The sequence below is a fragment of the Actinoplanes lutulentus genome (assembly GCF_003259845.1).
Taxonomy (GTDB): Bacteria; Actinomycetota; Actinomycetes; order Mycobacteriales; family Micromonosporaceae; genus Actinoplanes; species Actinoplanes lutulentus.
The window spans coordinates 1-56322 of record NZ_QLMJ01000020.1 but is presented as its reverse complement, the minus strand read 5'-3'; the positions used below and the strand labels follow the sequence as shown (position 1 = coordinate 56322).

Here is a 56322-nt window from a genome sequence, read left to right as displayed (position 1 = left end):
GACGCTGTTGAGGACCTCTGCGACGATTCGTGCCCAGTCTCGCTCGGCGAGCTCCCAGTCGTCGTTATGCAGTTCTACAAAGTCTGTGGTGAACAGGGCCTGAACCTTGTATCCGCACTCTGCGTACTGGAGATCCTTCAGTGGCGGAATCGCCATGGGTAGCCGGGATCTTGAGCGCCGACGCTGCCAGATACTCATGCCGGATCTTCCTTTGGAAGAGCCTCCGCGACTGACCGCTGTCGACGATCTGTGACCGCGCTGCCGACGATCGTTCCTGCCACTGCGCCGGCGAGAGCAGGAGCAGCCAGCCATCCCGCCGCCGATAGGAACCACGCCAACAACGGAGCGGAGACGTCCTTGTCCCCGGGCGACGTGATGCCAATCGTGACGTCGTAGGCCGTCTTCCACCCGATCACCAACCCGTTGGCCACGTATAACGCGGCGAACGCGAGCACCAGCACCGTTCCTCGGACCAGTAGCCAGTGCCCCAGACCGGGAAGTGCGCCTAACGCCAGGAGTCTGTTTCGTAGCCGTTGCCGGAGCCGATCCCGCGGTGGTGGCCGTCCCGGTACTCGGGCATCGGCAGGCGGTGTCGGCTCCATGGCGGAATGCTACCGATCCCGGTCGATCTTTCCACTGCCGTGGTTGGAGTGGGCCGGGGCAATAGCGGCTTCCAGGCAGTCTATCGAGGACTGAGACGAGACGATCCTGCACTGCGCCTTCTGCGGCTTCTGCTACCCCTGCGAGCGAGCCGGTACCCCGTCCGTAGCCCAGGGCAGGCCCGCCGCGAGGTCCTGAACGCCGGACCGGCCTGCCAAGCATCCGGGCGGCGAGCACGACCGGGCAGGACATGGACGCCGGCGACGGTGCGGGCGATGGCGATTGGGGTCCGGTGGCAAGCACCTGGTCACCTTGTTCTGCCCCCATATCCGCGGCCATCCTCCTCATGCTGCTCAGAGTGCGAGCTGCGGCTGGAGGAACGCACACGCGTGGGCTCTTCCACCTCCTCGGGCCGCGAGGTGCGGTGGGTAGCCGGGTCCGTGCGCTCGGGTTCCTTCGGCACGATGCGTGAGCTGCGGCTGGAGGAACGCACACGCGTGGGCTCTTCCACCTCCTCGGGCCGCGAGGTGCGGTGGGTAGCCGGGTCCGTGCGCTCGGGTTCCTTCGGCACGATGCGTGAGCTGCGGCTGGAGGAACGCACACGCGTGGGCTCTTCCACCTCCTCGGGCCGCGAGGTGCGGTGGGTAGCCGGGTCCGTGCGCTCGGGTTCCTTCGGCTCGGCGTCCGCCCGCGCCCGGTCGAAGATCTCCTGCGCCCGGTCCAACGCGGTATCGACATAAGCTTCGGCGCCGACGGCAGCGCCCTGTGCCCGTTCCTGAGCTTCAGCCGCGCGAAGTCCGGCCGCGGCCGCGGCATTGACGGCTTCGTGTAGCCGGCCGACCTCACGATGGCGAGCTCGGCGGGCGGCCGCCACCTCGACCCGCAGCCTGTCCAGCTCGGCGCTGGTCGCGCGAAGCTCACACTCGAGGTCCGCGGCCTCGATGGTGTCCGACAGCGCGGCGAGCTCGAACTCGGCCATCCGCAGGTCCGACTGCGCGATTACAGGCGGCGGGTCGTAGCCAGCCCGGGTGAGCATGGCGGCGAGATCGACGTCGACGTCCGCGTCGGTGATGGCATCGACGGCCTGGTCAACGAGTTCGAGGTACTCGCGAAGGTCCTCACCGGGAGGCGTCCGTTCCTGCGGCGAGGTCGGGTCGGGATTGGTCATCAGGACTCCTTCCTCATGGACGCGGCGACCTGGTGGGCCACCTGGTCCTCTTCGAGGGCTTGCTTGAGCCGGGTGCGGGCTTCCCGCAGGTTCTGCCGGACCGCTTCGGCAGAGCGCCCCAGCAGAGCGGCGATCTCGGTCGGCTCGAACCCGTCCACCACCAGCGCCATCACTTCACGCTGCTTGGCCGGCAGCGAGTCCAACAGCTGGCGCACCCACTGCTTGTCCTCCCAGGCGGTGAGGTTCTGGTCGAGCCGGGCCTCCGGCGTACCGGCACCATGCCTGACCTGCTTGATCCGGACCCGGTCGAGACCGTCCCTTCTGGCCTTGAAGAAACAGCTGAGCACGGCTTGCCGCGCGTAGGCCACCGGGTTGGCGATGGCGTTCCAACGTTTCAAGACGTCCGTCATGGCGTCCTGCGCAGCCAGCCGGGCCTCGGGTTGAGTCGCGCCGGCATACATCGCAGTCTGGATCAAAGACGGGTAGTGATCCCGGAAGAACGCGGTGAATCCAGCCGGCGGATGCATCCGTGAGGCTTCGGGCGGCGCGGCGGTGGCCTGAACCACGGCGTTGTCGGCTTCCACTCCGGCCTGCCTCCTGTCATCAGGCTCGCGGCGGCTCATCGGTTTGCCGCGTCACCTACGTAGGTCCGCGGGCGGCAGCCAGCGTGAGGTGACACCGCCAAGATTTTCTGGCGGCCTTCCGGGCAGCCGCTCACAAGCGGTTACAGAGTAGAGCGACCGCACTCACGACAGCGACGAGTGCTGCGACAATGCCCGCCACCGGCACGGAGCCCGAAGCCAAGAACGCTGCCACCACTGCCGCGGCAGCACTCTCGATCAACAGCACGAGTGATCCCGACCTCCTGCCCGCCGGCGCCGGAGAACTGTTGTCGGCGGGAGGCTCGATAGCGGTACCGCTCATGAATGCTTTCCTTCCATGGAAGCCCGTCACTGGTCCTTCACTCGGGAAGGTCCACCCGACCCCACCTCCGTGAGGTCCAGCCGCCAGGAAATAGCGCAGGGACGCCCAGCTCCTCGGCTCCCGACGTTCACACCTCGTATACGGTCGGGCGACCGGGTACGTGCCGCGATCCACCTCGATCAGCACGGTGGCCAGCCACACGCCGGTGTCGACGGCGCGCTCGTAGCGCAGCACCGCGTCGGCGATCAGCGCGCCGCCACCACCGCGGCGTCGGCCCGGCTGCAGTAGCACCTCGGGCGCCCACGCCCTTTCGGCCTTCGCCTTTACCGTTCCCGAGTCCGTAGGTTCGGCCTTCGAAACCCCGCAGCCGTCCTGAACCCCCAGCACCATGTCGGCCGCGCCGCGATCCCGGCCGCGATCGCGATCGCCGACCTGATGCCCAGCCAGCCCGAACGGCCCGCCACCACGGCCGCCGCCGTCGTACCGGTGCGGGTGGAGATCCCCGGCAAGGGGCGCCGATCACCTCGCCAGCGTCGACGCCCTGGGTGAGGCGGAACGCGACGCTCTGCGCGGCGGCCGCGGCCAGGGCTACAGCCTGCACGTCGCCGCCCTGCCCGAAGTCCGCAAGGCGCTGCGGGCAGCCGCGGCCGCGCTCGGCGCCGACAGCGCCACGCCGGCCGACCGCAACTACACCGCCCGGCTCACCACCGCCATCGGCACCCCACCGACGGCGACACCTTTCAGCTAAAACGTCAACGACACGCCCGCAGCACCGAGCACCCACATCCCGGGCCTGGGATAGCGCACCCCCAAACCGGGCGCCTGTCAGCGCTGGCGAACACTCGCCGATCTGACACGGATCTCACGGATTCCTGACAGTGCAGGTCAGGGCCAGTTCTGTCGATCATGGACGTGTTCGCACGGACGGGTAGCTGGGCATCGAGGGGCAGCGGGATCCTGCCCCGCAAGGGTTAGGGACGTCCTACCCCTCCCCCGGAAGTGAAACGGGCGGAACGAATCGATCAAGATAATCGATGTAACTCTATGTGGTCAACCTGACACGAGGGCATACTCTGGCGCTCATGGCGCTCATTCGCACAGCAATGATGAAGAGATCTCGTCGTCAACCGGTCGCTGCCTTCAGCGTTACGGTCGACGTCATTGCTCCGGAACTGGCGGGTGCGGTTCCGGCCTGGCATGACGTGTCGGCTCCTGACGGTGCCGCAGTCCGTGCGGTGCCTCTGCTAGCGATCATGAATACCGGCACCGAACGACTGATCGGCGTCGGCGACCTCCGGATCATGGTCCATCATGATCTGCGCACGAAGCTGACCGCTGTGGTGCGCGGCCTGTGGGTGACTGAGGCCGGAGAGAGCCCGGCCGGGCCGACCGCCACGAATTGGCGAATCGAACCCAACGATTCCCGTCTAGCTGAGCTTCTCGCAAACGTAATTAAGGCGGTGCCCTACAGCGGGCAGCCGGACCCTGAAGGGTTGGCGACCGAGATCGCGAAGGCACAGGCCGAACAGTCACGCGACCGCATTCGTGAGATAAAGGTCTTCCGGTACGGCCTGGAACACCTGCTCAGCGCCAATCTGCGCGGCGAGACCAGCATGCTGGAAAACGTTCTTGCTGACGTGATTGAAATGTCCACACTCGTGGGTCGCGTCGCTGACGAAGCCAGACAGGCCGCCCGAGAAGGAATGGGCGCCTGGGTCACCGACCCAGCGGCTTATCACGCCCAGCGCCGCCTGCAGGATGCCGCCCTGCCCCCTCGCCCTGGCGCCCGACGGGCAGCCAGAACCGCGTGGTTCGTGATTCTGGACGCAGGCGTACGCCAATGCCGCGCCCTGCAGACCGAAGCAGGCGAGGAGGCTCCCATGCTGCATAGCCTCCTGAATGCCGCGTCCACGATTGCGGTTACACGCGAAGCCAAAGCGCAAGAGACGTTCAACATGGTCGCCTCAGTCGGTGCTGTCATGTTCGGCATCCCCGCCTTAGTGCTGGCTTTATACGATGCCACCGCAGTCCTACCGCTTCGCGCTGGTAACGCCATCGTAATTGTTCCCCTCGCCGTCGCGGGACTGGCCGCAGCCTTGATAGCGGCCGTGCTCCCGGGCCTGCGCCGGACAGGGAAGATCCGCCGTTTCTCGGTTGCGCTTGCTGCTGTGCTCACGATGCTGATCATCCTGATCTCTGCGGGCACTCTAGTCACCCCCACTGATTAACCACAGGACCCGCTATTGCAGATCTTATGGATCATGCGTAGCTGCTCCCCCCTCAGGGGTGCAACCGGCAGGTCACTGCAGCTCTGTGGCACTTTCGCCCGCCACAACTCATACCGACGGCACCCCTGACGTCAAACGAAATTGTCAGCGAACGCATCAAGGGTCAAGAGCTAAATAACTGTCCCCAGAAAAGGTGCTAGAAGGTCAATGTCAACTGTGGGAAATTTATTCTTCGGATTCATCTACGGCATGATTGGATTCTGGCCAACCGTATTAGGCATTTATATTTTTTATTCAATCTTTATATTCGCCGGAGGCAATGGTGGGAAGGTGGCGGCTACCGGGCTTTGGCGATTCCGACCCGTACTTAAAGTCGCCCTTTTTATCAACCTGTTTGGCAGCGTATCCATGATCGCTTTAGCTTTCATCAACCACGATCCTGTATTTGACCAACTCGGACCGATCCCTCTCGGCCTTGGGCTTACTGCGGGCACTCTAGCGATGTACTCGCTTGTCAGTCGCGCAATAAAGTAGATGAGTCCCCGCACCTCACCCTTACTCGTGCATGGGCGGGGTATGGAACAGGTATGGGCACTCTGGACAACCCATGGGTGATCAGAATCGGAAGGGGGTACGTCGGAAAGCGTCACTCATCGGATGTGACGCTTTCCGACGTACCCCCCCCCCCCCCCCCCCCCCCCAGTTCCTTGTAGTTCCCGCGCCCCTCCTCCTAAAAGAAGTGGCCGCCCCGCTATGCGGGCATCTTCTCCCATCGAACATCGCTCTACGCGGCGTATCCGGAGGGCTCCGCCCTTTACCTCGGTGGTGCTGCGCCCCACGGCCACGCCGCACTGAGCCGGATTGCTGCGCCTTCGGTTGCGGCGGCCGGACCGGCTCGGCCGGGTTATCAACGTCGCCTGGACTGGAGAAGAAGACCGCCGGGACTTGGGACAGATTTCAGGGGCCGGTCGGCGCGACCCAAGATCCCCCATGTGGACTACGCGGTCAGGCGTCACCGGCGGCCCGGTGCGCGAGACACCGGGCCGGTCACCGCGGCCCGCTTCTCTCAAACCCGCGTTCGTGTCGCCCGGACGGGGGCGTACGCGCGCAGCGCGTTCAGTCCCTCGCGGCCGACGGTGGCGCCCGGTCTTCTTGTCCAACTCGCTGACATCGCTAACATCGCTCTTGACCCCCTCTTGACCGATTACGTACCCGGTATCTACCGTCTAGCCGAGGGATTTACCCCCCAACAGTCGCCTAGGAGGTAGATAATGAGCGAATTCATGGACGTCACAGTGAGTGTGCCGAAGGACCGGCTCCCCGAGTTCTACGTAATGTTCGGGCAGTGGATGGCGGGCCCGCCGGAGGCGGCCGCGGGGCAACTCGAGGCAGCCACACCCGCTGAAGCATGGAGCAGCTCCGACGAGGATCTGGCCACCAAGGTGTGGAACAAGTTCAGCCCTCGCGCTACCGCCGTCTTCTCCACCCTGATCGACGCACCGAACAAGAAAATCTCGGCTGACGAGCTCGCCTCGATGCACGACGTCCCGAACGGCCGATACGGCGTTGCGGGGGTACTGGCCTGGCCGAGCCGGCACTGCCTCGCCGTGGGCCGCAAGGTGTGCTGGCGATGGGAGACCGCCGGCGAATCGGCCGTGTACTGGATGGACGACACGCTCGCCACGCTGTTCAAGCAGGCCCGCGGATAACCCGAGCGTGCGCCAAGGCGGTCAGCCGGGCGCACGCCGGCCCGTCCGTCCACGAGCGGAGCCGGAACGACCCACCACAGCCGCCGCCAAAGTTCCGGCGCCCAGATCCGGTTCGCGCCGCGAGCTCAATGCGCGGGCCGCGGGCTTCGATCAGGACGGCGGTCAGCTCCCGGGAGCGCGGTCCGTTGGCCCTGAGCACGGACGTGACGTGATCACCGGCATTGCCGACGGCGAACTGAAGTGCGCGTACCGCGGTCAGGGTGATACCGACGTAGCTGATTCGAGCGTCCGTGGTCTCGACTGGGGCTCCACCGGCGTCGACACCCCAAAAATGCTGCCGCCACAACCCGTCGTCAGACAGGGCGTAGCCGGTGCCGATTGCCGCGACCGCCCCGTCAGCACGAACCGGCCGGCCGTCGGCTGGACGGCGGCACAGGCAAGAAGTTCGTCAAGATGGTGTTCCGGATGCCGGTGAGGAACCACGAGTTCGCCACCGTACTGCAACAGATGTCGGCACCACCGGCTCCAGCGCTGCGGATAATCGTCAGCCACGCCTTCATAGCCGGCGACGCGGTTGCTGTACAGCGCGAGGAGGCGGTCATAGCGCTCGGGCTCGGCAGACACCGCCGAACCGTACCGGCGCCCGGCCCGACCGTGTACGCCGACCCGCTTCCGCACGCGGACGGCGGCAGATCAGTGCGTCTGTTAAGCAGAGTCACTCTGGTAAGCCTGAATGAGGACCCTCAACGCGTAAGTGAGGCCGGGATAGCGCTCGTCGGTGGAGTCCATAACTTGCCAGTCCCGTGCAAGCTGGTCGACAAGGTCGAGCAAAGGCAGGTGGCTGTCTAGCAGGGCGTCCCCACCGAAGCGACCCGCCACCTCGGCGTACCGATGGTTGTCTGCCTCGTTGCATCGGCGTAGGTAACCAACAAGTTCATGATCATTCATCCCCCTATTTTCGTACGCCTTCTGCTCATCGGCAGATCAAGAGGTCGGCGCGGGTGAGGCACCACTGAGCGTGACGCCTCGCTGCGGGCCTGCGCGCACGCTCGGCGGCATGAGAGTGAATTATCCCGACACGCATTAACCCCGGAAAGGGGCAGTAGAAAGCCGTACACGAGGCGCTAAGGGCCCGTGATTACCAAGGAGTCGCCGGACGCCCCTCATACGAAGGTCACTATTCCCACCAGGACCGATCACCACTTCAGATATTGCATGCTTCGGGAAACTTAAATCGATGAATGGAACTAAGCCATGTTTTCCAGATCGATATTGTTCACCTTTGGTTCTGGCCACCGTCAATAGGCGCCACTCCCGTTCCTCACTGAAAGCGGCGTCCTTAATCCTGGCGAGGGCTGGAAATAGTTGATGCGCTGTTGCAAAATATCCGTCTGCCGTAGCGCGCGCATACGGATTACTAGCGTCATCATCCTCGTCGCCCTGAGAGTCCTCGGTGGCTAAAGCCCCAAACTCCGGGAGAATTCCGTCAATCATGCGCTTGATTGCCGACTTGCCGTACCGCACCCGCACCAGCTGGGTGGAGCCACCGCTGTGCCTAGCTTTGCGCAGAGTCTTGCGATTGAAGCCAATTGCTACGCCGCCGCCGGCGCCGTAGCCGCGCCATTGGCTCAAAAGGTCACCGTTGTCGCAGAAGCAGGAAACAAACGTCGCATAATACTCAACCGCTGTGAACATTGTCATCCGGCGTTCTAAGCTGTCCAGCGAGGCACGCACAAAACGTGCGCGCGCCTCGTTCTTGCCGGTTAAGAGAGAGTCCAGTTCTTTCAGTTCATCTCGGAGCCGGTTTCGACCAAATAGCATTTCTTGGGCGTCATTAAGATACTCAGCGTCGGACGCACGAATACTGCTCGATGTAACGATCTTGACTAACGCCTCGTTGCTCGTGTAGTGATAGATGAGCTCCGGGCTTACTTTTTCCATAGCCGCGATTTTTTCATAATTCTCCAGGTCCTGGGTGACTTCAAGGAATGTGTTGAGCCCTGAAGTACTGGGGGCGTAGGATTCTTGGACCGAGCTCCCCTATACATCGTTGAACGCACTCAACTCGGCAGTTCATTGAGTTCTCGGCCTCAGGTCGATTGCCGAAGCGCACCGCTTCGTGACCGGCGATCACGCGATGCTCGGCTGAGCGGGTCATACTCGTGACCGTGAACGCTCCGTTTGACCAAGCGACAGCTGAAGCGGCAGAGGCTGCCGAAGACTGGTCTACCGCGATTTTCCTGGTAAGCGCGTACGCCGAGTGCTATAGCAAGGATCACCACCGGCATAACGCTCACCTATGGCACATCGATCTGCTCGCCAAAGCTGGCCGGCTGAAAGACTTGGCCGAGCTCGCCGTGACTGACGTTCATGCCCGGCGGAGACTTCATCGGCTCGAATCAGAGCCGGGCAGCCCCAATCCCGAGCTGGCCCAGATTGGGTGAGTCGCGGCTGCATGACCACGTGTCCGCTCTTGGGCACGGGCGCGCACCGACCGATACGGGGTGACGCTGCGCCGCGCGGTCTGCGGCAGGTGCGCGCCGCTAATGCTCCTGCTGAATCCTGCCGGCCTCGGCACTGAGCCGTTCTGCGTGCTCATCCCAGTCTGGGCCGAATGAGTAGAGATCCACTGCGGCTGCCTGCAACAGTTGGGCATCGTCTGGCCGTTGCAGGCACGCGAGGCGGTAGGACAGATTCCGCGCCCATGGCGGCATGGCCATCCAGTCCGCCGCAAAGACCTCGCGCAGCATGCCCGTGATGTCATCGGCTGTCGCGAAAGTAACTCGCTCAACGAAGTCTCGGGCCGCAACGTTGTAGGCCCGATGATCGCTCGCATCGGCAGCATCGACCATAGCCCTGGCCGACATCACGAGATCATCCATGTGCACTCCCCCGTACTCATCCTGGCGACATCGTCAAGCGCGATGCCATGATCACCCCTCCGCTCATCAGCCACCTCAGCGGCCCTGCTGGAGTTTGCCCACAGTGTCGGGCGCCCCGCGGACAGACTGCGAAGGCGAGAATCCTGCTCGGAACTGACCGAATGACACCGTGACTCCCTTGGCAATGGAGTGGTGATCAGGTTGCCGCCGGACGGGCCCCGTTGACTCCACATCGTCCCAGTGGCCCGCGCACGATCCCGGTCTTGAGCTGCGTGTTCAATCTCTGCCTTGATCTTGTTCAAGGAGACGCGCTGCCGGCATTGAAGCGACCGGCGTCGGAGCTGACGCGACGGGCCGATGTCGAAAATCGGGCCGCAATCTGTATCTCTAGATGTCAGCGTTCGTCGGCGGACATGGCCCACCATGCCTATGCCGCAGACTCACCCCACCGATGACCGCCCGCCTCGCGCCCCCGTCGGGTTGTTCCTCGTCCCGCCGCACGCCCACCGTCCGCGCCAGCAGTCCGGTGCGAGCTTGCCCGACTGGTACGGCATCCACCCGCAGCATGTCGCGCACCTGATCGCCCGATACACCCGCGACGGCGACGCCGTGCTCGACCTCGACGCCCACCCGACCATCGCCGCGGCCGCGCGTCATCTCCACCGCCACCCGTCAGGTGGTATCGCCCAGCGTGAGGTGTCGCCCGAGGAAAGCGACGGATCCACCGCTCAGCCCACTGCGCCGCCTGCTGGACTAATCGTGGTCACCTTGCCTCGCCTCGACGTCGACAGCCGCGACGTCTCGAGCCTCAGCCGCGCCATCGACGCATGGCAGGCAGAGCTTCGTCCCGGCGGGTTCCTGCTCACGCTGCTCACCGCCGGGCCAGGAACCGAGGCGATCGGGCACCGATCGAGCGTCATCGCCGCGGCCCGCACCGCCGGCCTGATCTACCACCAGCACATCCCGGCGGTCCTCGTGCCACTGCCGCCGACCGAGCCCCGCGCCGAACTCAGTCCGGCCTGCCGGCCGCCGCTGCTCGACGGCAGGCACGTCCGCGCTCACCACGACCTGCTCGCGTTCGCCTCGACCATCCCGGAGGCCGCCGATGCATGAAACCCCGAGTACCCCGAGTCGCGGCAACGCCGCAGTCGCCGCACTTCTCGCCCAGGGCTACCCCGGCTCCGTCTGGCTCACCGGACAGCAACCCTCCCGGGAACTCCGCAAGGGCCGGTACGACGCCGAGTCGATCACCCACCCGGGCAAGATGCTGCCCACCATCGCTCGCTACGCCATCAACACCTACACCGACCCCGGCGACCTCGTCGCCGACCCGATGGCCGGCATCGGCACCACCATCGTCGAAGCCATGCACCTAGACCGACGCGGCATCGGCGTCGAGTACGAAGACCGCTGGGCGGCCCTGGCCGCCGTCAACATTGCCCTCGCCACCAAGAATGGCGCGCCCGGCACCGGGGAGATCTACACCGGCGACTCCCGGCTGCTGCCCACGCTGTTGCCTCCGCAGATCCGCGGGCAGGTCGCGCTCGTGATCACTTCACCGCCGTACGGCTCGTCCACACACGGCCAGGTCCGCAGTCCCGGCCGCCAGCACGGCAAAGTCCGCAAGCTACACCACCGGTACGGCGGCAGCGACAACCTCGCCTACCGCGACCATGACGAGCTCGCCGAAGGCTTCACCGCGATCCTCACCGGTTGCCGGACTATCCTGCGGCCCGGCGGGCACGTCGTCGTCACGGCGAGGCCGTACCGCCGCCACGGCGAGCTCGTCGATATCCCCGGCATGGTCGTCGCCGCCGGAGTAACCGCCGGGCTCGAACTGGCTGAGGAATGCGTCGCCCTGATGGCCGGCGTCCGCGACGGCGTTCTTGTACCTCGCGCGTCCTTCTTTCAACAGAAGAACGTCCGCGACGCCATCGCCAAAGGCGACCCGCAATGGCTCCCCCAGCACGAAGACGTGATCATCTTCTGTGCCTCCGGGGCGGTAACTGGATGACCTACGTCGGGCTGCCAGAAACCGGCACTGACCTGCGGCTTGATGCTTTCAGCCCATTCCGGATGGATCAACGGGCACGCGCGATGCGCGCCGCGACCGTCGATAGCGGCGGTGGCGCCACCGATCCCTGGTCGTACCCCGGCTGGGACGCTGAAAGGACATCTCATCCGTGCCCGCCCAATCCACACTCCACCGGCCGCAGGTGGCTCGCCGATCCTGGCGCCTCCGAGGCAGTTCACCAATGACCGCGCCTGCTACAAGCGGCTGGCAGCCCGATCCGCTCCTGACCGTCGACGACGTCGCGGCATGGCTGGGCAAGCCGAAGAACACCCTCTACGCCTGGCACAGCCGAGGCAAGGGACCACGCGCCATCCGCGTCGGCAACACCCTGCGCTACCGACGCAGCGAGGTCGAACAATGGCTCGACGCCCACACCGACCCGGAGCGCTGAGCCTTGGCGCGACCTCCACTACCCATCGGCACGTACGGCGCGATCCGCACCGAACAGGTCGGCCCCAACCGATTCCGCGCCCGAACACGTTTCCGCGACTACGACGGCAAGACCCGCGACGTGGAGGCAACGGATGTCAGCAGTCCAGCAGCCATCCGAGCGTTGAAGGTCAAGCTGCGTGACCGCGCCATCCCCAACGACGACGAGATCAGTCGCGACACCCGCGCCTCCTCCCTGAGCGAGAAGTGGATCGAAGAGCTCACCGACGAGGAACGGATCGCCCCGCAAACCATCGATCGCTACCGTGGCACGCTGCGCACTGCCATCCTGCCGGCCCTCGGCGAGCTTCGGATCAGGGAGGTGACGGTGGGGCGTCTCGACCGTTTCCTTCGGGAGATCGCCAAGAACCACCCGTCCAAGGCCAAGGGCGCAAAGGTCGCCCTGAGCCAGATGTTCGCGCTCGCGGTACGCCACGGCGCTATCCCCACCAACCCCGTCCGCGACACCGGACGACTCCGCAAGCCGCGCCGCGAAGTAACCGCCCTTGAGACCAAGCAGCTCGAAACCGTCCGAACAGCGATTCGGACTTGGCAAGAGCCCGTCCCCGGCAAACCTGGACCTCGGCACACCGGCGACCTTGCCGACATCATCGATCTCATGCTCGCGACCGGTGCCCGCATCGGCGAGATCCTCGCCGTTCGGTGGTCGGACCTCGACCTGTCCAAGAGCCGTCCCGTTCTGACTATCAGCGGCACGCTGGTCTACGTCAAAGGCAGAGGCGTCTTCCGCCAGGGCTGGACCAAAAGCGAGGCCGGCTACCGAACGATCGTCTTGCCTGGATTCGCCGTCGGCATGCTCCTGGCCCGCAAACTCACCGCCGCCGAGAACGAGCATGATGCCGTGTTCGCCTCCAGGAACGGCACCTGGCTTCAGCCCAACAACGTTCGCCGCCAGTGGCGTCAGGCCCGAGCGGACACCGACCTCACCTGGGTTACTCCGCACACCTTCCGCAAGACCGTCGCGACCCTCATCGACGAGGAGGCCAACACCAAGAGCGCCGCAGCCCAGCTGGGCCATGGCAGTGAAGAGGTCACCGCCACCTACTACATCGCCAAGCCTGCGATCGCTCCGGACAACTCCGAAATCCTCGAACGGCTAGGCGCGGACAGAACGGCCGCCAAAAGCCCGGCCCGAAATCGCGAACAACGGGCCGAATGATCAGCGGCCGTCACCGCTGATCACTTATGACGAACCTGCCCGCCGGTTCGGGTAAATCAGGGGTTTTCGGGGGGCGGTTCAAAATCGAATAGGGCAAAACAAAAGCCCTGACCAGCGTTTATGCTGGTCAGGGCTTTTCAATGGTCGGGCTGACAGGATTTGAACCTGCGACCCCTTGACCCCCAGTCAAGTGCGCTACCAAGCTGCGCTACAGCCCGATCCCGCCCCGAACCACAGCCCGGCGCGACATCTCCTAAAGCTTACCAACCACTACCCATGAGCCTTACCGCGACCCCCCGGCCCCAGCTTCTTCCGGGGTTTCACCGAGATCTCGATCGGCGACCCTTCAAACCCGAACTCCTCACGCAGCTTCCGCTCGATGAACCGGATATACCCGGCATCGAACGGCCCAGTCGTGAACAGCACGAACCGCGGCGGAGCCACCCCAGCCTGCGTAGCGAACAAAACCCGAGGAGCCCGGCCACCACGAACCGGGTGCGGCGTGCCCTGCGTCAACGCGGTGATCCACTGGTTCAGGGCACCCGTGGCGACCCGCTGTTCCCACGACGCCAGCGCCTTGCGCAGTGCGGGTGCCAGCTTGTCGACGGCACGCCCCGTCTTCGCGGAGATGTTCACCCGGATGGACCAGGCGACCCGCTTCATGTCGCGGTCGATCTCCTTGTCCAGGAAGATCCGCCGGTCGGGGTCGACCAGGTCCCACTTGTTGTAGGCGACCACGAGCGCCCGCCCGGCCTCGACGACCTGGGAGATGACCCGCTGGTCCTGCTCGCTGATCACGTCGCCGGAGTCGAGCAGCACGACCGCGACCTCGGCGGCCTCGACGGCGCCTGCGGTACGCAGGGACGCGTAGTACTCCGTACCCGAGGCCTGGTTGACGCGCTTGCGCAGGCCCGCCGTGTCGACGAACTGCCAGATGTCGCCATCCATCTCGACCAGGCTGTCGACCGGGTCGACGGTGGTGCCGGCGACCGAGTCGACGACGGCGCGTTCCTCTTTGGCGAGGCGGTTGAGCAGACTGGACTTGCCGACGTTGGGCCGGCCGACCAGGGCGACACGGCGCGGGCCGCGGGGGGTGCCCTCGATCACCGGCGGGGTCGGCGGCAGCGCGGCCAGGATGCTGTCGAGCAGGTCGCCGGATCCGCGGCCGTGCAGCGCCGAGATCGGGAACGGTTCGCCGAGGCCGAGCTGCCAGAGCGACACGGCTTCGAGTTCGAGGTTCTGGTTGTCGGCCTTGTTGGCGACCAGGATGACCGGTTTGTGGCTGCGGCGCAGCATCTTGACCGCGGCTTCGTCCACGTCCGTGGCGCCGACGGTGACGTCGACGACGAAGATGACCACGTCGGCGGTCTGCACGGCGATCTCGGCCTGGTTGGCGATGGCCGCGGCACGGTCGCGGGCGTCGGGTTCCCAGCCGCCGGTGTCGACGACGGTGAACCGCCGGCCGTTCCACTGGGCGTCGTAGGGGACCCGGTCACGGGTCACGCCGGCGACGTCCTCGACGACTGCCTGACGGCGGCCGATGATGCGGTTCACCAGGGTGGACTTGCCCACGTTCGGGCGGCCGACCACGGCGACAACCGGGACAGGTCCGGAAAATTCCGATGAGTCATCGGAACCGTCGGTATCGGAAAATACGAGCCCACCCTCGAAATCATTGAGATCGAGGTCGGCGGGGAGATCAGTCACTTACTTACCTTGCTGTTGAGCAGATCGAGCAGATGCGCCACAACCTCGTCGATGCCCATCCCGGTGGTGTCCACCTCGATGGCGTCGGAGGCCTGGCGCAGCGGGTCGACCGCGCGGCTGGAGTCGAGCTTGTCGCGGCGGGCCAGGTCGGCCTCGGTGGCGGCGACGTCGGTGGCGTCCTCGGCGCTGCGCCGGGCGGCGCGTGCGGCGGCGGACGCGGTCAGGTAGACCTTCAGATCGGCGTCGGGGGCGACCACGGACGCGATGTCGCGGCCCTCGACGATGATGCGCGGGTGTGCGGCGATGATCGCCTGCTGCAGCGCGACCAGGTGCTTTCGCACGGCGGGAACGGCGGCGACGGCGGAGACAGCACCGGTCACCTCCGGGCCGCGAATGGGCGCGTCGACGTTGGTGCCGTTCGCCGCGAAGTGTGGCGCCGACGGGTCGGTGCCGATCGACAACTCGGTCTCCAGCGCGATCTTGGCGATCGCCTCGGGGTCCGCGAGGTCAGCGCCGCCCTGAAGCACGGCCCAGGTCAGCGCCCGGTACATCGCCCCGGTGTCGAGGTACACACCCTCGACCGCGACGGCTAGCCGCCGGGAAACGGTGGATTTGCCCGAACCGGACGGGCCGTCGACGGCAATCACGCACGTTTCCGGCCGTTCCTGAAGCGCCACCGTTCCTCCTGAAGTCCCCACGCCAACCAACCCTCCCATTGTGCCCGCTCACGCAGACAGCGGCGAACCCGGGCTCTACCAAGAGTGCAGACCAAGATCAAGATCAAAACCCTTGATGGGTACGCCCACCGGGCGTCAGCCGGCAGCGAGGCGCGGGAGCAATTTCGAGGTGATCTCGCCCAACTGTGCGATCTCGTCCGGGGTCAGGTTGTCGAAGACCAGGCGGCGCACCTCGGCGACGTGGCCCGGTGCGGCATCGCGCAGGGTCGCGACGCCCAGTTCGGTGAGGCAGGCGATCTGTCCGCGTTTGTCGTTCGGGCAGGCCTGGCGCTGGACCCAGCCACGCTGTTCCAGGCTCGCGACCGCGTGCGACAGGCGACTCGGCGTGGTGCCGACCATGCGGGCCAGATCGGTCATCCGCATCGATCGGCCCGGGGAGTCGCTGAGGTTCGCCAGGATCTGGTAGTAGGCGTGCGGTATCCCGGTGTCCTCGCGCAGCTGCCGATCCAGGGTGGCCGGCAACAGGATCAGGACCTGGGCGAGGTTGAGCCAGGTACGCATCTCGGAGTCGGTGAGCCAGCGCGGTTCGGCCTCGGTCACGGTTGTCATCCTGCCTGGCCGGGCGCGAGGACGTGCGCGTTGACGGCGCGGACGTGGTGGGCCAGATCGGACAGCTCGATGACGTCGACGCCGGCCAGGCGCAGCGTGTCGACGCCGTCGCAGTCGGCGAACAGCAGCGGTTCGCGCAGGGCGAGCACGACCCGCCCGAACCCGGCGGCGATCACCAGCTGGGTGCAGGACGCGGGCCGGGAGCGGCGGCTAGTGCAGGGCTCCATCGTCGTGTAGATCGTGGCCCGGGACAGGTCGGTGCCCGGCAGGATCTTGGAGAGCGCGGCCTCCTCGGCGTGCTCGTGCGGGTCGTTCTCGCCGGTGTACCCGGTGGCCAGGATGCTGCCGTCGTAGTCGACGACGATCGCGCCGACCGCATACCGGGAGTCGACCGGCGGCGCGAGCCGGGAGAACGTCAGCGCGGCCTGCATCCAGTCGTGATGGGTCGCCAGGGATTCGACGCGGGTGACGGTCATGTCAGCCGGCCAGCGGCAGGTCGAGCGTGTGCGCGGTGTGGTCCCGCTTCGCCGTCAGGTACCGGGCGTTCGCCCCGGTCAGGTGCACACCGGTCGGGATCCGCCCGGTCACCTCGATGCCCAGGCCTTCGAGCTGCGCCGCCTTGTCCGGGTTGTTGCTGAGCAGCCGGATCCGGTCAGCGCCGAGCGTGGTCAGCATCTGCGCGGCCGGCGTGTAATCCCGCTCGTCCTCGGCGTGCCCGAGCGCGAGGTTGGCCTGGTAGGTGTCGAGGCCGGTGTCCTGCAGGGCGTACGCGTCCAGCTTGGCGTAGAGCCCGATGCCACGGCCCTCCTGCCGCAGGTAGAGCAGGAATCCACCCTGCTCGGCGATCCGCTCGACAGCCTCGCGCAACTGCGGCCCGCAGTCGCAGCGCTCGCTGCCGAAGACGTCGCCGGTGAGGCATTCACTGTGCGGGCGCACCAGAGGCGCTTCATCCGCGGTGAGCGCGTCCCGCCAGGGGCCGAGCCCCAGGGCGAGGTGCTCACGGCCGTCGACCAGGCCGGTGAAGGTGAAGACGTCCGCCGTGGTCGCGTACCCGTCCGGGAACCGCAGTGGCACCGACACCCGGGTCCGCACCCGCGTGGCTGGCAAACCCAGCGTGACCGTCATGGCGTCCCCCAACTTGTTGAAGTTTCACCAAGAGCATCCGCCCGCGATGTTGAAACTTCAAGGGTGTCGATCACCACGCCATCGACATATCCCTTCACCGGCCCTCGCTCAGCCCCCGGGAAGACAGGACTTCGCGTCACACCCGTTGCGGGTCAGGGTTGAGGTCGCTGAGGCGTACCCAAGGGATTTTTGTCCTTTTGGTTTGGGTATGGGGTGCTGCGTGACTATCGAGATCTTGGATTACGACCCGGCGTGGGCCGAGCTGGCGCGGCACGCCATCGGTGAGGTGATCGTCGCGCTGCCGGGGCGGGTCTCCGAGGTGGAGCACGTCGGCAGCACCGCCGTTCCTGGGCTCGCCGCCAAACCGGTGATCGACCTGATGGCGGCCACCAGCTCGCTCGACATGGTCCTCGCCGGGGAGGCGCACCTCGAAGAGATCGGCTACCGGCGGCTCGACACCGGGATGCCGGATCGGCTGTTCTATCGCCGCGAGGGAACGCCGGTCGCCTACCACCTGCACGTGGTCGGCGCCGACTCGTGGGAGACCCGCAACGAACGGCTGCTGCGCGACCACCTGCTGCAGACGCCCGGCGACCGGGACGAATACGCCGGCCTCAAACGCGAGCTCGCCGACCTCGACGCGGAGACCTACACCCGGCGCAAGACCCCGCTGGTCCAGCGCATGGTCGACACCGCCCGGGACCTGCGCGGACTCCCCCGCGTCGACGTCTGGGAGGAGTGACGGTCACTCGATCAGGGCGGCGACCGCCTCCATGCCCGGCTCGCGGATCACGTAGCGGGTGATCCCCCACCGCTTCTCGTGCCGCTGCAGCGCGCCGCGGATCTCCCCCACCGTCCCGATCATCACGAACGGCGCGTCCAGCAGCTCCGCGACCGGCATCCCGAGGAGTTCCGCGTGCGGCGCGGCGGCTTTCTCGGCGTCGTCGGTGACCTCGACGATCTGCACGAGCGCTTCCACAGCGAAAGGCGAAGACCGTCCGGCTGCGCCGGCCACGACCCGCTCCACCTGGTGGTCGATCTGGGCGGTCCGCCACCGGGCCTCATGGCGATGGCCGTCTTCGAGGGTACGACCCAAGCCGCTCAGCCCCACGATGTCCGCGTGGCCTCCGGCCCAGTGCAGCAGCCGTGAGTTCGCCGTGCCGATCGTCATCGGAACCCGCTCCTGAACCGGCCGTGGACTCGCCAGCCCACCGTCGAGCAGCTCGCGGACGGCCCGCGCCACCTCCAGGCAGCGGTCGACCCGGCCGCGCACGTCCGGGCGTTCCCTGCCGATGGCCTGCCACTCCGCCGGGGTGTGCCCGGCGCCGAGTCCGACGATCGCCCGGCCACCGGACACCACGTCGAGCGTGGCCGCGTCGGTGGCGATGTGGGCCGCCTCGCGTACCCCAGTGTTGGTGACGTTGGAACCCAGCCGGAGCCGTGAGGTGACGGCGGCAGCGGCAGCGAGGGCGACAAATGGCGCCGCGCTCGACCCGGGATGGTCCGCGGCGAGCAGGCTGCCGAAGCCGAGCTCCTCGGCGCGGCGAGCGAGAGCGAGCCAGGAACTGGCGTCGGTGGGCTGGGCCTGCAGGGAGAAGACGGTCACCCGGTTCACGCTGGCACGAACCGGCCGGGCGATCCAAGGAGTTCTGCGGTCGGCAGAGGGTAAGCCGTCAGACATGGACGCTGACAAGGAACTACGGGAACTCGTGGCGGAACGTGTAGCGGCCGTCGCGACAAAGGACGCGAAGACCCTCGCGGCCCGGCAGCACCCGGACGTGGTCACCTTCAACGTGCTGCCGCCGCTGCACGCGAAGGGCAACGAGGCGGTCGAGGCCGCGACCCGGTCCTGGTTCGACGGTTACGCCTCCGACATCGGGTACGAGGTACAGGACCTGCAAGTCACCGCGAACGGCGACGTCGGCTTCTGCTCGTTCCTCTATCACGTGTCCGGCACGCTGAAGAACGGCGCGGAGGTCGACATGTGGGTCCGGGCGACGCTGGGCTGCGTACGCGAGAACGGCCGCTGGCTGATCACCCACGACCACGAGTCAGTCCCCTTCGACCCGGCAACCGGCCTGGCCCTGATGAACGCGACGCCGTGAAATCTATTGACTTTCGATAGGTCGCATCGACGTGCAACTCGCCAAGCGCAAGATGAGCGTCGGCGAGTTCGCCGAGCTGGTCGGTCTGACCCCGGCGAACGTGGCGGTGCTCAAGAACGGCCGGGCCAAAGCCGTGCGCTTCAGCACCCTGGAGGCGATGTGCCGCGTCCTCGACTGCCAGCCCGGCGACCTGCTCGAATTCGTCGAGGACGAAGAATGACGCGATAACCGATCCCGGGCAAGATCGCCACCCCTCTATGATGCGCGCACACTCGACATCGGGGGATGTACATAAGTGAGAATCACGAAGTGGCCGATGCGCGCCGGCCTCACCCTGCTCACCACGATCGCCGTCGCTGCCGTGGCCGTTCCGGCCGAGGCAGCGTCGTGGGGCTATGCGACCGCCGGCAGCACGAACGTGAAGTTCGACGCGGACTGGAAAGCAACGAACAAGGTCGTGATCACCCGGTCCGGCCGGACCGTCACGATCGACGACCGCTTGGAGATCAAGCCGGGCAAGGGCTGCAAGCGGGTCAAGGGCGACAAGACCAAGGTCCGCTGCACGACCACGAAGACACCCACCAAGGTGTACGTCGAGCTGCGTGACCGCAACGACTCGGTGGTCAACAAGAGCAACCTGCGCCTGATCGCCAACGGGGGCAGCGGTAACGACAAGCTCACCGGTGGCCCCAAGGCCGACGTCCTCGACGGCGACGACTTCGCCTACCGCTCCGGCAGCGGCAACGACAAGATCTACGGCGGCGCCGGCAACGACGACATCGACGCGGGCGACGGATCCGACTACGTGTCCGCGGGCGACGGCAACGACCGGATCGCCGGCGACTGCGACTGCCTCACCGGCCGTAACCGTGCCGGCAACGACGAGCTGCGCGGCGGCAACGGCAACGACGTTCTCGCCGGCATGTACGGCCACGACAAGCTGTACGGCGGCAACGGCAACGACTTCCTGAACGGCGCCATCGGCCGTGACCGCCTCGAAGGCGGGGCGGGCGACGACCAGCTCCTCGGTGACCTGAACAGCGGCCCGTTCGCCGCCGACGTGGTGCTCGGCGGATCCGGCAGGGACACCGTCGATTACCAGTACGCCAAGGCGGTCTCCGTCGACCTCGACGGCGTTTCCGGCGACGACGGGCTGCCCGGCGAGCGCGACACCGTCGGCGCCGACGTGGAGAACCTCGTCGGCGGAGCCGGCAACGACCGCCTGATCGGTAACAACGCGGCCAACGACATCAACGGCCTGGCCGGCGACGACGTCATCCTCGGTGGCGCCGGCGACGACCAGCTGTACGGCGGCGACGGGCGCAACAAGATCTACGGCGAGGCGGGCAACGATCTGCTGCGCACCGCCTACGGCGTCAGTCGTCTCGACGGCGGCCTGAACACCGACGTATGCGTCGCGAAACCGGAGGACACCGTGGTCGGCTGCGAGACGCGGCAGGTGTGGTGATGCCACGTCAGAAGTGGGCGGCACGAGCCGGCATCGCACTGGTCCTCACGGTGGCTGCCGGAACCGTCGCCGGTCCGGCGCAGGCCGCCGCGACCGTTTCGGGTTCCGCCAAGGCCGGGACCTCGACCGTCACGTTCGAGGCGGGCACCGCCACGAACAAGGTCGTGGTCACCCGCTCCGGGCGGACCGTCACGATCGACGACCGGGTCGCGATCAGGCCCGGCAAGGGCTGCAAGAAGGTCAAAGGCGACAAGACAAAGGTCCGCTGCACGACCAAGAAGACACCCACCAAGGTGTACGTCGAGCTGCGTGACCGCAACGACTCCGTGGTCAACAAGAGCGACCTGCGGATGGAGGCGGACGGCGGCGACGGCAACGACAAGCTGACCGGCGGCCCGAAGGATGACTTCCTCACCGGCGACAACATCTTCACCCGCTACGACAACGGCAACGACAAGATCTACGGCGGTGGCGGCGACGACGAGATCTACGCCGGTGAGGGCGCCGATTACGTCAACGCCGGCGAGGGTAACGACACGGTCCACGGCGACGCGGTCTGCGAGTGTTACGGCCCGCACCGGCCCGGCAACGACGTGATCTACGGCGGCCGCGGAAACGACTTCCTGGTCGGCATGGCCGGCAATGACAAGATCTACGGCGGTCATGGCCACGACATCCTGCTCGGGTTGGCCGGACGGGACCGCCTCGAAGGCGGCGCCGGCAACGACGAGTTCGTCGGCGACCACAACGCCGCAACAGCCGTCGCGGACGTGCTGCTCGGCGGCCCCGGGACCGACGAGGTGAGCTACAGCGGCTACGCCAAGCCGGTCACGGTCGATCTGGACGGCGTCGCCGACGACGGCTTGGCCGGCGAACGCGATCTTGTCGGCGCCGACATCGAGAACATCTACGGCGGCAGCCGTAACGACCGGCTCACCGGCAACAACGCGGCCAACGCCATCGACGGCGCGGCCGGTGACGACGTCATCTTCGGCGGCGGCGGCAACGACCAGCTCGACGGCACCGAAGGACGCAACAAGCTCTACGGCGAGGCCGGCAACGACACCCTCGACAGCTGGTCCGACAACAAGGGCAGCCTTCTCGACGGTGGCATCGGCACCGACAACTGCCGGTTCGCCACGAAGGACACCCTGGTCGGCTGCGAGACCTCGGCCACGATGTACTAGTCACCATGCCGGCACCCCGACCGGGCACTCGGCCAGTGGGCCAGGGATCACGACCAGGGTCCTTCCCTGGCTCGGCCGGGGTGCCGTCGCGGGCAATCTGAGCGCAGCCGAAAACAAGGAGCGCTCACGATGTCCACGATCCGCCTGCACCAGCACACCACCGTCACCCCGGAGCAGTTCGTCGCCGCGATCACCGACTTCGGGCCGGGCCGCGAGAAGATCTTCGGCAACAGCGCCGACGCCGACCTACGGGTGCACGCACAGGGGCCGACCTCCGCCGACGTCACCGAGGGCTCCGGCGGGATCTGGGAACGGCTCAGCTACGACTGGTCGGATGTGCGCCGGGTGACGATGCGGACGACCGACTCCAACGTCTGGGGTGGACGCTCCGGTCACACGTACACGCTGACGCCGCTGGCCGACGGGACCACCGACATCGACGTCGTGGTGGTCCGCGACGGCAAGAACCTCAAGGGCCACACGCTCGGTTTCCTGTTCCGCTTCGCCGGGCCGGGCTTCCTGAGCAAGGCCCTGGCCAGCACGGTCGCCGCCGTCGAGGCACGGGTCAACGCGGGCTGAGCCAGTCGATCACTGGTTTGTGCCACGCCCGGACGGGTACACCGATGGTCAACGCCGTCGTCGGCGTGACTGGGAGCCCCATAGGTCTTCGTCCCGCTGATCGAGCGGGCACATCAATGACCGCAGAAGGGCATTCCGATGACCCAGACAACCGCTCCCCGGGCAGCACCGGAGTCCATCCGGCTCCAGCTCGACCCGCATCCGTCCCGGACGACCCTGCTCGACGGTGCCTGGTGGCCCCGCTCCACGGACGTGATCGCCGAGCTCCCCTCGCTGGTGAAGGCCTTGACCGGCCTTCGCGGCGAGATCACCCACGTGCTGCTCAACAACGCCGAGTGGGACCAGCCGCATCCGCCGCGGGCCGGCGAGGGCCGCGACGCGGTGCGGCTCTGCTGGTACGCCTCCCAGCCGGCCGGACTGGTCACCGTCATGAGCGAGTTCGGGCGCGATCGTTTCGACCTGATGGTGGTCCCGGTCGACGCGACCCCGGCATCGGCCGGCTCCACGCTGGCCGCCGCGGCCGACGGCACGGATCGGAGGCACGCACCCGAGCTGCTCGCCGGCATCGAGCACGCCGGCTGACGGTCAGCCCTCCCTGTTATGTGTTGATATACCCTTACCTCACCGTCGTTCGCTGCTCCAGACCCCGGTAGCGGATCGCCATCTCTGGCGTCCCTGGAGCTGTCATGCCCATTCGAACGCACCCTGTCCGCCCGACCCTGGACCCGCCGGAAGAGACCGGTGCCGGATGGGTCGGCTGCCACATCACCGAGTCGCCGCGCGGACCCGCCAACGGTCACCGTCCGGCGAACGCGGCCCACCACGCCAGCGGCAAGCACCGCACAGCCGAACTCCTCCGCCGCCTCGCCGGCGTACGGCCGCAGCGGGACGAGACCGGATCAGCAGGCGAGCGGTGACCGCCGTGGAGTTGCCTCCGTACCTGCTGACCACCGGCACCGCCCACCGTGGAGTGTCGGTCGGCGTCGCCGCGGACGCGAGCAGCACGGTGGTCGAGATGACGGTGCACGGCCGATGGTCACCCGAACTCAGAGACCAGGTGGCCGACACCCTGCGGATGTGTGAGGCCGGGCCGACCACGGGAATCATCATCGACCTGCAGAACATGGGTGATCTGCACGGGGTGAGCCTGCCGTTCTGGACGCACGCGGCGCGATCGGGCCGTCTCGGTTCCGTTCTGCTGCTGGCGTTGTGCCTGCCCACGGCGACGATGCTGAGCTACCGGCTGCGGCAGTCCGACGGGCGTCAGCCGCTGGTGTTCCCCACTGTTCCGCAGGCGCGGGTGGCGATCGCCGGCCGGATGTCGCCGACGCATCGACGGCTGCAGGCCCGGCTCCCCGGGCGGGCTTCCGCGGTGCGGACCGCCCGTGAGCTGGTCGCGCAGGCTTGTCACGCCTGGCATATCCCGCAGCTGCGGCCGAACGCCGCCCTGATCATGTCCGAGCTGGCGACCAACGCGGTGCAGCACGCCCGTACCGAAATGGTCGCGACCGTCATCAGGGCCGGTGACTGCCTGCATCTGGCCGTCCGCGACGGCGACAGCAGGTTTCCTCGCCTCGCCGCTCCGGACCCGGATCTGACCGCCGCCGGTGGGCGAGGCCTGCGCCTGGTCCACGGCATCGCCACCGCCTGGGGAGCGATGCCGGCCCGGGGCGGCAAGGTCGTCTGGGCGACGGTGGCGCCGGGCTAGCTCATCCGGGGCGGGTCCACCGGCAGCGGGCTCGCGCCTGCCGGGCGCAGGCCGTCGAAGATGATGGCGAGGTATCGGCGCCACAGGTCCGGACTGCTGCCCGGAGGGGCGAAACCGGCCACGTGGCCGGGCGCGCACATCAGCAGGACCACGTCGGTGCCGGTGATGTCGGCACGGATCGCCCCGGACTCCCGGGCCCGCGTCACCAGCGTCTCGATCAGGGTGAACATCCGGCCCCGGGCCTCGGTGAGCCGCTCGTTGACCGCGTGGGCCTCCTGGAGAACCGACATGTCGGCGTTCTGCTGCCGGTCGGCGGCCAGAGTGAGGAACTCCAGCAGCGCCGCGCCGGGATCGCCGGATCCGGTCAGCCGCTCGCCCGCCGCCGTGAGCGCGCCGATCCGGTCGAGCATCACCTCGGAGAGCAGGTCGTCCTTGGTCGGGAAGTGCCGGAACACGGTCCCCTTGCCGATCCCGGCACGGGCTGCGATGTCGGCGACCGAGGCGTCCAGGCCCCGCGCGGCGAACTCCCGCTCCGCCGCCGCGAGCAGCAACGCACGGTTGCGGGCGGCGTCGGCGCGCAGCGGCCGGTCGGAGGTCATGCCCACCATTCTAAGTAAGTTGACCGGCCGGTCCGCTTAGGGTTAGCCTCGTAACCTGACCGGGCGGTCCGCTTAAGGGGGGCATGTCGTGAAGGCTGTTGTCGCATCGGATTACGGGCCACCGGAGGGCTTCACGCTCGCCGACGTCGAGACGCCGCTTCCCGGGCCGGGGCAGATACAGGTCAAGGTGCGAGCCGCCGCCCTCAACCCGGTCGACCTCACCGTCGTCGCCGGCGGGCTGGCCGAGCTGACGTTCCCGCACGTGCTCGGCAACGACTTCGCCGGCACGGTCACCGCGATCGGCCCCGGCGTCACCGGCTTCCAGCAAGGCGGTTTCAAGCCGGGCGACGAAGTCTTCGGGCATGCCATGCCACGAGCGCTGCGCGCCATCGCCGGGCGGGGCAAACCCTCACTCGGCACCGGCACCCTCGCGGAGTTCGTCGTGGTCGAGGCGGACACCCCGTTCATCGCCCACCGGCCACCATCGCTGCCGGCCGCCGAGGCCGCCGCCCTGGGCACCGCCGGCCTCACCGCCCGCGCCGTCGCGATCACCGCCGCCGTCACACCCGGCGAGCGAGTCCTGGTGATCGGCGCGACCGGCGGCGTCGGCACCACACTGCTCCCCCTGCTCAGCCACGCGCACGCGATCGCCACCGGCCACCCCGCGGACGAGACCTTGCTGCGCAAGCTCGGCGCCACCGAGACCATGGGGTACGCGCAATATCCCCCGAACATCGACGTGGCACTGAACCTGGCCCTGCCGAGCGACCAGCTGGCCGATGTCGCGCGGGTGATCAGACCGGGCGGTCGCCTGTTCACGATCACCTTCCCGTTCCCACGGCAGGAGTGGATCGCCCGCGACGACGTCGAGTTCCGCCTGATCCTGGACAGCGAGGGCACCCTGGGCGGGGCGGCGGAGCTGACCGAGCTGAGGGCGACGATCGCGCACACCTATGCACTGGCCGAGGGGCCGGAGGCCTACCGCGACCTGGCCCATCGGCACAGCGTGGGAAAGTTGGTGATCGCGATGCCCTGAGCGGTGCCGGCCCCGTGAACCGGCACCACCCAGAGCATCAGCGGATCAGGGCATCAGCGAATCAGGGCAGGGTCCAGCGCTGGTTCGCGCCGGCGAAGCAGTCCCAGATCTGCAGGCGGGTTCCGTTCGCCGAGCTGTTGTTCTGCGCGTCCAGGCATCGTCCGCTCACCGGGTTGCGCAGGGTGCCGTCGGAAGCGGCCTGCCACGCCTGCGCCCCGGTGCCGTTGCAGTCGTAGATCTGCACGAGCGAGCCGTTCGCGACACCGGCGGCGTTGACGTCCAGGCACTTGCCGAGCGCCCGGATGGTGCCGTCGGTGCCGACGGTCCAGGTCTGCGCACTCGTGCCGTTGCAGTCGTAGATCTGCACGGCCGTGCCGTTGGCGCTGCTGGCCGAGGCGACGTCGACGCACTTGCCGCCGATCCCGGTGATCCGTCCGGTCCGGCCGGTCGGCGGCGGGTTGCTGCCCATCACGGTCTCGTAGATCGCGCTGACCAGCGAATTCGACCCGGTGGCGTCCTGCGACAGCTCCCAGTTCATGATGCCGCCGGCGTTCGCCAGAGCCCACTGGGTCTTACGCCGGACGGTCGGCAGGCCGTTGTAGCACTCACCGGACGGGGTGCAGTCCCGGTTCGCGTTGGCCGGGTCCTGGGCGACCAGCTGGGCGTACGTGAGGTAGCCGGGCCGGCTGTAGAACGGCACACCCAGCACGGTCTTGGCCTTGGGCAGGCCACGGTTCTTCCAGAAGTTGGCCGCGTTGATCGACCAGTCGTAGTTGGCGTGCGGGCTCCCACCGTCGTACGCCATGATGTTGAGCCAGTCGACGTACCCGAACACGGCCGGCTGCACCCCGTTGGCGGTGCCGCCCTCGCTGACCACGGCCGCGGTCAGCAGCTTGCCCTCGTTGTGCAGGGCGGTGCTGAGCTGGCCCATCAGCGCGGTGTAGTTGTTGCCCGACGTGCCCGGGTCCGGGTACTCCCAGTCCATGTCGACACCGTCCAGGCCGTACTGACGGACCGTGCTCATCACCGTGTTGACGAACGTGGTGCGGGTGCCGGAGTTCGCGGCGAGCGACTCGAAAGCGGAGTCGTTGCCGTCGTTCCAGCCACCGATCGCCAACGAGATCTTGACGTTGTTCTGATGCCCGAGGGTGACGAGCTGCTGAAGCTTCGCGGTGTTCTCGATGGGCTGCAGCGTGCCGTTGGCGTTGGGCAGGGCGAACGAGTAGTTGATGTGGGTCAGCTTGCCGAACTGAATGCTGGTGACGTTGCCGGCCCACGACGGCATGTACCCGACGCTCTTGAACCCGTTGGGCAGCACCACAGCCTGCGCGGCACCACCGCCGGCGACCGCAAGGCCGGTACCGGCCAGGACAACCGCGAGCGCCGCGGCGACCGATCTTCTGATGTTCATGGGGAACGCGACCCTTCATGGGGGATGACCAGGGGCGCGTAAATGTTAAGAAGATTAACAGATATTGGTCAATGCAATCCCCCGGTTCCGCAACAAAATGACGTGTTACATAGGCCCGTCGCCGGGCGGCGCTGGCCGACGACTGGGTGCGATAGCCGAGTCGGAACTTAGAACGTCGGCTAGTGCCCCGTCTTTGGACGTTGGCCGTGTAATCCGTCGGTTTTGGTCGGGTGTCGGGCAGGCTGTTCCTCTTGCTGTTTGTGGGAGGTGATGCCAGGTGGGCCGACGCCCGGAAGTATTCGTGCGGGCTCTGTCGATGTCTGAAGGCCAGCGGCTGCAGAGGATCACGCGTACCGCGAAGGACCCGGTCAAGCTGCGCCGGGCGATCGTCGTGCTGATGTCTGCCCAAGGCCAGCCGGCAGCGGACATCGCGTACCTGCTCAAGGCCACCGACGACTACGTCCGCGACGTGATCCACGCGTTCAACGACAGGGGGTTCGACGCGCTGAACCCAAAATGGAGAGGGGGCACACCGAACAAGATCAGCCGCGATCGGCGACTACATCCGATGGCACAACCAGCGAGCCCGACCGAAAACCGGATACGCGACCGACTCCAAGATCCGCCACCCGGATTACCCCTTCAAAGCCGCATGACGAGGCACTAGCCGACGATGGTCGACGCAGATCGCCGTTTGACGGCCCAGCTACTGTCCGGACGACGGGGACGACCCGAGGCTCGGCGCGACCAGTGACGAGACCACTGACCTCAACCGTCCTCCCCGCCAGGCTTGGCTGGAATCTCGTCGCGCACGCCCCACTGGACGGGGCTTCGCCTGCCGGGTCCAGTTGGAGCGCCCCACCGGACGAACGACCTGGGCCCGGCAGGCGTGGTCTGGCCTGCTGTCGATGTGTGACGGGAAGAATGGTGGACTAGCTGCGTCTCCGTGGGAGTGGGGCGAGGGGACTAGCTAGCGAAATCCCCCCGTCACACCACTGCGTCACGAGATCTGTAACTTGCGAGTCCGCGTTTCTAGACCCTAAGAAGTCAAGGACACTTCGCCTAGCCGGTGACCGACCTAGGCGCGCATGCATCAGTTGATGAAGAATTGATCCGCGCTTCATGTGCGACAGCCTCCCATTGAAGGCTTCCCTCTCGCCGAATCGGGCTAAGATATCCTCCGCCACGGGCAGAATGAGCGTTGCGGTGAACGCTCCAAATTCCTCATTCCATGCCCTGATTCCCCCAGTTGCTTTCGAATTGCGACACGCATCAGCCATCATTCTGGCGTCGTCTTCGTCGGAGTTGAGCCATGGAACCTTTGAATTGAGCAATGCAGGTACCGCGCTTTTAATGCATTCCTCAATGTAGCCATCTCGCCAAGTGTCATAATCTGCGGTAAGCCAGCGGTACAACAAAGGCGCTCGACCCGCACGGCTGGCAACCCTATACGCGATGAGGCCTCCGTAACCCCTAGTTGAGATTACGTTGGCAATATCCATGCGGCCAGCCGTCGCTCGAAGTACATCGACCCATGCATGCCTTGTCGCTGCCCGCTCGAATTCGGGCTGAAAGTCCTCAAACAGGCTTTTTTGCAGGGCCCTCCAGTACAGAGTCTCTTCTCTTGAGAGACTCGTAGGGATGCGTAAGTCAAGCTCCCCCAGAAAGACGATGCACTTCAGATCGATTTCATCGAAATGAGATTTAGCCTCGAAATACTCTCGAACTGCCTTGCTGACCATCGCACGATTCTCACTAGCGCAGCTCATTAGACCGCTCCAGGCAGCCTGCACGCTTCGACGCTCATCCATCACCGAAATTCGATCGTGCTCTATCACCGCGCTTACCGTGCTGCTTACGACTGACGGCCGAGGAACAACGAAGGCTAAACTCCGGGCCGCGAAAGAAATAATGTTCGTATCGGTCGAAAACTTTCGGCCCTCGCGCGCAGTATCCTTAGCCGATACAAATTGATAATAGGCATCTAGCAAGCGCGTGAGAAAGTCATCGCTTCCGTCCTCCACATTATTGCCAAGAAGCTGCAATGCCAGTTGCGCCACCATGTCCCACTGCTCATTCTCAATCTTAGGCAGAAGGGAGGCAAACAATGCGTCTGCTGAGGAGTTAAGGCGAACGAGTTGATTTGCGGCGAAGAATTCTAAGAAAGTCCTATGAGTGAAGCCGTAAAGTTCCTGCTGGCGATCGCTCCCGACATCCGTAAGAACCCATGCGCGACCGGTGCAGAATTCAATAAATTGAATAGCGGCGTTTTCCGCATCCGCCTCATCAGAAAAACGCTTCTCGTGTAGATAATCGGTCATAAACTTTACCAGTTCTGACCGCTTCAATCCCATATCGTACTTCGGATTAGCGAACATCCACAGCGCGAGCGCGTTGAGCGCGAATCTAACGTGCGCGTCAAATGGCAAAGGGGAGACTATTCCCCGCTGCTTGTCCCATCGCTCAAAAAGAAGCTCTGCGCACTTTCTATAAACTTCAGGGCGATTCGCCGGGATGTAATGCTCACTTGAGTAGATGCCGCACATAAGGGAGAGCATCAGTGGGTTAGTCCTAAGGTCAGCGACATACTCACTGTCTGCTATGAATGCGCGTGCGAGATCCTCTCGGTTCATTTTGTTGACTGAGTCGTCAAGGGCGAACCACTTCCGTGCGTATTCGGAAACCTGCGCTGGCCCTAGCGGAGCAAGAGTGAAGGCTTGAAACATCATCTCGTCTAGAGGCGCTTGCTCATAGCCAACCTCACGTGTCGTCACGAGTATCGGAACTGTCGGGTAGCGCCTCGCGAAGCTCTCGACACTCGCAACGAGTTGCTGGCGAACGGAAATATCGATCAATTCATCAAGGCCATCGAATATAACATGAGCTTTCCCGTTCAGGAGTAGATACTCTACTCCGCCAGGTGGTGGTTCGATATTGTAATTCGCACGACATACCGCTTCTAGGTAGGACGCGATAGTTTGCTGCCCCTCCTGAATTACCTCGCTGTAATCCCTCAAGACCACGAGCAAAGGCACAGTGGGACTTCCGGGTTTCGCTGAGAGGCGTGCTAGATCCCAAGTAAATTTCAACGCCAAAGTTGATTTCCCGCCGCCAGGGTTACCAAGGATAACGGCCCGAGGGGCAGAACCTATCGCTTCTTTTACTGCGACTTGATTATTGACATGATCCTTCGAATCCAAAACTACTGGGCTTAATAGTGGGTCCACGAATAGTTGCCGATAGGGAACTTTTCGGGTGGTGCCTGCATGGGGCAGTTTCATACTGGAATGCGCGCTGCGAATTTGCTCTCTAAGTTGCTGCTCAAATGCGTGCACATTTTTCAGGGAACCGAGATTTTTCAGAAGGTCTGTATTCCGAACAGAAGCTTCGCCGGCTGCAGCCGACGAAGCGACGGCGAGAGCGCGCAATTCCGGCTTACCCGAGATGAGATCACCCTGCACCGCTGGGTGCGAGATTATAGATTGACTTACAACGCCGAATATAATGTCACCGATTGCTGAACAATCCTGTGCGCCCACCGACGAAACGTGCAACAATATACTTTGCTTCAATTCTGACTTGATTACTGACGCCTCTACGATCTGCCCCTTCCTTCGGGCCGAGTGAGGCGTTATTTCCAGAGCTAGTCGTGCGCAAATGTCGGCGAAATCTGCCGAATCCAAGTATTCGGCTAACTCCTTCGCCGCCTCGGGGTCTAGGTCAGGAATAGTAGTCAAGCTGGGAATCAGGGTTTTGGCCACGCTAGAGTTTGCGCGCGTCTTCTTTAAGCGAGACCGTTCTTGCCACGAGGAAAAGCCTAATGATGCCGCCTTGGCGCAGGAAGAGCCGACGATTTTCCCAAGTGCCGGACCGACAGTCTTAATGAGGATGGGTTCTAGTCCAGTCAGCATTACTCTCCAACATGTCGATCCGGTTCAAAGCACCTCAAAGGCTCTCTCAGCCTCCTGTGGCTACTGTGGAACATCGACAGTGCTGTCCACAAGCCCCGAAACGGGGCAGAGGCGTTCCCGCATCGACCAGTCACAACCTGGAGCTCACTGTGATCAACCCAAATCTAGTCAGGCTGGTCCTCATCAGACGTCTCGCCAAGTGCGTCCCGTGCCACCGCGAGTGCCCGCTCTGCCTCGACGGCATTGCCAGCAACCGCGTGCAACCACGCAATCGCTCGCCCAGCAGCGCGCAGCCCAGGTGGGGTAACGTCTCCTGCGGCCAGCCTCGACGCTCTGGCGGGTTGCTACGGCAGCCGCCTTGCCATCCGGACGCTGCTGGTGAGCAAGATACGCAAGGGCGTTTCCCGCTAGGGCGGAGTCTCCGGCCTCCTCGGCTGCGTGACGACTCGTTTGGTAGAGCTTGCGCGACTGCTGACGATCGCCCGCGTCGAAGGCGGCCCAGCCAGCCTGCAGGGCCTGCTCCGGAAGAACGGAGAGCAGTTCCTTTCGCACCCTCTCCGAGTAGCTGCTCCGGGCCCGGGGAGCCAGGCCCAGCAGGCTTCCTGGGATACGCAGCGCGTCCGCAATCTGGGTGATCTTTGCGTACGTTGAGATACCTCCCTCGCCTTTGGCAAGAATACCTACCCGTTCGGGCTTTATCCCGCGTGCTTCCGCGATCTGCGAGTAGCTGATGCCGGCCCATTTTCGGTGAGCGCGAAGACAGTTCCGGAATCATGATCGCCAATAGCGCGCTGCATGTCCTCGCGTTCGAGCATGTCAGCCGGGAGGGCAGTAGGCGGTGATGATCAGTTACTCTTCCTCCTCGCTCGCTGCACACCTGATCAAGAATCCGTCGCGGCGCATCGGCGCCAATGAACGTGTGCCCATCATGGGTACATCCGGCGGGCGATCGACGCTTCCTCGACGACCTCGCGGCCACGGACGGCCCCACGGAGCCGGTGACCTCGAACTATGCAGGGCACCAGCTCCCTCCGGAAACTGACGGATTACATCACCCCGGGGTAGGTACCGCTTTGGCATGGCCATCTATATTGCCGAGTGTCGATCCCGGGTGGTGGGGTAGGTGCACCATCCCCCTGATCTCGGAGGTCGTTCATGCGACGACGTTCCCTCGCGGCCTTCGCAGCGGTCACGCTCTGCGCGACTGCTGCGCTCACCGCGTCCGCCCCCGCCGGGGCGGGGCCGGTTCCTGACCCCGCCGCCGAATACGAGATCTATGACGTGCGCACCGAAGCGCAACGTAACAAGATCGCCCGCGCCGGCGCCGCCATCGAGGACATCGAGCACGGCGTCGCGGCCGTCACCGCGACCGGCGCCGAGGTCAGCAAGCTGCGCAAACTCGGCTTCACCGTCGAGGAAGCCGCGGCCGAGGGCGACATCGGCACCCTCGACTTCCCGTCCGCGGACTCGGCGTACCACAACTACGCCGAGATGATCGCCAAGGTGAACGCGGCCGTCGCGAACTACCCGGCGATCGCCAGCAAGAAGGTTCTGGGCAAGTCGTACGAGGGCCGCGACATCGTGGCCGTGAAGATCTCCGACAACGTCGCCACCGACGAGTCCGAGCCCGAGGTGGTCTACCAGGCCAACCACCACGCCCGCGAGCACCTCACCGTCGAGCAGGCGGTCTACCTGCTGGCCCAGTTCACCAGCGGGTACGCCACCGACAGCCGGATCAAGACGATCGTGGACAGCCGCGAGATCTGGATCATCCCGTCGGTCAACCCGGACGGCTCCGAGTACGACGTCGCCACCGGCAGTTACCGCTCGTGGCGCAAGAACCGGCAGCCGAACAGCGGTTCCAGCTACGTCGGCACCGACCTGAACCGCAACTACTCCTACAATTGGGGTTGCTGCGGCGGCTCGTCCGGCAGCACCTCGTCGGCCACCTACCGCGGCCCGTCGGCGTTCTCCGCCCCAGAGACCAAGGTGATCCGCGACTTCTACAACAGCCGGGTCGTCGGCGGCGTCCAGCAGGTCAAGACCGTGATCGACTTCCACTCGTACTCGAAGCTGGTGCTCTGGCCCTACGGTCACACCACCGCGGACACGGCCACCGGCATGACCGCCGACCAGAACAACGTGTTCGCCACGTTCGGCCGCCAGCTGGCCGCCACCAACGGTTACACACCGCAGCAGTCCAGCGATCTCTACATCACCGACGGTGACTCGCTCGACTGGCTGTGGGGCGTCCACAAGATCTTCGCGTACACGTTCGAGCTCTACCCGGGCAGCGCGTCGGGCGGCGGCTTCTACCCGCCGGCCAGCGTCATCCCGACCGAGACCGCCCGCAACCGCGAGGCCGCGCTGCGAGTCGCCGAGGTCGCGGACTGCCCGTACAAGGTGATCGGAAAGCAGTCGACGTACTGCTGATAATGAAGTCATGAGCATCGACGTCGCCACGGTGCGGAAGCTGGTGAGGACCCAGTTCCCCGAGTGGGCCCATCTGGACGTGCGCCAGGTGCCCTCACACGGAACGGTCAACGCCATCTTCCGCATCGGCGACGGCCTCACCGCCCGTTTCCCCCTCACCGGGGGAAACAACCCCTCCCCTGCCGAGATCCAGGAGATCCGGATCGGTCTTCAGAGCGAGGTGTACGCCTCCAAGCGGCTGCTCGGCCGGACCAGATTCGCCACACCCGCTCCGGTGGCCCTCGGCGAACCGGGTCCCGGATTCGCACTGCCGTGGACCGTGCAGACCTGGTTGCCGGGCACCGTCGCCACCGACGCCGATCCGGGTGACTCGGTGGAGTTCGCGCACGACCTGGTCGAGCTGATCACCGAACTACGGGCGGCCGGCACCGAGGGCGACACGTTCCACGGGCCGGGTCGTGGTGGCGTGCTGGCCGATCACGACGCCGGCGTCCAGGCGAATCTGACCGCCAGCGAGCGGCTTTTGCGCGTACCCAAGCTGCGGACCTTGTGGGACGCCATGCGGGAGTTGCCTCGCGGCAGTGACCCCGATGTGATGACGCACAGTGACCTGATGCCGGGCAATGTCCTGGTGACCGAAGGTCGCCTGGACGGCGTGCTGGATGTCGGCGGGTTCGGGCCGGCCGAACCGGCGCTGGAGCTGATCGGCGCCTGGCATCTGCTCGAAGCCGGGCCCCGCAAGATCGTGCGCGAGGGCCTGAACTGCGACGACGCGGAGTGGGCGCGCGGGCAGGCGTGGGCGTTCGAGCAGTCGATGGGTCTGGTCTGGTTCTACGAGCACACGAATCCGGTGATGAGCGGGATCGGCCGGCGGACCCTGGACCGCATCCTGGCCGACCCCGCGGTCTGACTCACCAGCTCAGATATTGGCTCTTCCAGACGGCGAAGTGTTCGCCGAACTCCTCCTGGGCCGCGGCGACGATGTCGTCCGGCTCGCCGGCCGGGGCGAGGCCGAACGTCTCGTCCAGCCAGGCGACGTAGGCGTCGTGGTGCTCGGTGTGGTCGTCGTCCTCGTCGCGGTAGAAGTAGACCTGTTCGTGGTCGACGCTCGGCTCGCTGTCGAACGCGAGCAGCTGGAACAGCTCGCGCACGGTGCGGGCGATCACGTGCTCGCCGCCCTCGTCGCCGAAGACGATCACCGGCAGGGTGGCGAGGTCGGCGCGGTCGTCGATCCTCCACAGCGCGTAGAAGGAGCCGCCGCCGGTGGCACGGGCGAACGGCAGCAGCGCGGCCAGGAATGCCGGGTCCTTGGACCAGCCGGAGGCCAGGCCCGAGCCGGGGTCGTTCCAGTCGTCCAGGCCGAAGCACTCGGAGTACGACTCGTACCCGAAGCGGTCCTGGAAGGCCTTGAGCGCGTTGAGGTCGGGAACCGGCGAGTAATCGGTGCTCACGCCGCCCGAGACTACCGAACCCACGCTCGGCGATATGAGCGACCTGAGATTTAAACATTTGCACATATGAATGACAGGATCCTCTCAGCGGCGCTACCCACAGGGCGCGCCCTGACTGAGGAGGACCCCCAGATGCGCAGATGGCGAACCCTTCTGGCGACGGTGGCGGCAGCGTTCACCGCGGCCACCATGGGCGTGCTGGTCGCACCCACGTCAGCCGTGGCGGACGACGTCACCCCGTACGTCGTCGGTGGCACCCGCGCCACCTTGGGCGAGTTCCCGTTCATGGTGCGGCTCTCGATGGGCTGCGGCGGCGCGCTCTACAGCTCGACGCTGGTGCTCACGGCCGCGCACTGCGTCAGCCGTACCGGCGCCAACACGTCGATCACCGCCACCCTCGGCGCCATCGACCTGCAGTCGAGCACCCGGGTCACCCGCAAGTCGAACTACGTCTACCGGGCGCCCGGATACACCGGCGCCGGTGACGACTGGGCGTTCATCCGCCTCGCCAGCCCGGTCACCGGGATCGCCACCCTGCCGATCGCCACGTCGACCGCGTACGACTCGGGCACCTTCACGATCGCCGGCTGGGGCGCCGCCAGTGAGAGCGGTGCGCAGCAGCGCTACCTGCTCAAGGCCACTGTCCCGTTCGTCAGCGACACCACCTGCAACTCCAGCGCGATGTACGGCGGCGAGGTGATCGCGGCCGAGGAGATCTGCGCCGGGTACACCGCCGGTGGCGTCGACACCTGCCAGGGCGACTCCGGTGGCCCGATGTTCCGCCGCGACGCCGCCAACGCCTGGATCCAGGTCGGCATCGTGAGCTGGGGCGACGGATGTGCCCGCCCGAACAAGCCGGGCGTGTACACCCAGGTCAGCTACTTCTCCTCGGCGATCCGGTCGGCCGCGACGAGCCTCGGCGGCTGACGAGCCCTTGGTGGCCGGCAGACACCGAGACATGATCGGGAAATGCCGGAGCTGAGGACCGTACCGTTGAAAGAGCTGGAACTGGCACTGCGGGTGTGGCGGGCCGCCGAGAGCGGCCACCCACCCGCGGTGCTACTTCCCGCTACGGGCAAAACCTCGTCCGATTGGGATCAGGTCGCCGCCGGCCTCGCGGCCGGGCGGGCGGTCATCGCGGTCGATCTGCGCGGGCACGGCGCGAGCTCCTGGCCCGGAGAGTACGGCCTGGACCTGCTCGCCTCGGACGTCATCGGCATCCTCGACCATCTTGCCCTCGGGCGCGTCGACCTGTTCGGGCACTCCCTCGGCGGCCTCGTGGCCTGCCTCGTCGCGTCGTCGCGACCGGATCTGATCCGCCGGCTGGTCCTGGAGGACATCGGCGTGCCGCACCCGCGAACGCCCGGGTTGCCGGAGCGGCCGGAGGGCGAGCTGCCGTTCGACTGGCGGATGGTCGAGCAGGTCAGGCCCCAGATCGACAACCCGGACCCGGCCTGGCCGACCGTCTTCGACACGATCACCGCGCCGACGCTGGTGGTCGCGGGCGGCGCGTCGAGCCCGGTACCGCAGCAGCACGTGGCCGAGCTGGCGTCACGCCTGGCGGACGCCCGCCTCGTCACGATCGAAGCCGGTCATCTGGTCCACGCGGCCGAACCGGCCGCCTACCTCTCCACCGTCACCGAGTTTCTGGACGGCTGACCCGGGCAACCCGGTCACATGGACATTCGTCATCGCGTGGCGATCGTGACCGGCGGCGCTTCCGGAACCGGCCGGGTGATCGCTTCCCGCCTGTCCGATCTCGGCGCCACCGTGATCGTCGCCGACATCGCCGACGGCACGGACGTCACCACCGACGCCGGCCGTGCCGAGATCCTGGACTCCGCCTCGCGCGCCGGCGGACCACACATCCTGGTCAACAACGCGGGCGGCTGGAGCCCGTCGGGCCTCGGCTTTCCCGACGCCTCCCCGCACGACTGGCGCACGGCCCTGGAACTCAACCTCGGCGCCCCGATGGCGCTGACCCAGCTGTGCCTGCCGATCATGGCCCGGCTGGGCGGCGGCGCGGTGGTCAACATCGCGTCCGAGGCCGCTCTCGGCGACGAGCCTTACGGCTCGCCCGAATACGCCGCGGCGAAAGCCGGGTTGATTCGCTTCAGCACGTCGGTCGCTCAGACCCAGGGGGTACGGGTCAACTGCCTCGTCCCGGGATGGATCGGCCTGGACCGGGCGCATGCCCAGGTCGCCGCTCTGAGTCCGGCGGAACAAGCCGCGCTGCCGCCGCTGATCCCCCCGGAGGAGGTGGCTGACGCGGTGGTCGAGATGATCGCCAACGATGCGCTGGCCGGAAAGGTCGCCGTCCTGGAGGGCGGCCGGCCGCGTCGTCTGCGGTGAGCGAGATGCGGGGGCCTCGTGGGCGCCCCCGCATCTCTCGCTCGCTGTCCTTACTTCTTGGCCGCGGGCTCCGCAGCCTCGTCGGCGGCACCCTCGTCGGCGGCACCGGCTTCCTCGGCGGCACCGGCTTCGTCGGCACCTTCCTCAGCAGCGCCTTCCTCAGCAGCGCCTTCCTCAGCAGCGCCGGCTTCCTCGGCGCCCTCTTCAGCGGCGCCTTCCTCGGCAGCGCCCTCGTCGGCAGCGCCGGCACCGGCGACTACCTTGGCGTCGGCCAGGGCGAGGCAGGCCTGGAGCAAGGTGCGCTGGGCGGAGGCGACAGCGGCCGCAGCGGCGGCTACATCCTCGGCAGCTCCGGCTTCCTCGGCAGCACCGGCCTCTTCCTCAGCAGCACCGGCCTCTTCCTCGGCGGCACCGGCTTCTTCCGCCGCGCCGGCCTTCTCCTTCTCCTTGGCGGCGGCCTTCTTCAGGACCTTGGCCCACTTCTTCGCCTGGGCCTTGTTCTCGGCCTTCGCCGCGGCGGCGTCCTCAGCAGCGCCGGCCTCCTCGGCGGCGCCGGCTTCCTCAGCAGCACCCTCTTCAGCGGCGCCCGCTTCCTCGGCCGCACCGGCCTCAGCGGCTGCCACATCAGCGGCGAACGTGTCGCAGGCGGCTTCGAGGGCCACCGCCGAGTCGGCGGCCGCTTCCTCCGGCGCCTGCGCCTCGACCGGCGCCAGCTCCTCGCCGTCACAGATCACTGATCCGGCATTGACCTGTAGTTCGGTGCACTGCGACACGTCGAACTGCTGGCCGTCCACACTCACCAGATCGGCGGCTTTCGTCTCGGTTCCGGCCGAGGCCAGCTGGACTCCGCCGATACCGGTGGCGACCAGTACTCCGGCGACGATCACCGCTCCGATCGTCTTTCGCCGGTTACCGTCGTTGCGTCGGTAAGCGCGAGACCTCATGATCACTCCTCGTCGTGGACGTCGATGTCACCCCGGTCGGGGGCACATACGGGCCACAACGGGCGAGCGGTTCAACCCGAAATCGCAGCCGTCTCTGGAGGCCGCACAAACACGCAGGTCAGCGCACTGCTTGGGAAACCCTGTGAATCTCACACGGCGGGTGGTTCCGGCAAGCCCTCGTCAGTCCGGGGAGTCGAGGTTGCCCCCGTCTTGGTGAGATCGGCATTCTTCGCCCCGCGAATGAGGGCACACTGACCGCATGACGCAAACCCTCGCTCCGGCAGCTGCCGAGGTGGTTTGGAGCCGGGCGTACGCCGACCTCGGCGACGGCCCCGGCGACCGGCACCTCCGGGCGCTGCTGCTGGTCCACGGCATCGTCACCAACTGCGGCCCGGCGCACGCCGCCACCAGCTGCGAACCCGACGAGCTCACCGCCGCCGCGCTGGCCTGCCGATACCTCGGGCTGGACGGCCTCGACCTGATCGTCGGGGATCTGCCGGCCGCGACCGCGAGCGAGGACGCGGAGCGGCGGGTCGACGCCGCGTACTACGAACTGGTGCCCGGCGACTCCACGATCCGCCAGGCGTTCGAGGCCCGGTACGCGAGGTCGCCCGAGGACTTCGAGGTGATCACCGCCCGGCGGTTCCCGAGGTACCGGACCGCCGAGATCTGAGGGTTCAGCACCATTCCTTGGCCTGTTTCAGCCAGGGCGCCACGTTCACGGTGACCGGGACGCCGCGGTCGTCACCGGCTGCGTCGGTGAGCCGAACCGTGGCCACCACCTGCTCGGACGTGAACGAGCACTCGGTCATCACCCGGACGCCGAAGGCGGCGCTGCCGTGCGAGGCGATCTGACTGGGCCACCCGCTGTCGTCCAGAGTGAACCCGGCCGCCCGTGCCGACAGCCCTTCCACCCGGACCGGCGACGGCCCGGCGTTGATGACGGTCATGTGCCCGATCACGTGTACCGAGTACACCACGCGGTCGGCGACAGCGGCCGGGCTCACACCGTCGCCCTGCCAGCCGCTCAGATCCGGCACCATGATCAGGGAAACCGTGGACGCGTCGGCGCGTTCCTGCCAGCGGTGCATCCCCAGCCCGCCGAGTGCGGCGCCGACCGCCAGCAGGGCCACCGCCGCGAGAATCGTCCGGATACGCCCGGCCGGTGGCGTCTTCTCCGCGCCGGGTTGTTCGTCCAGGTCGATCAGCGTCGTCACCCGGACATCATGGACAGCTGCGGCAAGGGCTAGGAAGTGATTCTCCCGAATGGACAGGTTCATCTATGCTGCGCTCACCATTTCGACGCGTTCAGCACGGGGGAGTTTCATGACGCGTTCATCGCATGCTGCCCGCATAGGGATCATTCTTCTCACCACGATCGGCGCCGGCGTTCTCGCGTCGCCCGCCCAGGCCGCGTCCACCGGCGTGGTCTCGGTCGTCAAGACCAGCCAGGTCAAGTACACGGCCGGCTCCGGCAAGGCCAACAAGGTCGTCATCACCCGGTCCGGAAAGACCGTCACGATCGACGACAAATACAAGATCAAAGCCGGCAAGGGCTGCAAAGCCGTCAAGGGCGACAAGACCAAGGTCCGCTGCAAGCTCACCAAGAACCCGACCAAGGTCCTGGTCTACACCGGCAGCAAGAACGACAAGGTCACCAACAAGACCGGCATTCCGTCGCTGGTCGAAGGCGGCAGTGGCAACGACGTCCTGATCGGCGGCACCGGCGCCGACATCCTCGGCGGCGGTTCGGGCACCGACAAGATCTACGGTGGCGCGGGCAACGACTACCTGCCCGGCGGCGCCGGCAACGACAAGATCTACGGTCAGGCCGGCAACGACGACCTGGACGGCAACGCGGGCGCCGACACGCTGTACGGCGGTGGCGGCAACGACTGGCTCTACGGCGACTACGAGGTCCACGGCAAGGCGGGCAACGACAAGCTGTACGGCGAGTCCGGCAACGACTGGCTCGAGGGTGGGCTCGGCAACGACTACCTCTCCGGCGGCACCGGCAACGACAACCTCGACGGCGACGTCAACCCGGAGGACACGACCAGCGTCTTCGGCGCGGACGTGTTCTCCGGCGGCGCCGGCACCGACACGGTCAGCTACGGCGGCCGCGGCCGCGTGGTCGCCGACCTGAGCGGGTCAAAGGGCAACGACGGCCAGGTCGGTGAGGGCGACACCGTCCGTTCCGACGTGGAGAACCTGTCCGGCGGCGACGGTGACAACATCTTCACCGGCAACAACGCCGCCAACGTCCTCTCCGGCGGCGAGGGCGACGACGTCTTCCGCGGCGGTGGCGGCAACGACACCCTCGCCGGGAACTACGGCGCGAACGCCCTCTACGGCGAGGCCGGCGACGACAAGATCTACAGCCGGTCCCCCGTCGACCCGCCGCACACGTACGACGGCGACAAGGTCGACGGCGGAGCGAACACCGCGGCCGGCGACCTCTGCTACGTCAGCCCGGTCGACACGGTCACCGGCTGCGAGCGGCTGGGCTGATCAGCCTCGGGGCCGGCTCCTTTCCGGGAGCCGGCCCCACCCTTTCTCACGACATCGCGTCTCGCACGGGGGAGTTTCATGACGCGTTCATCGCATGCTGCCCGCATAGGGATCATTCTTCTCACCACGATCGGCGCCGGCGTTCTCGCGTCGCCCGCCCAGGCCGCGTCCACCGGCGTGGTCTCGGTCGTCAAGACCAGCCAGGTCAAGTACACGGCCGGCTCCGGCAAGGCCAACAAGGTCGTCATCACCCGGTCCGGAAAAACCGTCACCATCGACGACAAATACAAGATCAAAGCCGGCAAGGGCTGCAAAGCCGTCAAGGGCGACAAGACCAAGGTCCGCTGCAAGCTGACCAAGAACCCGACCAAGGTCCTGGTCTACACCGGCAGCAAGAACGACAAGGTCACCAACAAGACCGGCATCGCGTCCGTCCTCGACGGTGGCACCGGCGCCGACAAACTGTACGGCGGAACCGGCAACGACACCCTCTTCGGCGGCTCGAGCGCCGATTACCTCGGCGGCGGCAGCGGTCATGACAAGCTGTACGGCCAGACCGGTGACGACAGCCTCGCCGGCGAGCACGGCAACGACACGCTCTACGCCGGCAGCGGCGCGGACCGGCTGCTCGGCGACAGCTTCTATTACGCCGACCGGGGCCACGACAAGCTCTACGGCGAGTCCGGCAACGACATGCTCGAAGGCGGTTACGGCAACGACCGGCTCGAAGGCGGCACCGGCGACGACCGGCTCGAAGGCGACGTCAACCCGGAGGACTCCGGGAACGAGCACGGCTCCGACGTCATCCTCGGTGGACCGGGTGTCGACTCCGCGGACTACTACCGCGGCAAGGCGATCGTCGATCTCGACGGCTCGGCCGGCGACGACGGCGAACCGGGTGAGCGCGACACCGTCGGTGCCGACGTGGAGAACCTGTCCGGCGGCGACGGTGACAACATCTTCACCGGCAACAACGCCGCGAACGTCTTCTACGGCGGCGAGGGCGACGACGTCTTCCGCGGTGGCGGCGGCAACGACAAGCTCTACGGAAGCTACGGTGCGAACGCCCTGTACGGCGGCGACGGTGACGACGAGATCTCCGCCCGGTACGCCTTCGATTCCCCGCACACGCTCGACGGCGACGTTGTCGACGGCGGGGCGAACACCGCAACCGGCGATCTCTGCCACGTGAGCCCGATCGACGTCGTCACCAACTGCGAGAGGCTGGACTGATCATGATGATCTCCCGCATCGGCATGGTCCTGCTCACCACGATCGGCGTCGGTGTCCTCGCCGCGCCGGCGCAGGCCGCGTCCACCGGCGTCGTCTCGGTCTCCAAGACGACCCAGGTCAAGTACACGGCCGGCTCCGGCAAGGCCAACAAGGTCGTCATCACCCGCTCCGGCAGGACCGTCACGATCGACGACAAGGTCAAGATCAAGGCCGGCAAAGGCTGCAAGACCGTCAAGGGCGACAAGACCAAGGTCCGCTGCAAGCTCACGAAGAACCCGACCCGGGTCCACGTCCAGGCCGGCAGCAAGAACGACACGGTTGTGAACAAGACCGGGATCCGGGTGACGCTGGAGGGCGGCTCCGGCAACGACATCCTGGTCGGCGGGTCCAACCTGGACCGGTTGTTCGGTGGGTCCGGCGCCGACAAGCTCTACGGCGGCGACAACAACGACGTCCTGTACGGCGGCACCGGCAACGACAAGCTGTACGGCCAGGACGGTGGCGGCGACTACCTGTACGGCGACGAGAACGACGACGCCCTGTACGGCGGTGAGGGTGACGACAAGATCTTCGGCGGCGCCGGCAACGACAAGCTGTACGGCGAGCGGCACTACGACAAGCTCGAAGGCGGCGCCGGCAACGACTACGTCAACGGTGGCGCCGGCAGCGACATCCTCTGGGGCGACGTCAAGAACGCGCCGGCCGTGATCGGCGCCGACGTGATCCTCGGCGGCCCGGACAACGACACCGTCAACTACGACCGGCCCCAGGCGACCGCCGACCTCGACGGCGTCAAGGGTGACGACGGCGCGCCCGGCGAGGGCGACACCCTCGGCACCGACGTGGAGAACCTCGCCGGCAACGGCGCCGGCGATTACACCTTCACCGGCAACAACGCCGACAACCTGCTGTGGGGCGCCGCGGGTGACGACGTCATCCACGGCGGTGGCGGCGACGACGACATCCGCGGCAACGCCGGCGCGAACAAGCTCTACGGAAACGCCGGCGACGACAAGATCCACGGCAGCGACTACTACCAGGACGCTGCCGACACGGTCGACGGCGGTGCCAACAGCGAGCTGATCGGCGACCTGTGCTGGGTCAGCAAGCTCGACGTGGCCACCGCCTGCGAGCGACTGCCGTAAAGCGACGGAGAGGGCCGGCACGCCGGCCCTCTCCCCACGATCACGAGAAACGCATCACGAGAACCGCTTCACGAACTCCAGCGCCGTGTCGGCGACAACGCGCCAGCCACTGTCGATGGTCAGCGAGTGCCCCCGCTCCGGGATCTCCACGATCTCGGTGACGCCCGGGTTGTCGCTCTGCTGCTTGTACGACGCGTTCGCGATCGACCACGGCACCGTGTGGTCCTTCTCCCCCGAGATGATCAGCAGCGGGCCCCGCGACGGGTTGCCGGTGTCCACCTTCGCCTCGGTCCACGGGTTGACGTTCGCGGTCGCCGCCTGGAACAGCGGCTCGCCGGAGGCCGGCACCGCGAACGTCGCGTACAGCTCACGGGCCTCCTCCTCGCTGACCGCGTTGGCGAACCCGTACCGGAACTGGTCGTAGGTCAGCGGAACCGCCCGGTGGTAGTTCGCCGGGTTGCCGATGACCGCGCTGGCCACCCGCAGCGCCGAGATCGGCAGCGGCAGCACCCCGCGGAACGGCGCCGGGTCGATCGCGACCGAGACCGCCGACAGCCCCCGCCCGGCCGTGATCTGGGTGATCAGCCCGCCGAACGAGTGCCCGATCACCGCGGGCTTACGGTCCAGTTTGGCGACGAGCGAGGCGACGTGATCGGCCACCTGGCCCACGCTCTTGCCGGCGAACACCTCGGGGTGCGCGTTCGCCTCTTCGACGGTGTCCGGGTCGTCGGGCCAGCCGGGCAGCACCGGCGCGTACCCGGCAGCCGCGAACACCTCGGCCCAGCGCTGCCAGCTCGACGGCAGCAGCCACAGTCCGTGCACGAAGACGACCGGCGGTTTCCCGCTGGCGTTGGCCGCTTCGATCTGTTCCAGGTCGGATGCGATGGTCATGCCGGGAGCGTAGGCAGCGCCGGGACCTGCGAAGTTGGCCCTGAGCGCACACCTGTCGTGTCTGCGGGACCGGTCACTGTCACAAAAGCCACGAGCATGCGACGGTAAGAACCGTGCAGCCGACGATGACCACCACCGCGCTGGCCCCGCGGGACCGCGAGGAAGCCGTGCGCTCCCTCGTCTGGGACAGCGTCGTCCGCGTCGAGATCGAACACCACGTGTCCGAAACTGACATGTCGGTGTCGCTCGGTCTCGGTCAGTGCGGCGACCTCGGCGTCTGCCACACCAGGGCCACCCCCACGACGGTACGGCGTACGCCGCGCCTGGCCCGCGAGGACGCCGAGCCGGTCGTCTTCCTCGGCCTGCAACGCTCCGGGAGCAGCATCGTCGTTCAGCACGGCCGGGAAGCGGTGCTGCGGCCCGGCGACTTCGCGATCTACGACACCGCCTCGCCGTACTCGCTGCTCTTCGCCGGCGGCATCGACGCGACGTTCTTCCGGATCCCGCGGGCCGCGCTGGCCCTGCCGGAGGCGCGGCTGCGGGAGGCGAGCGCGGTCCGGTTCGATCGCGGCAACCGGGTCGCGGCGCTGACCTCGGACTATCTGACCCGGCTCGCCGACGAACCGGACCTGCTGGACTCGGCCGGCGTCCTCGCGACGCCGACGGTCGAGCTGATCCGCGCCGCGGTCACCGTCCAGCTCGGCGACGACCGGCTGAGCAGAGCACCGCTCGGCAACACCCTCGCGACCCGGATCCTCGCCGACATCCGCCAGCATCTGTCCGATTCTGATCTGTCACCGGCGGCGGTGGCGGCCCGCCAGCACATCTCGGTGCGCTACCTGCACCGCGTCCTGCAGGGCGAGGGCGTGCGGTTCGGCGACTGGGTCCGGCACCGGCGGCTGGAGGGGACGCGGCGCGATCTCGCCGACCCCGCGCTGCGCGCGGCGACGGTCGCTGCGATCGCACGCCGATGGGGGTTGCGCGACGCGGCCCACTTCAGCAAGGCCTTTCGTACGCGGTACGGCCTCACCCCTCGTGACTGGCGCGCCCTGCATCAGTGAAACGGGCCTGCGCCGCCGCGATCTCGCCGGCGTGCTCGACGGCCCACCTGCCGATCGCCAGCACCAGGGGCAGCAGCGACCGGCCCAGTCCGGTGATCCGGTATTCCACCCGGGCCGGTGTCTCGGTCACCTCCCGCTCGATCAGCCCGTCGGCCTCCAGCAGCCGCAGGGTGCGGGTGAGAATCCGCCGGCTGAGGCCCTCGACGGCCCGGTCCAGCTCGTTGAAGCCGTACGGCCGTTCGGCGAGCAGCGCCAGGATCAGCACGCTCCACTTCTCGCCGACGCGGCTCAGCACGCCGGAGACGTCGCAGGTGTCCCGGTCGGCGCGGGTCACGGGAACCTGGATGACCGGTGACATGAATGTGCCTTCTTTCGGGCATCGGGACCGTCTCCCACGATGAAAGCATGCGAACAGCAGCCATCAGAACCGTGGTTATCACCGGCGGCACCCGCGGCATCGGCGGTGCGCTCGCCTCCCGGCTCACGGCGCGAGGCGACCGGGTGGTCGCGCTCGGCAGCGCGGACGCCGACCTTTCTTCGGTACGCGAAACCGAGGACCTCGTGTCCAAGCTGCCCGACCGCATCGACCTGCTGGTCCTGGCGGCCGGCAGCTTCAGCACCCGGCGCCGGGAAACCGCCGAGGGCCTGGAACACACGTTCGCGGTCAGCGTGCTGTCCCGATTCCTGCTGGTGGAGCGCCTGCTTCCGGCTCTGGCCCGGGGCACCGATCCGGTCGTGGTGAGCCTCTGCGGTGTCGGCGGCATCCCGGCCGGCCGGATCCGCTGGGACGATCTCCAGCTGACCCGCGACTTCTCGCTGTTCACGTCCACCATGCAGGGCGCACGCATCCTCGACCTACTCGGCACCGGTTTCGCCGATCGTCATCCGGAGAGCCCGGTCCGCTACGTGCTCTACAACCCGCTCTTCGTGAACTCCGGCATGCACCGGCAACTCGACCAGCCGCTGCGCACGATCGTGGGCGCCGCTGCCTCCGTACTCGGGCAGTCGCCTGATGCGTCGGCGGACCGCCTGGAGCGAGCCATCGATGAGCTGACGGCAGCGAAGCTGACGGCGCTCCGCAGGGGCAAACCGGTGAGCGTGACCACCGGCCCGGCCGACGCGGAGCGCCTGTACGCGGCGTTGGACGGGCTGGTCAGCCGCCGTACATCTGGCTGATCTCGCCGTCGTAGCGGTCGGTGATGATGCGGCGGCGCAGCTTCAGCGTCGGGGTCAGCTCGCCGGTCTCCGGGGTCCAGCCGGCCGGGAGGATGCGGAACGTCTTGATCTGTTCGGGGCGGGCCAGTTTCGTGTTGGCGGCCTCGACCGTCGCGGTGATCTCGGCGAGGACGGCCGGGTCGGCGGCGAGATCTGCCAGGGAGTCGCCGGTCAGGCCGCGGGCCTTCGCCCAGACCGGGACGGACTCCTCGTCGAGGACGATCAGCGCGGTGACGTACGGACGGCGGTCGCCGATCGCGACGGCCTGGGCGATCAGCGGGTGGGCGCGCAGCAGGTTCTCGATCTGGGCCGGCGAGATGTTCTTCCCGCTGGAGTTGATGATCAGTTCCTTCTTGCGGTCGGTGATCGTGAGGTATCCGTCGGCGTCGAGGGTGCCGACGTCGCCGGTGGCGAGCCAGCCGTCGGCGTCGGTGATCGGGTCGATGCCGCCGTCGGCGCGCAGGTATCCGGCGGCGACGAGCGGGCCGCGGACCAGGATCTCGCCGTCCTCGGCGAGCTTGAGCTCCATGCCGGCGTTGATCCGGCCGACCGTCCCGGTGCGGAAGTGGTCCGGGGTGTTGATGGTGGCGGTGCCGGTGGTCTCGGTCATCCCCCAGACCTCGAGCACGTCGACGCCCAGGCTGGCCAGGTAGAGCAGCACCTCGACCGGGATCGGCGCGGCGCCGCTGCCGGCCCAGAGCATGTTGTCCAGGCCGAGTCTGGCGCGCAGCGGCTTGAGCACCTTCTCGTCGAAGGCGGCGTGCGTGGCGGCCAGTTCCGGCGGGACCTCCTGCTCGGCGCCGCGCAGTTTGTAGACGTCGAGCGCGACCTCACGTGCCATGTCGACGGCCGCTTTGACCTGCGGTTCGGCGGCGGCCAGCTGGGCCTGCACGCCGGCCACCATCTTCTCCCAGATGCGCGGCACCCCGAAGAACGAGACCGGCCGGATCGTGACCAGGCCGGCGAGCAGCTTCGTGGGATCGGGGCAGATGGTGACGTGCCCGGTCCGGTAGATCGGGTTGTAGACGCCGAGGACGCGCTCGGCGATGTGTGCGAGCGGCAGATAGGCCAGCGACGCGGCGTGGTCCGGCACGTCCGGCACCACCGCCTCCAGGACCACCGACTGGTAGATCACGTTGCTGTGGGTGAGCACCACACCTTTCGGATCACCGGTGGTGCCGGAGGTGTAGAGCAGGGTGACGCCCTGGTCGGGGCGGACCTCGCGCCACGCCTTCTCGAAAGCGCCCGGATCGGCCTGGTGGAGGGCCTCCCCTCGGGCGGCGACGTCGCGCAGCGGGATGCCGCCCTCACCGTCGACGACCACGACGTGCCGGAACGCCTGCAGGTGCGGCGCCCAGCGGGCGAGCTCCGCGGCGCCCTCGACGACGAGGATCTCGGCGCCGCTGTGCCGGGCCAGATAACCCAGCTGGTCCGGCGACAGCGTGGAGTAGACAGTGGACGGCACCGCGCCGAGGTGCACGGCGGCCAGGTCGACCAGCCAGTGCTCGGGCCGGCTGGACATGGTGATCAGCAGACGGTCGCCGGATTTCAGGCCCAGGTCGGCGAGGCCCCGGGAGAGCACCGCGATCTCGTCGCGCAGCTCCCGCCAGGTGCGGGTGCGGTCGGATCCGAGAAGGCTGAGCGCCGGCAGGTCGGCGAACTCGGTGGCGTTGCGGTGCAGCAGAGCAGGAATAGTCAGGCCGCGGGCGGTGTCGGCACAGTGCTGGACTAGGGAGGAATCCATGGCGGCACTGTAAAACCCGATTAACTTGTTGTGAAGAGGCCGCAGGTAAAGCCATCACCAGTTGGCGAATTCTGCTTAACTTCAGGCTTTTCGAACGGCGTCACGCCTTGAGGACGCTCAGCGCCAGTCGCACCAGGTGCTTGTCCATCCCGGTGCGCCGGTCGAAACGCACCCAGCGGCTCAGGTCGGTCACCACGTTCAGCGCGGCGTGCACCAGGACCCGCGCCTCGGCGACGGGCAGCTCGGGCCGCAGCCGGACGAGAAGGCGTACCCACTCCTCCACGTGCAGCCGCTGCACCTTGCGCAGCTCGTGCCGGTCGGCCTCGGGCAGGTTGTTGTTCTCCGCGAGGTAGACCGAGACCAGGGCGCTGCGCTCGAACGTCAGGTCGACATAGGACTGCGCCATCCGGCGCAGCGCGTCCTCGTCGCTCTGCGCTCCGGTCAGCGCGACCGCCGTGGCCTCGGCGACCCGCTCGGAGGCGCGATAGAACGCCGCGGCCAGCAGGTCCGCCTTGCCGGGGAAGTATCGGTAGACGCTGGACGCGTTGATCCCCGCGGCCCGGCCGATCTCTTCGACACCGACAGCGTGGTACCCGTACCGATGGAAGAGCTTGATCGCCTCGGCCAGGAGGATCTCGCGGCGCGCGCCCACCCGCAGGGTCTGCTCTTCCATTCCTCCCGCAGGGACCGGAGCCGGCGTCGGCGGCTCCTCACGCAGCACCGCCCACGCCATCCGGTGCAGCGCGGCCTCACCGCGCCCTTTCGCGATTGCCGCGCGATGCGTGCCGAGACTGCCGAACACACTGAGCACGGCCCGGACCAGCGCTTCCGCATCGTTCTCACTCATTGAAGGACGCAGAGCCAGCAAGGGTACGGCCAATCGCCGCACCAGGATCTCGAGATCGCCCCGGAACTCGTCGCGGTGCTCGGCGTCCAGATAACGCCACTCCCACTGATAGAGGCCGGCGACCTTGCGCCCCTGAACGGCGAGCCGGGCCAGCGCCTGCAGCAGCTCGTCGAGATCGGCCAGCTCGGTCGCGGCCAGCACGTTGTCGGTGAGCTTGCGGGTGGCGAAGACGAGCATGGCGTACTTGTTCGGGAAGTGGCGGTAGATCGCCGGCCCGCTGATGCCGACCGCGGTGGCGATCTCGTCGAGGCTGACGCCGTGGTAACCGCGGTCGCAGAAGAGTTCGGCGGCGGCCAGCGCGAGCTGCGCCTTACGATCCTTGGGGCGTTTACGCACCTCGGGCGCAGGCTCCCCGGGTACCGCCGCGATCTGCACGCGATCAGCCTAGCCGTGATTTCCAGTTCGCGGCAGGTTGCGTCTCATAGCCTTGACATCAAGCGGAAACATCGGCAAAAGTTAGCCGCAATTCGCATCCGAAGGAGCAGGCGATGACTACCGAGGCCTTCATCTACGACGCCGTGCGCACACCGCGCGGGCGCGGCAAGAAGACCGGTTCGCTGCACGGGGTGAAGCCCATCTCGCTGGTCGTCGGTCTCATCGACGAACTGCGCCGGCGCTTCCCCGACGTGGACCCGGCCGAGATCGACGACGTCGTGCTCGGCGTCGTTTCCCCACTCGGCGACCAGGGTTCCGACATCGCCAAGACAGCGGCGATCGCGGCCGGTCTGCCGTACACGACGGCCGGCGTCCAGCTCAACCGCTTCTGCGGTTCGGGGCTGGAAGCGGTGAACATCGCCGCACAGAAGATCCGCTCCGGCTGGGAGGACCTGGTCCTCGCCGGCGGCGTCGAGTCCATGTCGCGGGTGCCGATGGGCTCCGACGGCGGCGCCTGGGCGCTCGACCCGGAGACCAGTCTCAACACCGACTTCATCCCGCAGGGCATCAGCGCCGACCTGATCGCGACCCTCGACGGCTACAACCGTGAGGCCGTCGACGCGTTCGCGGTGGGCTCACAGCAGAAAGCCGCCAAGGCCTGGCAGAACGGGTACTTCGCGAAGTCCGTGGTGCCGGTCCACGACCGCAACGGCCTGCTGATCCTCGACCACGACGAGCACATCCGTGCCGAGTCGACGGTCGAGAGCCTCGGCAAGCTGCCGGCGTCGTTCGCCGTGATCGGCGACCAGGGCGGCTTCGACGCGGTGGCCCTGCAGAAATACCACTGGGTCGAGAAGATCAACCACGTCCACTCGGCCGGCAACTCGTCGGGCATCGTCGACGGCGCCGCCCTCGTGATGGTCGGCTCGGAAGCCGCCGGCGTGCGCGCCGGGGTCACGCCCCGCGCCCGCATCGTCGCCGCCGCACTCAGCGGCGCCGACCCGACGATCATGCTGACCGGTCCGGCCCCGGCCGCCCGCAAGGCCCTCGACAAGGCCGGCCTCACCGTCGACGACCTCGACCTCGTCGAGATCAACGAGGCGTTCGCCGCCGTGGTCCTGCACTTCATCGAGGACCTCAAACTCGACCCCGAGATCGTGAACGTCAACGGCGGCGCGATCGCCATGGGTCACCCGCTGGGCGCCACCGGCGCCATGATCCTCGGCACCCTCGTCGACGAGCTGGAGCGGCGAGGCGGCCGGTACGGCCTGGCCACCCTCTGCATCGGCGGCGGCATGGGCATCGCCACCATCGTCGAGCGACTCTGAGGGGCTTTCTTCATCATGACTGAGACCATCCGCTGGGACCGCGGTGATGACGGCATCGTCGTGCTCACCCTCGACGATCCGGCGCGCGGCGCCAACACCATGAACGACGCGTACGTCCGCAGCATGGGTTCGATTGTTGATCGGCTGGAAGCCGAGAAGGATTCGATCACCGGCGTCATCATCACCTCGGCGAAGAACTCCTGGTTCGCCGGTGGCGACCTCGACCAGCTCGGTTCGGTGCCGGCCGACCGCGGCGCCGAGGTCTACGAGCTCGGCACCCGGGTCAAGGGCCAGCTGCGCCGGCTGGAGACGCTCGGCAAGCCGGTCGTCGCCGCACTCAACGGCTCCGCGCTCGGCGGCGGCCTGGAACTGGCGCTCGCCACCCACCGCCGGATCGCGCTGAACAATCCGCGGCTGGAGGTCGGCCTGCCCGAGGTCACCCTCGGTCTGCTGCCGGCCGGTGGCGGCGTCGTGCGTACCGTAAGGCTCTTGGGTTTGTTCGTCGCCCTGACGAAGGTGCTGCTCCAGGGCACCCGGCACCGCGCGGCGGCCGCCAAGGAGCTCGGCCTGATCGACGAGCTGGTGGACACTCCGGAGGAGCTGCTCGCCGCGGCGCGTGCGTGGATCCTGGCGAACCCGGCCGCTGTCCAGCCGTGGGATGTCAAGGGCTACAAGATCCCCGGTGGCACGCCGTCCACCCCGGCGCTTGCCGCGCAGCTGCCGGCGTTCCCGGCCAACCTGCGCAAGCAGCTCAAGGGCGCGCCCTACCCGGCGCCGCGCAACATCCTGTCCGCCGCCGTCGAGGGCGCTCAGGTCGATGTGGACACCGCGTTCGTCATCGAGACGCGGTACTTCGTCGAGCTGGTCACCGGCCCGGTCGCCAAGAACATGATCAAGGCGTTCTTCTTCGACCTGAACGAGGTGAACGGCCGGTCGGTGGGCGACGTGCCGCCGATCAAGAAGATCGCGGTGCTGGGCGCCGGGATGATGGGCGCGGCGATCGCCTACGTGGCAGCTCGCGCGGGCGTCTCCGTGGTCCTGCGGGATGTGTCTCTCTCGTCTGCCGAGCGCGGCAAGGGCTACTCGGAGAAGCTGGTCGCCAAGGACATCGCCCGCGGCCGGCTCACCGACGCCAAGGGGCAGGCCCTGCTCGACCGGATCACCGCGACCGCTGACGTGGCCGACCTGGCCGGCGCCGACGTGGTGATCGAGGCGGTCTTCGAAGACCCGGCGCTCAAGCACAAGGTCTTCGCCGAGATCGAGGACGTCGTGGCGCCGGACGCGCTGCTCTGCTCCAACACCTCGACGCTGCCGATCACGCTGCTCGCCGAGGGGGTCCGCCGCCAGGCCGACTTCATCGGCCTGCACTTCTTCTCGCCGGTCGACAAGATGCCGCTCGTCGAGATCATCAAGGGTTCGCAGACCGGCGATCTCGCCGTCCGGCGCGCGCTGGCCGTGGTGAAGCTGTTCCGCAAGACCCCGATCGTGGTCAACGACAGCCGGGGCTTCTTCACCAGCCGGGTCATCGGCACGTTCACCAACGAGGGCCTCGCCCTGCTCGCCGAGGGCGCCCCGCCGTCCAGCATCGAGCAGGCCAGCAGCCAGGCCGGATATCCGGCGCCGGTGCTGCAGCTGATGGACGAGCTGACGCTGACCCTGCCCCGCAAGATCCGTAAGGAATATCAGGCCGCGGCAGGTTCCTCCTATGTCTCACACCCCGCCGACGCGGTCATCGACCGGATGATCGACGAGTTCGAGCGGCCCGGCCGGTCCGGCGGCGCCGGCTTCTACTCCTATGTCGACGGCAAGCGGGCCGGCCTCTGGCCGGGGCTCTCCGCTTTCGGCACCCCGGCCGGACGCGAGATCCCGTTCGAGGACATGAAGGAGCGGATGCTCTTCATCGAGGCGATCGAAACGGTCAAGTGCCTCGACGAGGGCGTCCTCCTCTCGGTCGCCGAAGCCAACATCGGCTCGATTTTCGGCATCGGATATCCGGGCTGGACCGGTGGCGTCCTGCAGTACATCAACCAGTACGCCGGCGGCCTCCCCGGTTTCATCGCGCGCGCCGAGGAACTCGCGGCGCGTTACGGGGCGCGCTTCACCCCGCCGCCGCTGCTGGTCACGAAGGCCGCGGCAGGCGAGACGTTCTAAAACTCTCCGGGCCGGTCATGCTTCAGGCGTGACCGGCCCGGCGGTTATCGCCGTCAGCCCGTCGTCTCCGCGCTTGTCGGCGATCAGCTCTTCGATCCTGGTCCTGATGGTGGGCAGGTCTTTCAGGCTGGTGTTCTCGCGGGTCTCGATGAGCTGGTTGATGACGGTCAGGTGCTCGTGGAGGTTGGCGGGCCCAGCCGGATACACCCGGTTCTTCACCTCGCTTGCTGTTGTTTTCGCTTGGAGGTATCCGAGCGTTTTGTCGGCGGTCTCCGCGAACTCGGTGACGTCGATTCCCGCGTCCTGGGCTGTCTTCAGCGCCCGGAGCAGGCCGAGCTGAGCGTCGTACCAGACCCCGAAGAGCGCCAGATCCCAGGTTGCGGCTGCTTCCGGGGTGGGTCCGGCGAACCGGGGTTCGCCGAACAGCTCGAATGTCGGGGTGTGCCGCTCGAAGAGTTCTCTCGGACCGCTGTAGAGGATGGTCGCGGAGGCGGTGGTGATCGCATCGGGAGGGGTCTGCACGCCTGCGTCGAGGTAGTCGCCGTTTAGACGGGTTACCAGGTTGGCGGTGGCGCGTGCGTCGTCGGGTGTGCCGGTGCACATCACGACTACGGTCCGGCCGGTGAGGTCTGGGGTGGGGTTTTGGGTGGCGTTTTGGGTGGCGTTTTGGGTGGCGTTTTGGGTGGCGTCTTGGGCTGCCGCGCCGGCTAGGCAGTGGCGGGCCGCTTCGTAGTCGGTCACGGTGAGCACGATGAGGTCGTGTCTTTGGAAGGCGTCGGCGAGGGAGTTTGCTTGATGTGCGCCGTCGCTGACCAGGCCGGCCGTGCGGCGGGCAGTGCGGTTCCAGACGGTCACGGGCCGGCCTGCCGCTAGAAGGCGGCGGGCCACCGCACTGCCGATGGCCCCTGTCCCGATCACCGAAATTCCCGAATCAGCCATGCGTCCGAGCGTGCAACTTCAAGCCGCCTTCAGGTCAAGCCAAGCCCGGTCCTGGACCTTCGCGGCTGGGTCTTCGTGGCTGGCTGTGGCTGTTGTTTCGATGCTGCTTGGGCCCGGTTGGTGGCGAGTGGTTTGAGCGGTTGGTGGGTGGGGTGGCTTGAGCGGTTGGTGGGTGGGGTGGATGGCTTGAGCGGTCAGGGGTGGGTGGCGCAGTGCCAGGAGGCTGACTCGTGGTTCCACCAGCAGCGGTCGCAGGTCGTCGGGTCCGGTTCGGGCCAGGCTTCGACGAAGGCCTCGTCGGCGACCCATGCCGCGTATTCGCCGGATCCCATCACCCCGATCAGGCCTGCGGTCTGGGTGGCCTGGGCGGTCAGTGCACGTACCTTGCGGTCCAGCGTCACCGGGTCGAGCGCCAGGTGCAGAGCGAGGGATGACTCGGCGTGGGTCACCGGGAATCCTGGCATGAAGACACTGAACCGCTGATTTGTCGGGCGCCAACGATGCGCCCAGTCGGTGGTGACGGCAGCTTGCAGCAGCCGCGTACCCGCCGGAGCAGCCCAGGAGACGGCGGCTGCCGCCCAGCGACCCACGGCCCGATGGTCGGGGTGCCCGGTGTTGCCGTCCGGGCCGAACGTCACCACCGTGTCCGGGCGTACCTCGTCGATCAGGTCACCGAGCCGGGCGATCGCTCCGCTCGGTGGAACCCGGTCACACTGCCCGTCGCGGTACCCGAGCCAGTGGTGCTCGGTCACCCCGAGAATGCCGAGGCAGTCCCGCAACTCCTCGGTTCGCCGGGCCGCCAACGGGCCGGGCGGCCAACGGTCGGGCTCGGCGGTGCCGAGTTCCCCACGAGTAGCGGTCACACAGACGACCCGGGACCCGGCGTCGCGGGCCAGAGCCATGAGCCCACCGGACAGGTACGCCTCGTCGTCCGGGTGAGCCCAGATCCCGAGGATGGTGCCGAGAGCGCTGATCGATGTCTGACGAAGTGTCTGCTGGTTCATGAGCCCACGGTGCGCTCTGGTCCTTGCTGGCCCCTTGCCGGCGCCCTGCCCTGGAATCGCCGCCGTTCGGCTGCCGGTCAGCGGGGGAAGGTGGCGAGTTCCTTCACCGCGGCTGCCAGCTCCAGGTCGTAGCCGGCTTCGACGAGCTGCCGGCATCCCGGATCGCCCGCCGCTGCGAGTCGCCGGATGTCGTGAATGGACGCGCTGATCCGGTCCCGCGTCTCGCGTACCATCTCGGTGCTCTCGCCTCGCCAACCGTAAGCGTCAAGCATGAGCCGGAGCCTGCGCTGGCGATCGCCGAAGGCGATGAAGCCCTCCGATGTCGCCACCGCCCGCGCGCTGAGCGGGACCCACGCGAACACGGTGAACGCCAGATCCGCCGCGGCGGTGACCGGGCCGGCGAAGTCCCACCCGAAGAACCCGGTGATCCGCTCCCCCGACCAGACCGCGTTGCACGGCGCGGCGTCGTTGTGTCCGATGATCAGCCCCGGCTCCCAGGCGCCACCCTTGCGCCACTGCGCCCCGGCCGGCGGAACGAAGCCGGCGACAACCGCGTGATACTCCCGCAACCACTGCGCGACCTGCCACAACGTCTCGTCGCTGTGCGCCCACTCCGGATAGGGCCGGCCCTCACCGACCGTCTCGCCGGGAAGAAGGGTGAGGATCTCCCGGCCGACGCCGTCAATGCCACGAGGCGCGGGCGCCCCATCGAATCCGGCATCCTCGAGGTGCTGAAGCAGGGAATGAACCGCGGGTGTCCACGATCCGGCCGGCCGGCGCACGGTATCCCCGACGCGAACCGCACCCCCCGTCCGGCCGCCAGGTAACGCATGCTCCGCACTCATGATCAACTACGGTAACCCGCGCCCCTGGTTTCCCGCAGTGCCCAGGTGTCATGCAGCCCCTCCTCAGCGGTCAATCAGGCACCATCCAGATGATCACAAGGTGATCGCTTGTGCGTTTGTCCAGGTCAAGCGGATAGGCAGGCAGCCGGTGTTCCGCTGATCACCTCTTGGCGGCCGAGGCGACTCATCCGCCCAGGTTCGCGGGGACAGCGCTTGGTGGGCTCCCTTTGCCGTCCTCGACCCACCGCCTGCGCCCTCCATCTGCGGTCGTCGCTTGAGTTCATCGTTTGTGCCTCCGTCCCTGCCGCTGCATGAACCCGCGGCCTGCACCACCCGAGGCCTGCACCACCTGCGGCCTGCACCCACCGCCCGGGGGCGCTACGGTCACGTCCACCGAAGTGGTGTATGACCCGGACTTTCCGGGACGAAAGAGGCGGCCACCGCAGATCCTTCGGATTGTCTAGATCAGAAGGAGAG

The 56322-nt window shown here is 67.1% G+C and carries 57 protein-coding genes, 1 tRNA gene and 1 pseudogene (1 of these 59 only partly in view); 32 read left to right on the top strand and 27 right to left on the bottom strand.

The features are described 5' to 3' along the window. The 4 genes from B0I29_RS46075 to B0I29_RS34730 form a co-directional block, all read right to left on the bottom strand. On the bottom strand, positions 1–198 hold the 5' portion of the coding sequence (locus tag B0I29_RS46075; RefSeq protein WP_181558122.1) for a hypothetical protein. It extends 153 nt beyond the left edge of the window; the window shows 198 of its 351 coding nt (coding positions 1–198); it begins with the start codon at positions 196–198; the stop codon falls past the left edge of the window. Then, on the bottom strand, positions 195–602 hold the full coding sequence (locus B0I29_RS47610; RefSeq protein ID WP_260329416.1) for a DUF6313 family protein: 408 nt from the start codon (positions 600–602) through the stop codon (positions 195–197). The genes B0I29_RS46075 and B0I29_RS47610 overlap by 4 nt, the downstream gene beginning before the upstream one ends. Before the next feature lie 305 nt (positions 603–907). Then, positions 908–1768, bottom strand: a complete 861-nt coding sequence (locus B0I29_RS34735) for a hypothetical protein (protein WP_111653378.1) — start codon at positions 1766–1768, stop codon at positions 908–910. Beyond that, on the bottom strand, positions 1768–2352 hold the full coding sequence (locus tag B0I29_RS34730) for an RNA polymerase sigma factor (protein ID WP_181558121.1): 585 nt from the start codon (positions 2350–2352) through the stop codon (positions 1768–1770). The genes B0I29_RS34735 and B0I29_RS34730 overlap by 1 nt, the downstream gene beginning before the upstream one ends. Before the next feature lie 1422 nt (positions 2353–3774). Between B0I29_RS34730 and B0I29_RS34715 the strand changes: the two genes are divergently transcribed. From B0I29_RS34715 to B0I29_RS34710, 3 genes are all read left to right on the top strand, one after another. Next, entirely contained in the window at positions 3775–4920 is a 1146-nt protein-coding gene (locus B0I29_RS34715; RefSeq protein ID WP_146616980.1) for a hypothetical protein, read from the top strand. 207 nt (positions 4921–5127) lie between these two features. Beyond that, positions 5128–5454, top strand: coding sequence for a hypothetical protein (locus B0I29_RS45370; protein WP_146616979.1), 327 nt, complete (start codon positions 5128–5130; stop codon positions 5452–5454). A 737-nt stretch (positions 5455–6191) separates the two neighbouring features. Beyond that, positions 6192–6629, top strand: a complete 438-nt coding sequence (locus B0I29_RS34710; RefSeq protein WP_245972986.1) for a DUF6416 domain-containing protein — start codon at positions 6192–6194, stop codon at positions 6627–6629. Positions 6630–6884: 255 nt separating this feature from the next. On the opposite strand, the gene B0I29_RS45365 is transcribed toward B0I29_RS34710, so the two are convergent. After that, entirely contained in the window at positions 6885–7253 is a 369-nt protein-coding gene (locus B0I29_RS45365; protein ID WP_146616978.1) for a hypothetical protein, read from the bottom strand. A gap of 459 nt (positions 7254–7712) precedes the next feature. Beyond that, the gene (locus tag B0I29_RS34705; protein ID WP_111653374.1) at positions 7713–8570 is read right to left on the bottom strand and encodes a DUF2971 domain-containing protein; all 858 of its coding nucleotides are present in this window, start codon (positions 8568–8570) and stop codon (positions 7713–7715) included. Between the two features lie 227 nt (positions 8571–8797). Between B0I29_RS34705 and B0I29_RS34700 the strand changes: the two genes are divergently transcribed. After that, the gene (locus B0I29_RS34700; protein ID WP_181558120.1) at positions 8798–9073 is read left to right on the top strand and encodes a hypothetical protein; all 276 of its coding nucleotides are present in this window, start codon (positions 8798–8800) and stop codon (positions 9071–9073) included. A 99-nt stretch (positions 9074–9172) separates the two neighbouring features. Here B0I29_RS34700 and B0I29_RS34695 read toward each other — a convergent pair whose 3' ends face one another. Next, positions 9173–9511, bottom strand: coding sequence for a hypothetical protein (locus B0I29_RS34695; protein ID WP_111653516.1), 339 nt, complete (start codon positions 9509–9511; stop codon positions 9173–9175). A 429-nt stretch (positions 9512–9940) separates the two neighbouring features. On the opposite strand from B0I29_RS34695, the gene B0I29_RS34690 reads away from it, so the two are divergent. The 4 genes from B0I29_RS34690 (at position 9941) to B0I29_RS34675 (ending at position 13194) form a co-directional block, all read left to right on the top strand. Further along, positions 9941–10624 (top strand): hypothetical protein, encoded by a 684-nt coding sequence (locus tag B0I29_RS34690; RefSeq protein ID WP_111653373.1) that lies wholly within the window; start codon positions 9941–9943, stop codon positions 10622–10624. Then, positions 10617–11525, top strand: coding sequence for a TRM11 family SAM-dependent methyltransferase (locus tag B0I29_RS34685; RefSeq protein ID WP_111653372.1), 909 nt, complete (start codon positions 10617–10619; stop codon positions 11523–11525). Before B0I29_RS34690 ends, B0I29_RS34685 begins: the two co-directional genes overlap by 8 nt. Before the next feature lie 241 nt (positions 11526–11766). Next, on the top strand, positions 11767–11976 hold the full coding sequence (locus B0I29_RS34680) for a helix-turn-helix transcriptional regulator (protein WP_111653371.1): 210 nt from the start codon (positions 11767–11769) through the stop codon (positions 11974–11976). Positions 11977–11979: 3 nt separating this feature from the next. Continuing rightward, positions 11980–13194, top strand: coding sequence for a tyrosine-type recombinase/integrase (locus B0I29_RS34675; protein WP_111653370.1), 1215 nt, complete (start codon positions 11980–11982; stop codon positions 13192–13194). A 141-nt stretch (positions 13195–13335) separates the two neighbouring features. Here the strand turns inward: B0I29_RS34675 and B0I29_RS34670 are convergent. The 6 genes from B0I29_RS34670 to B0I29_RS34645 all read right to left on the bottom strand — a co-directional run bounded on the left by B0I29_RS34670 (position 13336) and on the right by B0I29_RS34645 (position 17312). After that, positions 13336–13412 (bottom strand) — tRNA-Pro (locus B0I29_RS34670). 52 nt (positions 13413–13464) lie between these two features. Beyond that, on the bottom strand, positions 13465–14901 hold the full coding sequence (gene der, locus B0I29_RS34665) for a ribosome biogenesis GTPase Der (protein ID WP_111653369.1): 1437 nt from the start codon (positions 14899–14901) through the stop codon (positions 13465–13467). Continuing rightward, a complete protein-coding gene (gene cmk, locus B0I29_RS34660; protein WP_111653368.1) occupies positions 14898–15578 on the bottom strand; it encodes a (d)CMP kinase in 681 nt (226 codons plus the stop codon). Before cmk ends, der begins: the two co-directional genes overlap by 4 nt. A 135-nt stretch (positions 15579–15713) precedes the next feature. Then, positions 15714–16178 carry a MarR family winged helix-turn-helix transcriptional regulator gene (locus B0I29_RS34655; protein ID WP_245972984.1) on the bottom strand — a complete coding sequence of 155 codons (465 nt, stop codon included), beginning with the start codon at positions 16176–16178 and terminating at the stop codon, positions 15714–15716. 5 nt (positions 16179–16183) lie between these two features. Further along, complete coding sequence (locus B0I29_RS34650; RefSeq protein WP_111653366.1) at positions 16184–16663, bottom strand: deaminase; 480 nt, start codon at positions 16661–16663, stop codon at positions 16184–16186. A 1-nt stretch (position 16664) separates the two neighbouring features. Next, positions 16665–17312, bottom strand: a complete 648-nt coding sequence (locus tag B0I29_RS34645; protein WP_111653365.1) for a GTP cyclohydrolase II — start codon at positions 17310–17312, stop codon at positions 16665–16667. Positions 17313–17532: 220 nt separating this feature from the next. On the opposite strand from B0I29_RS34645, the gene B0I29_RS34640 reads away from it, so the two are divergent. Beyond that, complete coding sequence (locus B0I29_RS34640) at positions 17533–18054, top strand: GrpB family protein (RefSeq protein ID WP_220091512.1); 522 nt, start codon at positions 17533–17535, stop codon at positions 18052–18054. Between the two features lie 3 nt (positions 18055–18057). On the opposite strand, the gene B0I29_RS34635 is transcribed toward B0I29_RS34640, so the two are convergent. Continuing rightward, complete coding sequence (locus tag B0I29_RS34635; protein WP_111653515.1) at positions 18058–18918, bottom strand: LLM class flavin-dependent oxidoreductase; 861 nt, start codon at positions 18916–18918, stop codon at positions 18058–18060. Positions 18919–18991: 73 nt separating this feature from the next. Between B0I29_RS34635 and B0I29_RS34630 the strand changes: the two genes are divergently transcribed. From B0I29_RS34630 to B0I29_RS34600, 8 genes are all read left to right on the top strand, one after another. Further along, on the top strand, positions 18992–19417 hold the full coding sequence (locus B0I29_RS34630; protein ID WP_146616977.1) for a YybH family protein: 426 nt from the start codon (positions 18992–18994) through the stop codon (positions 19415–19417). Between the two features lie 31 nt (positions 19418–19448). Then, complete coding sequence (locus B0I29_RS34625) at positions 19449–19637, top strand: helix-turn-helix domain-containing protein (RefSeq protein ID WP_425452365.1); 189 nt, start codon at positions 19449–19451, stop codon at positions 19635–19637. Positions 19638–19712: 75 nt separating this feature from the next. Beyond that, positions 19713–20885, top strand: coding sequence for a calcium-binding protein (locus B0I29_RS47605; RefSeq protein WP_281270935.1), 1173 nt, complete (start codon positions 19713–19715; stop codon positions 20883–20885). Next, entirely contained in the window at positions 20885–22072 is a 1188-nt protein-coding gene (locus B0I29_RS34615; RefSeq protein WP_111653513.1) for a calcium-binding protein, read from the top strand. Before B0I29_RS47605 ends, B0I29_RS34615 begins: the two co-directional genes overlap by 1 nt. Before the next feature lie 129 nt (positions 22073–22201). Further along, on the top strand, positions 22202–22651 hold the full coding sequence (locus tag B0I29_RS34610; RefSeq protein WP_111653361.1) for an SRPBCC family protein: 450 nt from the start codon (positions 22202–22204) through the stop codon (positions 22649–22651). A gap of 138 nt (positions 22652–22789) precedes the next feature. Then, the gene (locus B0I29_RS34605; protein ID WP_111653360.1) at positions 22790–23233 is read left to right on the top strand and encodes a DUF5994 family protein; all 444 of its coding nucleotides are present in this window, start codon (positions 22790–22792) and stop codon (positions 23231–23233) included. 104 nt (positions 23234–23337) lie between these two features. Further along, complete coding sequence (locus tag B0I29_RS46070; RefSeq protein WP_181558119.1) at positions 23338–23568, top strand: hypothetical protein; 231 nt, start codon at positions 23338–23340, stop codon at positions 23566–23568. Positions 23569–23573: 5 nt separating this feature from the next. Further along, entirely contained in the window at positions 23574–24359 is a 786-nt protein-coding gene (locus B0I29_RS34600; RefSeq protein WP_181558118.1) for an ATP-binding protein, read from the top strand. On the opposite strand, the gene B0I29_RS34595 is transcribed toward B0I29_RS34600, so the two are convergent. Beyond that, a complete protein-coding gene (locus tag B0I29_RS34595; protein WP_111653512.1) occupies positions 24356–24958 on the bottom strand; it encodes a TetR/AcrR family transcriptional regulator in 603 nt (200 codons plus the stop codon). The two genes, B0I29_RS34600 and B0I29_RS34595, sit on opposite strands and share 4 nt — an antisense overlap. An 88-nt stretch (positions 24959–25046) precedes the next feature. Here B0I29_RS34595 and B0I29_RS34590 point away from each other — a divergent pair, with 88 nt between their 5' ends. Further along, on the top strand, positions 25047–25994 hold the full coding sequence (locus B0I29_RS34590) for an NADP-dependent oxidoreductase (RefSeq protein WP_111653358.1): 948 nt from the start codon (positions 25047–25049) through the stop codon (positions 25992–25994). Positions 25995–26055: 61 nt separating this feature from the next. On the opposite strand, the gene B0I29_RS34585 is transcribed toward B0I29_RS34590, so the two are convergent. Then, the gene (locus B0I29_RS34585; protein ID WP_111653357.1) at positions 26056–27405 is read right to left on the bottom strand and encodes a glycosyl hydrolase family 18 protein; all 1350 of its coding nucleotides are present in this window, start codon (positions 27403–27405) and stop codon (positions 26056–26058) included. A gap of 277 nt (positions 27406–27682) precedes the next feature. Here B0I29_RS34585 and B0I29_RS47090 point away from each other — a divergent pair, with 277 nt between their 5' ends. Next, positions 27683–28072 (top strand): helix-turn-helix domain-containing protein, encoded by a 390-nt coding sequence (locus B0I29_RS47090; protein WP_245972982.1) that lies wholly within the window; start codon positions 27683–27685, stop codon positions 28070–28072. A 265-nt stretch (positions 28073–28337) separates the two neighbouring features. Here B0I29_RS47090 and B0I29_RS34575 read toward each other — a convergent pair whose 3' ends face one another. Further along, on the bottom strand, positions 28338–31166 hold the full coding sequence (locus tag B0I29_RS34575; protein WP_181558117.1) for an NACHT domain-containing protein: 2829 nt from the start codon (positions 31164–31166) through the stop codon (positions 28338–28340). 1305 nt (positions 31167–32471) lie between these two features. Here B0I29_RS34575 and B0I29_RS34565 point away from each other — a divergent pair. Together B0I29_RS34565 and B0I29_RS34560 are read left to right on the top strand one after the other, a co-directional pair. Then, a pseudogene (locus B0I29_RS34565) lies at positions 32472–33746 on the top strand (M14 family metallopeptidase); the annotation flags it as partial. Positions 33747–33759: 13 nt separating this feature from the next. Continuing rightward, a complete protein-coding gene (locus B0I29_RS34560; RefSeq protein ID WP_111653354.1) occupies positions 33760–34659 on the top strand; it encodes an aminoglycoside phosphotransferase family protein in 900 nt (299 codons plus the stop codon). A gap of 1 nt (position 34660) precedes the next feature. Here the strand turns inward: B0I29_RS34560 and B0I29_RS34555 are convergent, their stop codons facing one another. Next, complete coding sequence (locus B0I29_RS34555; protein ID WP_111653353.1) at positions 34661–35200, bottom strand: hypothetical protein; 540 nt, start codon at positions 35198–35200, stop codon at positions 34661–34663. Positions 35201–35332: 132 nt separating this feature from the next. Here B0I29_RS34555 and B0I29_RS34550 point away from each other — a divergent pair, with 132 nt between their 5' ends. From B0I29_RS34550 to B0I29_RS34540, 3 genes are read left to right on the top strand one after another with little or no spacing between them, the layout of a single operon-like run. Further along, on the top strand, positions 35333–36127 hold the full coding sequence (locus B0I29_RS34550) for a S1 family peptidase (RefSeq protein ID WP_111653352.1): 795 nt from the start codon (positions 35333–35335) through the stop codon (positions 36125–36127). A gap of 42 nt (positions 36128–36169) precedes the next feature. Then, positions 36170–36859 carry an alpha/beta fold hydrolase gene (locus B0I29_RS34545; protein WP_111653351.1) on the top strand — a complete coding sequence of 230 codons (690 nt, stop codon included), beginning with the start codon at positions 36170–36172 and terminating at the stop codon, positions 36857–36859. Positions 36860–36877: 18 nt separating this feature from the next. Continuing rightward, complete coding sequence (locus tag B0I29_RS34540; RefSeq protein WP_111653350.1) at positions 36878–37552, top strand: SDR family NAD(P)-dependent oxidoreductase; 675 nt, start codon at positions 36878–36880, stop codon at positions 37550–37552. A gap of 50 nt (positions 37553–37602) precedes the next feature. Here the strand turns inward: B0I29_RS34540 and B0I29_RS34535 are convergent, their stop codons facing one another. Next, entirely contained in the window at positions 37603–38496 is an 894-nt protein-coding gene (locus B0I29_RS34535; protein WP_221402052.1) for a hypothetical protein, read from the bottom strand. A 259-nt stretch (positions 38497–38755) separates the two neighbouring features. Between B0I29_RS34535 and B0I29_RS34530 the strand changes: the two genes are divergently transcribed. After that, positions 38756–39169, top strand: a complete 414-nt coding sequence (locus tag B0I29_RS34530) for a hypothetical protein (protein ID WP_111653348.1) — start codon at positions 38756–38758, stop codon at positions 39167–39169. A 4-nt stretch (positions 39170–39173) separates the two neighbouring features. On the opposite strand, the gene B0I29_RS34525 is transcribed toward B0I29_RS34530, so the two are convergent. After that, the gene (locus B0I29_RS34525) at positions 39174–39713 is read right to left on the bottom strand and encodes a hypothetical protein (RefSeq protein ID WP_111653347.1); all 540 of its coding nucleotides are present in this window, start codon (positions 39711–39713) and stop codon (positions 39174–39176) included. Between the two features lie 109 nt (positions 39714–39822). Between B0I29_RS34525 and B0I29_RS34520 the strand changes: the two genes are divergently transcribed. The 3 genes from B0I29_RS34520 to B0I29_RS34510 all read left to right on the top strand — a co-directional run bounded on the left by B0I29_RS34520 (position 39823) and on the right by B0I29_RS34510 (position 43385). Continuing rightward, positions 39823–41007, top strand: a complete 1185-nt coding sequence (locus B0I29_RS34520; RefSeq protein WP_111653346.1) for a calcium-binding protein — start codon at positions 39823–39825, stop codon at positions 41005–41007. Between the two features lie 78 nt (positions 41008–41085). After that, positions 41086–42240: a calcium-binding protein gene (locus B0I29_RS34515; RefSeq protein ID WP_111653345.1), complete on the top strand. Its 1155-nt coding sequence runs from the start codon at positions 41086–41088 to the stop codon at positions 42238–42240. 2 nt (positions 42241–42242) lie between these two features. Next, the gene (locus tag B0I29_RS34510) at positions 42243–43385 is read left to right on the top strand and encodes a calcium-binding protein (protein WP_111653344.1); all 1143 of its coding nucleotides are present in this window, start codon (positions 42243–42245) and stop codon (positions 43383–43385) included. 54 nt (positions 43386–43439) lie between these two features. Here B0I29_RS34510 and B0I29_RS34505 read toward each other — a convergent pair whose 3' ends face one another. After that, the gene (locus B0I29_RS34505) at positions 43440–44276 is read right to left on the bottom strand and encodes an alpha/beta hydrolase (protein WP_111653343.1); all 837 of its coding nucleotides are present in this window, start codon (positions 44274–44276) and stop codon (positions 43440–43442) included. Between the two features lie 113 nt (positions 44277–44389). Between B0I29_RS34505 and B0I29_RS34500 the strand changes: the two genes are divergently transcribed. After that, positions 44390–45337: an AraC-like ligand-binding domain-containing protein gene (locus tag B0I29_RS34500; protein WP_220091510.1), complete on the top strand. Its 948-nt coding sequence runs from the start codon at positions 44390–44392 to the stop codon at positions 45335–45337. Here B0I29_RS34500 and B0I29_RS34495 read toward each other — a convergent pair. Next, positions 45303–45695: a winged helix-turn-helix transcriptional regulator gene (locus B0I29_RS34495; protein WP_111653342.1), complete on the bottom strand. Its 393-nt coding sequence runs from the start codon at positions 45693–45695 to the stop codon at positions 45303–45305. The two genes, B0I29_RS34500 and B0I29_RS34495, sit on opposite strands and share 35 nt — an antisense overlap. A gap of 47 nt (positions 45696–45742) precedes the next feature. Between B0I29_RS34495 and B0I29_RS34490 the strand changes: the two genes are divergently transcribed. Next, entirely contained in the window at positions 45743–46513 is a 771-nt protein-coding gene (locus tag B0I29_RS34490; protein WP_146616976.1) for an SDR family NAD(P)-dependent oxidoreductase, read from the top strand. Here the strand turns inward: B0I29_RS34490 and B0I29_RS34485 are convergent. Together B0I29_RS34485 and B0I29_RS34480 are read right to left on the bottom strand one after the other, a co-directional pair. Then, a complete protein-coding gene (locus B0I29_RS34485; RefSeq protein ID WP_111653340.1) occupies positions 46491–48296 on the bottom strand; it encodes an AMP-dependent synthetase/ligase in 1806 nt (601 codons plus the stop codon). The genes B0I29_RS34490 and B0I29_RS34485 overlap by 23 nt on opposite strands. Before the next feature lie 100 nt (positions 48297–48396). Beyond that, entirely contained in the window at positions 48397–49578 is a 1182-nt protein-coding gene (locus B0I29_RS34480; protein ID WP_111653339.1) for a TetR/AcrR family transcriptional regulator, read from the bottom strand. Between the two features lie 113 nt (positions 49579–49691). On the opposite strand from B0I29_RS34480, the gene B0I29_RS34475 reads away from it, so the two are divergent. Both B0I29_RS34475 and B0I29_RS34470 read left to right on the top strand, forming a co-directional pair. Then, on the top strand, positions 49692–50906 hold the full coding sequence (locus tag B0I29_RS34475; RefSeq protein ID WP_111653338.1) for an acetyl-CoA C-acetyltransferase: 1215 nt from the start codon (positions 49692–49694) through the stop codon (positions 50904–50906). 15 nt (positions 50907–50921) lie between these two features. Continuing rightward, positions 50922–53057, top strand: a complete 2136-nt coding sequence (locus B0I29_RS34470; protein WP_111653337.1) for a 3-hydroxyacyl-CoA dehydrogenase NAD-binding domain-containing protein — start codon at positions 50922–50924, stop codon at positions 53055–53057. Between the two features lie 15 nt (positions 53058–53072). On the opposite strand, the gene B0I29_RS34465 is transcribed toward B0I29_RS34470, so the two are convergent. The 3 genes from B0I29_RS34465 to B0I29_RS34455 all read right to left on the bottom strand — a co-directional run bounded on the left by B0I29_RS34465 (position 53073) and on the right by B0I29_RS34455 (position 55845). Further along, positions 53073–53996: an NAD(P)-dependent oxidoreductase gene (locus tag B0I29_RS34465; RefSeq protein ID WP_111653336.1), complete on the bottom strand. Its 924-nt coding sequence runs from the start codon at positions 53994–53996 to the stop codon at positions 53073–53075. A gap of 194 nt (positions 53997–54190) precedes the next feature. Beyond that, the gene (locus B0I29_RS34460; protein ID WP_111653335.1) at positions 54191–55000 is read right to left on the bottom strand and encodes a PIG-L deacetylase family protein; all 810 of its coding nucleotides are present in this window, start codon (positions 54998–55000) and stop codon (positions 54191–54193) included. Between the two features lie 77 nt (positions 55001–55077). Further along, the gene (locus B0I29_RS34455) at positions 55078–55845 is read right to left on the bottom strand and encodes a phosphotransferase (protein WP_111653334.1); all 768 of its coding nucleotides are present in this window, start codon (positions 55843–55845) and stop codon (positions 55078–55080) included. Between the last annotated feature and the right edge of the window lie 477 nt (positions 55846–56322).

Coding starts and splice junctions, on each gene's coding strand:
- B0I29_RS34605 (WP_111653360.1), top strand. CDS start 22,790: ATGACCCAGACAACCGCTCCCCGGGCAGCACCGGAGTCCATCCGGCTC.
- B0I29_RS34735 (WP_111653378.1), bottom strand. CDS start 1,768: ATGACCAATCCCGACCCGACCTCGCCGCAGGAACGGACGCCTCCCGGT.
- B0I29_RS34530 (WP_111653348.1), top strand. CDS start 38,756: ATGACGCAAACCCTCGCTCCGGCAGCTGCCGAGGTGGTTTGGAGCCGG.
- B0I29_RS34550 (WP_111653352.1), top strand. CDS start 35,333: ATGCGCAGATGGCGAACCCTTCTGGCGACGGTGGCGGCAGCGTTCACC.
- B0I29_RS34520 (WP_111653346.1), top strand. CDS start 39,823: ATGACGCGTTCATCGCATGCTGCCCGCATAGGGATCATTCTTCTCACC.
- B0I29_RS34695 (WP_111653516.1), bottom strand. CDS start 9,511: ATGGATGATCTCGTGATGTCGGCCAGGGCTATGGTCGATGCTGCCGAT.
- B0I29_RS34715 (WP_146616980.1), top strand. CDS start 3,775: ATGGCGCTCATTCGCACAGCAATGATGAAGAGATCTCGTCGTCAACCG.
- B0I29_RS34495 (WP_111653342.1), bottom strand. CDS start 45,695: ATGTCACCGGTCATCCAGGTTCCCGTGACCCGCGCCGACCGGGACACC.
- B0I29_RS34645 (WP_111653365.1), bottom strand. CDS start 17,312: ATGACGGTCACGCTGGGTTTGCCAGCCACGCGGGTGCGGACCCGGGTG.
- B0I29_RS34595 (WP_111653512.1), bottom strand. CDS start 24,958: ATGACCTCCGACCGGCCGCTGCGCGCCGACGCCGCCCGCAACCGTGCG.
- B0I29_RS47610 (WP_260329416.1), bottom strand. CDS start 602: ATGGAGCCGACACCGCCTGCCGATGCCCGAGTACCGGGACGGCCACCA.
- B0I29_RS34475 (WP_111653338.1), top strand. CDS start 49,692: ATGACTACCGAGGCCTTCATCTACGACGCCGTGCGCACACCGCGCGGG.
- B0I29_RS34685 (WP_111653372.1), top strand. CDS start 10,617: ATGCATGAAACCCCGAGTACCCCGAGTCGCGGCAACGCCGCAGTCGCC.
- B0I29_RS34705 (WP_111653374.1), bottom strand. CDS start 8,570: ATGGAAAAAGTAAGCCCGGAGCTCATCTATCACTACACGAGCAACGAG.
- B0I29_RS34455 (WP_111653334.1), bottom strand. CDS start 55,845: ATGAGTGCGGAGCATGCGTTACCTGGCGGCCGGACGGGGGGTGCGGTT.
- B0I29_RS34610 (WP_111653361.1), top strand. CDS start 22,202: ATGTCCACGATCCGCCTGCACCAGCACACCACCGTCACCCCGGAGCAG.
- B0I29_RS34540 (WP_111653350.1), top strand. CDS start 36,878: ATGGACATTCGTCATCGCGTGGCGATCGTGACCGGCGGCGCTTCCGGA.
- B0I29_RS34545 (WP_111653351.1), top strand. CDS start 36,170: ATGCCGGAGCTGAGGACCGTACCGTTGAAAGAGCTGGAACTGGCACTG.
- B0I29_RS34710 (WP_245972986.1), top strand. CDS start 6,192: ATGAGCGAATTCATGGACGTCACAGTGAGTGTGCCGAAGGACCGGCTC.
- B0I29_RS34535 (WP_221402052.1), bottom strand. CDS start 38,496: ATGAGGTCTCGCGCTTACCGACGCAACGACGGTAACCGGCGAAAGACG.
- B0I29_RS34680 (WP_111653371.1), top strand. CDS start 11,767: ATGACCGCGCCTGCTACAAGCGGCTGGCAGCCCGATCCGCTCCTGACC.
- B0I29_RS34505 (WP_111653343.1), bottom strand. CDS start 44,276: ATGACCATCGCATCCGACCTGGAACAGATCGAAGCGGCCAACGCCAGC.
- B0I29_RS34630 (WP_146616977.1), top strand. CDS start 18,992: ATGGACGCTGACAAGGAACTACGGGAACTCGTGGCGGAACGTGTAGCG.
- B0I29_RS34690 (WP_111653373.1), top strand. CDS start 9,941: ATGCCGCAGACTCACCCCACCGATGACCGCCCGCCTCGCGCCCCCGTC.
- B0I29_RS34460 (WP_111653335.1), bottom strand. CDS start 55,000: ATGAACCAGCAGACACTTCGTCAGACATCGATCAGCGCTCTCGGCACC.
- B0I29_RS34585 (WP_111653357.1), bottom strand. CDS start 27,405: ATGAACATCAGAAGATCGGTCGCCGCGGCGCTCGCGGTTGTCCTGGCC.
- B0I29_RS34510 (WP_111653344.1), top strand. CDS start 42,243: ATGATGATCTCCCGCATCGGCATGGTCCTGCTCACCACGATCGGCGTC.
- B0I29_RS34515 (WP_111653345.1), top strand. CDS start 41,086: ATGACGCGTTCATCGCATGCTGCCCGCATAGGGATCATTCTTCTCACC.
- B0I29_RS34615 (WP_111653513.1), top strand. CDS start 20,885: ATGCCACGTCAGAAGTGGGCGGCACGAGCCGGCATCGCACTGGTCCTC.
- B0I29_RS34485 (WP_111653340.1), bottom strand. CDS start 48,296: ATGGATTCCTCCCTAGTCCAGCACTGTGCCGACACCGCCCGCGGCCTG.
- B0I29_RS34560 (WP_111653354.1), top strand. CDS start 33,760: ATGAGCATCGACGTCGCCACGGTGCGGAAGCTGGTGAGGACCCAGTTC.
- B0I29_RS34470 (WP_111653337.1), top strand. CDS start 50,922: ATGACTGAGACCATCCGCTGGGACCGCGGTGATGACGGCATCGTCGTG.
- B0I29_RS46070 (WP_181558119.1), top strand. CDS start 23,338: ATGCCCATTCGAACGCACCCTGTCCGCCCGACCCTGGACCCGCCGGAA.
- B0I29_RS34650 (WP_111653366.1), bottom strand. CDS start 16,663: ATGACCGTCACCCGCGTCGAATCCCTGGCGACCCATCACGACTGGATG.
- B0I29_RS34465 (WP_111653336.1), bottom strand. CDS start 53,996: ATGGCTGATTCGGGAATTTCGGTGATCGGGACAGGGGCCATCGGCAGT.
- B0I29_RS34490 (WP_146616976.1), top strand. CDS start 45,743: ATGCGAACAGCAGCCATCAGAACCGTGGTTATCACCGGCGGCACCCGC.
- B0I29_RS45370 (WP_146616979.1), top strand. CDS start 5,128: ATGTCAACTGTGGGAAATTTATTCTTCGGATTCATCTACGGCATGATT.